Origin of the sequence: Nitrospirillum amazonense, assembly GCF_007828045.1 — a bacterium.
GTDB classification, from domain to species: domain Bacteria; phylum Pseudomonadota; class Alphaproteobacteria; order Azospirillales; family Azospirillaceae; genus Nitrospirillum; species Nitrospirillum amazonense_C.
The window spans coordinates 57,672-115,342 of the sequence record NZ_VITN01000017.1; the positions used below are offsets into that span (position 1 = coordinate 57,672).

Consider the following 57,671-nt stretch of genomic DNA (forward strand, 5'->3'; position numbering starts at 1 on the left):
GCGGCGCGGGGGTTTTTCTCCAGGCCCAGGAACTGGTGCGGGTCCACCGTTTCGCCCTGGATGTCCAGCCTGTCCTGGCGTTCCCCCAGGCTGGCCATCAGGTCCAGCACCTCCCCTTCAAGGCGCTTCATGTGTTCCAGCGCGACGTAGAGGAAGTTGGCCGAGCCGCAGGCGGGGTCCAGCACGGTGACGGTGCAAAGTTTGTGGTGAAAGGTCCGCACCTCCGCCAGCGCTTCCGCTGGCCGCCCACTATCCGACAATAGCAAGGCGGCGGCCTTCACATTGTCCCAGTCTTCCCGCAGTGGTTCGATGACCGTCGGAAAAACCAGGCGCTCAACGTAGGCGCGCGGGGTGTAATGCAAGCCGAAGCGATGCCTTTCATCGGCATCCAGCGCGTTTTCCAGGAGCGTGCCGAAAATGGCGGGTTCCACATCCCGCCAATCGGCCTGCGCCGCCTCCAGCAGCAGACCGAGCTGCGCCTGGGTGAGCGGCAGGGCGTCGGCGTTGTGAAACAAGCCGCCGTTGAAATGCAGCAGATCTTCCGCCAAGGCTGGGGAGAAGCCCCCCTTGTCCATGGTCCGCCAGAGGTCGGTCGCCATGGGGCGGAACTTGTCCGGCTTGTGCCGTAGTTCCCGGAGCAGCCCGGTGAAGGACTCGGGCGGCAATAATTCCACATCCTCCGCGAACATGGTGAACAGGCAGCGCATCAGGAATTCTGCGACGGTGCGGGCGTCATGGTCGCGTTCCAGCGATTTGGCCAACAACGCCAGGCGTTGGGCGATTTCCCGCGTCGCCTTGGCCCGCACCTTGGTGGGGTCGAGGGAGGAGGGGTTCTGCCAGACGGCGCGGAGGCGGGCCTGGATGTCCGGCCGGGCCAGATCGTCCATGCGGACCCGGTAGGACGAGGCATCGGGGAATTGGGTGTAATGCTTGCCCGTCAGCGTGAAGTCGGCGAACAACTCGATGGAGTGCCCCACATCAACGACCACCAGGAAGGGTGGATAACCTTCTATCGATGGCAGGGCGCGGGCATAACTCTCCGCCTGGCCCCGTGCCTTGATCATCGCGTCGTCCCAGCGATGGGTGCCGCGTGTCGCCCGGCCCCGGGCGGCAGGTTTGGCCGGCTTCTCACTGAACAAGTCAGGCCCGTCATGACAGGCGCGGGAGACCAGTTGCTTCGCCTCAAGGACGAAACAGCCTCGTTTGTAGAGATCGATACGACCGGTGCTTTGGCTCTCGTCCGGATGATGGAAGATCACCCGACGTTCGAAGACGTAGGCGTCAGCCTCCGGATCACCCGTGGCGGGATCGGGGCGGGGAAGGTCCAGTGCATCGCAAAGGCCGGTCAGAAACAACCCATAATTAGCGATCTCGGATCCGCTGACCCCATTCCAAGTCGCGATGAAAGCGGCCACGCGGCCGTCCATTCCCTTGTTCTCCAAGGCTTGCCCCCACGCGTCCCCATTGCGCCGCCCTGGGGCGCGTCGCGCGGTACTATGACTCGCATAAGTAGTTTATCTCAATTGAAATGATTCTATAAATTGCCGAAACAAAAGTTCAAACACGCTTTCCGCGAGTTGCGGGGCTCGGTTCCGAGGGCGGCAAATGTCATGCCGGGGGCTGCCGACAATATGTTGCTGAGAAAGGAGCCGTTTGGCTGGGGGACTTGGATTCGAACCAAGGTTGACGGAGTCAGAGTCCGTAGTCCTACCGCTAGACGATCCCCCAGCAGGACGGGCCGCGATGGCGCCTGGATGGGCGCCGGTGCTCAGGCAAGCGGAGCTGTCGCGGAAGAAATTGGCTGGGGGACTTGGATTCGAACCAAGGTTGACGGAGTCAGAGTCCGTAGTCCTACCGCTAGACGATCCCCCAGCAGAACGAACGCGGCGGCGCAGGCCACCATGTCCGTCGGACGGCGCGGCTTATAACACCCCTCTTTGGGGATGTGTAGCCCTTTCTTGGAATTTTTTTGACGGTGCGGTCAGGGAGCGGCGCCTGGGAACGGTGAGGCGAAACGGCGATGCAAGGCCCATCCATGGTCGAATTGCGGGGCGCAGACGCGTGCGCGAGGGTGGTGGTGCGGCGACGCGCTCATAGTCTAGAGTAATCCCTGTGTGCCGCAGCGGCGCCGGGGCGCCCCCGAAGACCATCCGGTCCAGGGCGGCTGACCGGGTGCCGGCTTGGCGGCGATGATGCCCCCGAGGGGGCGTACCTGGTGGTTGTGCCTGACGGGCGTGTCCGCTGGGTGTGACGGAAAAGGCTGGTTCGGCGATGAGTGAGACGGGCGTTCAGCCCCTGCCGGAAACCCGCGCCCCCCGGGGTGCTGGCCCGGGTGAGCCTGTGCGGCGGCCGGTTCTGGCCGCGTTGGACCTGGGCACCAACAACTGCCGCCTGTTGATCGCCCGCCCGGGGCGGGAGGGCTTTCGCATCATCGACGCCTTCTCCCGCATCGTGCGGCTGGGGGAGGGACTCAGCCGCACCAACGCCCTGTCGGACGAGGCCATGGCCCGCACCGTGGCGGCCCTGAAGATCTGCGGCAACAAGATGCGCCGGCGCGGCGTCACCGACGTGCGCGCCGTGGCGACGGAGGCCTGCCGCCGCGCCGCCAACTGCGGCACCTTCATTGATCGCGTGGCGGAAGAAACCGGCATCCGCATCGAGATCATCACGGCGGAGGAAGAGGCGCGGCTGGCGCTGGCCGGTTGCGCCGCGCTGTTGAACCGCCGCATCCCCCGCGCCCTGGTGTTCGACATCGGCGGTGGCTCCACCGAGATCATGTGGCTGTCCTTCAACCGGGGCCGGCCCGCCCTGATCGACCAGGTTTCCGTGCCCCAGGGCGTCGTCAGCCTGACGGAGACCTTCGGCGGCGACCGCGTGCTGCCCGAGGCCTATCGCGGCATGGTGGACACGGTGGGCGCCGCGCTGGCCGACTTCGACGCCCGCAACGACATCCGGCGCGAGGTCGCGGCCGGCCGGGTGCAGATGCTGGGCACCTCCGGCACCGTCACCACCCTGGCCGGCATCCGCCTGGGCCTGACCCGCTATGACCGGTCGCAGGTCGATGGTTCCTGGCTGGGACTGGAGGAGGCGCGGGCCATCAGCAAATCGCTGCTGTGCCTGGATTATGCCGGCCGCTCCGCCCATCCCTGCATCGGCCATGACCGGGCCGACCTGGTGATCGCCGGCTGCGCCGTGCTGGAGGCCATCTGGGAACGCTGGCCGGTGGAGAATTTGCGCATTGCCGACCGGGGGGTGCGTGAGGGGATCCTGACGGAGCTTATGGCCGCCACGCGCGGCCGTAGCTGAACCAGTCATGGCCGCCAAGCGCGGCCGGGGCTGAGGTTTCGCTTGCCTTTGGGCGTGGCGGCACCAATATGCGCCGCTTCGAATCGATGCCGAGAGATGACGGGGCCGTGGGCCCGGTCCGCCAAACCGGGTGATTATCATGACCAAGTCCAAGGGTACCGGCAGCCAGCTCAGCGGTCGCGGCCTGACCGTGCGCGTGAAAACGGCGGCCAAGCGCTCCGTCTCCTCGGCCCGCTGGCTGGAGCGCCAGCTGAACGATCCGTATGTGGCGGAGGCCAAGAAGCGCGGCTATCGCTCGCGCGCGGCCTTCAAGCTGCTGCAGCTGGATGAGAAGTACCACCTGCTGAAGCCCGGCACCCGCGTGGTGGACCTGGGTGCCGCCCCCGGTGGCTGGACCCAGGTGGCGGTGGAGAAGGTGCGCGGCGCCAAGGTCGTGGGCCTGGACATCCTGGGCATGGAGGACGTGCCCGGCGCCATCACCATGCAGATGGACTTCCTGCTGCCCGAGGCGCCGGACCAGCTGAAGGCGGCCCTGGGCGGCCCCGCCGACGTGGTGCTGTCCGACATGGCGGCCCCCACCACCGGCCATCCCAAGACCGACCATTTGCGCATCATGGCCCTGGCCGACGCGGCCTACGCCTTCGCGGCCGAGGTGCTGGCCCCCGGCGGCGCCTTTGTGGCCAAGCTGTTCCAGGGCGGGGCGGAGCGCAGCCTGCTGGACCTGCTGAAGCGGGACTTCGCCGTGGTCCGCCATGCCAAGCCGCCGGCCAGCCGCGCCGACAGCTCGGAAACCTATGTCGTCGCCACCGGCTTTCGCGGCACGACCACCCGGCGCGACGATGACGCCGCCGAGGGTGACGAGGACTGAATCCCTACCTTTTCCACCCTGTGAGGGGTGAGGCTAACGCAGGCCTGCCATCGCGGATTTGACCCATATCTGGTGGGTTCACAACTGACGGCCCGCGTGTATAGTGCATCGAACCTTAAGCCCTGGATGACGCGGCCGGCCCCATGTGTGGGGGCGGACGGGTCGTCCCATACCCGTATCTGACGCCCGGGCCCGCCTAAAGTCCCATGGCCGGCCCGCCTAGGGAGATGGTTCATGACCCGTGCGCTCCAAATCCGCGAAGCCCTGACCTTCGACGACGTCCTGCTGGAGCCCGCGGCGTCCAGTGTGATGCCGGCCGAGGTGGACACCCGCACGCGGCTGACCAAGACCATCGAACTGGGCATCCCCCTGATGTCCGCCGCCATGGACACCGTGACGGAATCGGCCCTGGCCATCGCCATGGCCCAGGCCGGCGGCATGGGCGTGATCCATCGCAACATGGATATCGAACGCCAGGCCGAGGAAGTGCGCCGGGTGAAGCGCTTCGAATCCGGCATGGTGGTCAATCCCATCACCATCGCCGCCGACGCCACGCTGGCCGATGCCCTGGGCCTGATGGCCCGCTACCGCATCTCCGGCATTCCGGTGGTGGAGAATGGCGCCGCTGGCAAGTTGGTCGGCATCCTGACCAACCGCGACGTGCGCTTCGCCACCAATCCCCGCCAGCCGGTGTCGGAACTGATGACGCATCAGAACCTGATCACCGTGCGCGAGGGCGTGGGCAAGGATGAGGCCAAGCGCCTGCTGCATACTCACCGCATTGAAAAGCTGCTGGTGGTGGACGACAGCTACCGCTGCATCGGCCTGATCACGGTGAAGGACATCGAGAAGGCGCAGTCGCACCCCAACGCCTGCAAGGATGAGAAGGGCCGCCTGCGCGTCGCCGCCGCCACCGGCACCGGCCCGGACGGCCTGGCCCGCGCCGAGGCGTTGTTCGACGCCGGCGTTGACGTCCTGGTGGTCGACACCGCCCATGGCCATTCCAGCAAGGTGGCCGACCAGGTGCGCGCCGCCCGTGCCCTGTCGAACTACACCCAGGTCATCGCCGGCAACGTCGCCACCGGTGACGCCGCCCGCGCCCTGATCGATGCCGGCGCCGACGCCATCAAGGTGGGCATCGGCCCGGGGTCCATCTGCACCACCCGCATCGTCGCCGGCGTGGGCGTGCCCCAGCTGACCGCCGTGATGGACGTGGTGGACGCCTGCCGTGAGCGCGGCATCCCCGTCATCGCCGACGGCGGCATCAAGTATTCCGGCGACCTGGCCAAGGCCATCGCCGCCGGCGCCGACGTCGCCATGCTGGGCAGCATGTTCGCCGGCACGGACGAAAGCCCCGGCGAGGTCATCCTGTACCAGGGCCGCAGCTACAAGAGCTATCGCGGCATGGGCTCGGTGGGCGCAATGGCCCGCGGCTCCGCCGACCGCTACTTCCAGGCCGAGGTCACCAACACCCTGAAGCTGGTGCCCGAGGGCGTGGAAGGCCGCGTGCCGTACAAGGGCCCCGTGGGCAGCGTCATCCACCAGCTGGTGGGCGGCCTGCGCGCGGCCATGGGCTACACCGGCAACGCCACCTTGGCCGGCATGCAGCAGAACTGCCGCTTCGTGCGCATCACCAACGCGGGCCTGCGCGAAAGCCACGTCCACGACATCCAGATCACCAACGAGTCGCCGAACTACCGTCCGGGTTGATTTCGGACGGCGTTATGCCTTGATGATGAAGAGCCGGCTGGGTTTCACCGGGAACCCTAGCCGGCTCTGCTGTTTATGATCCAAAAGAAGAAGTCTCACCCATGACCCCGACCGCCCGCCTGCAGGCGGCCATCGACCTTCTGACTGAAGTCCTGGCCACGCCGCGCCCCGCCGATGCCGTGGCCAGCGCCTTTTTCCGCGCCCGCCGCTATATCGGCGCCAAGGATCGCACCGACGTGGCGGAAAAGGTCTATGGCATCCTGCGCCGCTGGGCGCGCCTGCACTGGTGGCTGAACCGCGCCGGCTATGGTGGTGAGGGCCAGCCGGCGGTGGACGCGCGCGCCCTGCTGATCGCCGATGAGCTGCTGACCCGGGGCCGTAGCGCGTCTTCCGTGGCGGAGCATTTCAACGGCGGCAAGTTCGCGCCGGCACCGCTGGAGGCGCATGAGCGCGCCCTGATCCAGGCGTTGGAAACCCACACGCTGGACCATCCGCAGCAGCCGGACGCCGTGGTGGCGGAGGTGCCGGACTGGGCGGCGGATACCCTGCGCAACGCCCTGGGCGACCGTTTCGTGCCGGAGATGCAGGCCATGCTGGGGGCGGCCCCCATGGACCTGCGCGTGAACCCGGTGAAGGGCACGCGGGAGCAGGCGCTGGCGGCCCTGGCCAAGGCCGGTGTGCAGGCGGAGCCCACGCGCATCTCCGCCCTGGGCATTCGGGTGCGCAACCGCTTCCCCATCGCCACGCTGAAGGCCTTCCAGGACGGCCTGCTGGAAATCCAGGACGAGGGCTCGCAGCTGGTGGCCTTCGCCGCCAACCCGCAGCCGGGCCAGCAGGTGGTGGACTTCTGCGCCGGCGCCGGCGGCAAGACGCTGGCCATCGCCGCCATGATGAACAACAAGGGCCGGGTCGTCGCCTGTGACGTGCTGGACGGCCGGTTGAAGCGGGCGCAGGAGCGGTTCCGCCGGGCCGGCCTGCACAACATCGAGACGCGGCCCATCAAGTCCGCCCGCGATCCCTGGGTGAAGCGGCACAAGGGCCGTTTCGACCGTGTGGTGGTGGACGCGCCTTGCAGCGGCACCGGCACCTGGCGCCGCAACCCCGACGCCCGCTGGCGCCAGCTGGGCCCGGGCCTGTCGGAGCTGCTGCCCCTGCAGGCGGAAATCCTGGACAGTGCCGCCCGCCTGGTGCGCCCGGGCGGCCGGCTGGTCTACGCCACCTGCTCCCTGCTGCCGGAGGAGAACCAGGACCAGGTGACGGGCTTCCTGGCCAGCCATCCGGACTTCACCCTGCTGCCCATCACCGAGGCCTGGCCCGAGGACATGGGCACCCCGCCCAGCACCAACGGCATGCTGTCGCTGTCGCCGGCCCGCCATGACACCGATGGTTTCTTCGCCGCCGTCATGGTGCGCAAGGAGGCTGCCCCCGGTGCCGTCGCCGCTGACGAGCCGGAGGGGGCGGAAGAGGCGTGTGAGGACGCCGTCGAGGCCTGACCGCCCGCCCAATCCCGTCCTCTCGCCACCGTCCCTGTTCCGTTTGGCGCGTCCCCCTCTGGCGGGGCGCGCGCTTCTGCGGCAGGATGGTGCGGACGGTAACGGGAACGAGGGGCGGCCCATGGCTCACGGTCCGGCGGAAATCGGTTTGGTGCGGCCTGCCACGGTGGCGGACGCCGCGGCCATCGCCCGCGTCCACGTCGCCAGCTGGCGCACGACCTATCCGGGGCAATTGCCCGACGATTACCTGGTGGGCCTGTCGCCCGAGGCGCATGCCGCGCGCTGGCGCGGCCTGTTGGCCGGGCGCCAGCGCCGCACCTTCGTCGCCATGGGGGAGAACATCGCCGCCGACGGCCTGCCGGCCACGGGCGTGGTGGGCTTCGCCACCTGTGGCCCCCAACGCACTGAGATGCGGGGATACGAGGGCGAGTTCTACGCCATCTACCTCTACGACCACGCCCAGAACCAGGGCCACGGCCGCCGCTTGATGGCCGCCATGGCCACCGAACTGATGAGTTCGGGCATGCGCTCCGCCTGCGTCTGGGTGCTGCGCGACAACCCCGCCCGCTGGTTTTACGAGCGCCTGGGCGGCAGCCGCCTAGCGGAACAGCCCATCACCTTCGCCGGCGCCCGCCTGACCGAGGTCGCCTACGGCTGGCTGGATTTGGCGCCACTCGCCCGGCTGTCATCGTACAGCGAGAGGTGAGCGGGTAGGGTCAGAGTCGCCGCAACACGATGAAGTGCACGGCCCGCCGCACGCGGAAGCCCAGCTTCTCATAGACCCGCTTGGCGCCTTCGTTCTCCGTCTTCACATGCAGGAAGGGGATCTCGCCTTCCGCAATGATGCCGGCGGCCACGGCACTGACCAGGGCCAAGGCCAGGCCCCGGCCCCGAAAATCCGGATCGGTGCAGACGGCGCTGACCTCGCGCAAGCCGGGCAGGCGCATGCGCTGACCGGTCATGGCCATCAGCCGCCCGTCCGGGCTGCGCAGGCCGAAATAGGCGCCCATGCGGATGGTGCCGTCCAGGAAGGGTCCCGGCTCCGTCCGCTTGGCCAAATCCACCATGTCGGGCACGTCGGCGGCGGTCAGGCGGATCGCGGGGGTGGCGGGCTGGGGCGCCAGGGCTTCGCACACCATCTGGTCGATCTCCCGTGCACGCAGCACCTGCCAAGCTCCAGTCGGAATGTCCAGCGCCACCGGGCTGACCACGCCGACGCCCCGGCCCGACGGCACCAGGGCCGCCAGATTGGCCAGCGCCGCCGCCGTGGGCCCGGCCAAACCCGCCAGGGGGGAAATGTCGTCCTGATAGCGCGCAGCCAGGCCGCGCACCTGCCCTAGGGTGTGGTGCGCCGTAGTCAGCGCGTTCCAGACGGGATTGTCGAGCAGGCTCAGGTCGGCCACGGTGGGGTCCATCAATCAATTTCGCTATGGATGGGGATGTGCCTGCCGGGGCGCAAGGGGCGCGCGCAAGAGATGGATGCTAATTCCCGGGCGCCGCCTGGTGGATGAAGTCGGTGACGGCCTCAATCACGCCGGGGGCCAAGGGCAGGGTGGGATCGGCGTAGGTGGCGATGTTGGCTTTGGGGTTCGCCGGCGCGATCTTCAGCATGTGGTTGGCGCCGGGAATGAGGGCCAAGGTGGCGGCCGGCTGCGCCTGGGCCAGCAGGCGGGCGTCCTCGACCGTCACCTGCAGGTCGGTGTCGCCCTGCAGCACCAGCAGCGGCACCGTCAGGGCCGCCGCCGCTTGCGTCGGGCTGACGGCCCCCTGGGAAATGAGGTAGGGCTGGATGGCGGGGCGGTAGAGCACCCGCAGGGCCGGCGGCACGTCCTCCACCGTGCGGCCTTCCTTCAGCGCCGCCTCGATCGCCGTCACCTTGTCCAGGATGGCCGGCGGGGCGCCGCGGTCGCGGATCTGCTGCAGGCGGATGTCGCCGAAGGGCCGTCCGGCGCCGGCCAGCGACAGCACGCCGCAAACCGGCACCTTCTCCTTGACCAGTTGCGCCGCCGCCAGGGTGGCGATGGTGGCGCCCTCCGAATGGCCCAGCAGCATGACGCAGCGCACCTGGGGCTGGCGCGCCAGATAGCGGGCCCAGGCCGCCATGTCGTCGATGTAGGTGGAGAAGCGCAGCTTGTCCTCGCCAGGGCAGGCGGCGGCACTCTTGGCGATGCAACGCTTGTCCACCCGCAGGCTGGCGACGCCCTCGGCGGCCAGCCCTTGGGCGATCAGCTTCAGCAGGTTGCCGCGCACCGTCAGCAGGGTGGAATTGCCGTCGCGGTCCGAGGGGCCGGACCCCGCCTGCATCAGCACCGCGACGCCGCCCGTCCAGCCCGCAGGCCGCATCAGGGAGCCGTAAAGGGATGAACCGCCGCCGTCCTCCAGGCTGACCTCGGTATCGGACGTGTCGGGGGATTGGGCCCATGCCGCCGGCGCCATGAGGATCAGGGCGGCGGCCAGAAAACGGCGGAGGAGGGGATGCATGGAAGCTCCACGGAAAGGTTATATTTCGTTACTTAGCAAAATAACAAACTAAAGTCCAGCCGGCCCCCGTCCGGCCGGTTCGTTCTCCCGCGTTCGGCGCGGGGGGCCCTTGCCTGTCCAACGCTTGCCGTGCCGGGGTGCCTTGGACTAGCGTGCGGCCACCCTCGCAACCCCCAATGATAGGGATAAGCCCATGGCCACAGAGACGATGTCCGATCGGGTCCTCATTCTCGATTTCGGGTCGCAGGTGACCCAGCTCATCGCCCGGCGGGTCCGCGAGGCGGGGGTGTACTGCGAGATCCACCCCTATTCCATGAGCGAGGCGGCCATCCAGGCCTATGGGCCCAAGGCCATCATCCTGTCGGGCAGCCCGGCGTCGGTGACGGAAGAGGGCAGCCCGCGCGCGCCGGGCATCGTCTTCACCAAGGGTGTGCCCGTACTGGGCATTTGCTACGGCCAGCAGACGATGTGCGAGCAGCTGGGCGGCAAGGTCGAGCCGGGCGAGACCCGGGAGTTCGGCCGCGCCTTCGTCGATGTGAAGGAGCCCTGCGCCCTGTTCGAGGGCGTGTGGCAGGTGGGCGCCCGCGAGCAGGTGTGGATGAGCCATGGCGACCGCGTCGCCAAGCTGCCGGAGGGCTTCCGCATCGTGGCGACCAGCGAGGGCGCGCCCTACGCCATCATCGCCGACGACAGCCGCCGCTTTTATGCCGTGCAGTTCCATCCCGAGGTGGTGCACACCCCGCATGGCGACGCGCTCATCCGCAACTTCCTGTTCTCCGTCTCCGGCCTGTCGGGCAGCTGGACCATGGCCGCCTTCAAGGCTCAGGCCATCGAGAAGATCCGCGCCCAGGTCGGCACCGGCAAGGTCATCTGCGGCCTGTCCGGCGGCGTCGATAGCTCCGTTGCCGCCGTGCTGATCCACGAGGCCATCGGCGACCAGCTGACCTGCATCTTCGTCGATACCGGCCTGATGCGCGCCGGCGAGGCGGATGAGGTGGTGACCCTGTTCCGCGACCACTACAACATTCCGCTGGTGCATGTGGACGCGGCCGACCTGTTCCTGGGCAAGCTGACCGGCGTCAGCGACCCGGAGGTGAAGCGCAAGACCATCGGCGCCACCTTTATCGAGATCTTCGATGCCGAGGCCAAGAAGATCGGCGGCGCCGGCTTCCTGGCCCAGGGCACGCTGTACCCCGACGTCATCGAGAGCGTCAGCTTCACCGGCGGCCCCAGCGTCACCATCAAGTCGCACCACAATGTGGGCGGCCTGCCGGAGCGGATGAACCTGAAGCTGGTGGAGCCGCTGCGCGAACTGTTCAAGGATGAGGTGCGCCGCCTGGGCGTGGAGCTGGGCCTGCCCAAGGCCTTCATCGGCCGCCATCCCTTCCCGGGGCCCGGCCTGGCCATCCGCATCCCCGGTGAGATCACGCCCGAGAAGCTGGAAATCCTGCGCAAGGCCGACACGGTCTACCTGGAGGAAATCCGCAACGCCGGCCTGTACGATGTCATCTGGCAGGCCTTCGCCGTGCTGCTGCCGGTGCGCACCGTCGGCGTCATGGGCGACGGCCGCTCCTACGACTACGCGTGCGCGCTGCGCGCCGTGACCTCGGTGGACGGCATGACCGCCGACTACTACCCCTTCAGCCACGAGTTCCTGGGCCGCGTCGCCACCCGCATCATCAACGAGGTGCGCGGTATCAACCGCGTGACCTACGACATCACCAGCAAGCCGCCGGGCACGATTGAGTGGGAATAATTTTTGCCCCTCCGGGCGTATCCGAAATCACGCTACAATACGACATAAGCCAATGAAAATGCTGAAAAAATCTCTCTGAGACTTTCAGCATCTATCGCCGGGTTAGCCTCCCGTTTGACGGTATGGCTGGCGGTATGGCGCGTCTTGTCTCAACCGAAAAACGCATATACCGTCAGGGGCAAGAGAGCTTCTGACGGTATATCTTTTGGCCTAAACACTTGTAATTGCTGAATAAAAATCCTGTCAGGCGGCCCAATTTTGGCCTGACGGTATAATTGGGTGCTCTCCTGCATTTTTTGACCGATCTGGAGGGTGCAGATGCTGACCGACGCCGCCATCAAGGCACTGAAACCAAAAGATAAATTATACAAGATTGTGGATCGTGACGGTATGTACGTCGTGGTCCAACCTTCGGGTTCAATCGTGTTCCGCTTGGACTACCGGCTCAACGGCCGTCGGGAGACCTTGACGTTGGGTCGTTATGGCCCGGCGGGTCTGTCTCTGGCCAGGGCGCGCGAGAAGCTGATTGATGCCAGGCGCGCGATTTCCGAGGGTCGCTCGCCGGCGCAGGAAAAGCAGCGCGAGAAGCGGAGGATCAAGGAAACCAAGAGCTTCGGCCAGTTCGGCAAGCGCTGGCTTCAGGAAGCGAGGATGGCGGACAGTACACGCGCGATGCGGCGGTCGATCTTCGAGCGCGACATCCTCCCGGCGTTTCGCAATCGACTGCTAACCGAGATCCTGCCGGAGGATCTGCGCGGGTTGTGCGCGAAGGTAAAGGAACGCGGGGCGCCGGCAACAGCGGTCCACGTCAGAGACATTGTGAAGTTGGTATTCGCCTTCGCCATCCTGCACGGGGAGAAGGTCGCCAACCCGGCCGACGAGGTTGGCCCATCGTCGATCGCAACCTTCGTGCCGAAGGACAGGTCGCTATCTCCCGCGGAGATCCGCATCATGCTCGGACAGCTTGAGCATGTCCCGACGCTGCCAACGATCCGTCTCGGGATAAAGCTGATTCTGCTCTCGATGGTGCGAAAGAGCGAATTGCAGGATGCAGTCTGGGACGAGGTCGATTTTGAGAACGCCGTCTGGTCGATCCCCAAGGAGCGAATGAAGCGCTCGAAGGCGCACAACGTCTATCTATCGCAGCAAATGCTCGACATCTTCATCGCTCTCAAGACCTGCGCCGGTAACTCGAAATACGTCCTGCCGTCGCGCTACGACGCTGACGCGCCGATGTCGCGGGCCACGTTCAATCGGGTCACGACGGCGGTGGTGGTGCGGGCCAAGAAGGAAGGAATGCCGCTGGAGTCCTTTACGGTTCACGATCTCCGACGCACCGGCTCGACTCTGCTGAACGAACTGGGCTTCAACAGCGACTGGATCGAGAAGTGCTTGGCGCACGAGGATGGCCGATCCTCACGGGGCATCTACAACAAGGCGGAATATGAGCATCAGCGCCGGCACATGATCCAGGAATGGTCCAACATCGTGGACGCTTGGGTCGTGGGGGAGAAATACACGCCGACCCTTTATCCGCCGACAATGGACCTGCTTACGCCCGAGCCGGATGTTTGATGGGGCGGGTCTTGCGAAGTTGGACATCGGGCATGGGTGCGCGTTTCACGGTTTTCGCGCGCGAGGCGCGGCGGCGCTCCTCGAGCCAGGCTTCGACTTCGGCGAGGTCCCACACCACGCAGCGAGACGTAAGATAGAAGCGCTGCGGAAATTCACCGCGCTGCTCCATGTCGTAGATGGTCGTGTCGGCCAACGGGACGATTTGCCGAAGCTCATGGCGCCGGATGGTCCGTGTCACGGCGGGAGGTTCTTGTGATTTCATCAGAGGACTCCGTCAGCCATTGGGTTCAACGGATAGAAGTCGATAGACGACGTTGAAAGAAAGCCCGGATTGAGGGGCGTAGAACGGTATCGCGCTCTGGCGTGCATATCGGATAAGGCGCGGCCATCGCCGCGCCCAGCCAGACCTCCAATCGGTTCATTTGGATGATCGTCGATACCGGCCCTTCCGGCGTGAGCCGACGTAGTATATGAGACCAGCCACCTTGAGCGCGGCGATGTCCCGACGCGCGGTTTTCAGGCTAACCGCCCACATTGCCACAATATCCCGTGCGTCACTTCGACCTGCCGCGACTCGGTCGAGAAACCAGTGCTGCCGCTCGTTGAGTTCGGCCCGATCAGGGACATTTATAGGGTCGCGTTCAGGGACACGTTCAGGGACATTTTTCCGCGCGCCCGTTGCCGATCGTCCCCCTGCGGCTTCCCCGGCGGCATAGGCTTCGCGCGCTCTGACCAGGGAAATGCGATCCACCGGCCCGGTCAGCGGGATGGCTGCCGGCCCATCAATCAGGCCGAGAACGAAGGCCCTGATGACTGGGGACGAGACCACCAGCCGCAGGAAATAGACGCTGTCTGGCCCGTGCTGGCCTGAGAGCCAGTGCTTGACGGTTCGCTCGCTTGCGTCCGTCTGGCGCATGAGCTGCTTAATCGCGCGGCGACTGTCGCCATGCTCTTTGCGTAGCAGCTCAGCGATGGTCCGCGCATAGACTTCGCGTCCGCCAAGAACGCCTGTCCATAGGGGTAATTTCCTGCCCGTTTTCGGCAACATCTTCCGTTTTCTCCGCAGCTAAACTGTTCCAGTGCGGAGTGACGGCAGAGGCCCGTCATGCGCTGCGGCGGTAGGTCGCCCGGACCGCCGCAGGCAAGTTCGTGAGGCGTAATGTGATGAGCCGGAGAGACTACGATAATGATCGGTCAGAGCAGCCCGCACGTCCTCTTCGGGCTGCCGAATACGTCCGCATGTCGACGGATCATCAGAAGTATTCGACGGAAAACCAATCCGACGCGATTAAGCACTATGCCGAGGCGCGCGGAATCGAGATCGTCTGTACCTACGCCGACGAAGGAAAGAGCGGGCTCAGCGTCGATGGTCGTGATGCGTTCAAGCGGCTGATCGCGGACGTTGTGGAAGGCCGCGCCGACTTTGAGATGATCCTCGTCTACGACGTGAGCCGCTGGGGGCGCTTCCAGGACACCGACGAAAGCGCCTACTACGAATATATCTGCAAGCGCGCCGGCGTGCGTGTCCAATACTGCGCCGAACAGTTCGAGAATGACGGAAGCCCGATCGCGGCCATCATCAAGGGCGTGAAGAGCGCCATGGCCGGGGAATATAGCCGTGAGCTTTCCGTCAAGGTTTTCGCCGGCCAAGGGCGCCTGATCGAGAAAGGGTATCGTCAGGGAGGCCCGGCGGGTTTTGGACTACGGCGAACGCTCATCGATGAGCACGGCGCTATCAAGGGATGTCTTGAACGCGGCGAGCAGAAGAGTCTCCAGCTTGACCGCGTGATCCTGACACTCGGCCCCGCCGAGGAAGTCGATCTGGTTCGCGAAATCTACCGGGCGTTCGTCCATCAAGGGTATAGCGAGAGCGAGATCGCGGCTGATCTCAACAGGCGGGGTATTTCCACCGACCTTGGGCGACCCTGGACCAGGGGAACCGTCCACCAGATTCTCATCAACGAGAAATATGTCGGCGACAACGTATGGAACCGCCGCTCTTTCAAGCTGAAGAAGAAGCGCGTCCGGAACGATCCCGGTATGTGGATCAGGGCGCAGGATGCGTTTGCGGCCGTCATCGAACGCGAACTGTTCGAGGCGGCCAAGACCATCATCGGTGTGCGCTCCTTCCGGCTGAGCGACGAAGAGATGCTGCAATCTCTAAGGGCGCTTTATCAGCAAAAGGGTTTGCTCTCCGGCATCGTCATCGACGAATCCGATGGGATGCCGTCCAGCAGCGCCTACAGCTCCCGCTTTGGCAGCCTGCTTCGCGCCTACGGTCTCGTGGGCTTCACGCCGGATCGCGATTACCGCTACGTTGAAGTCAACCGCGAACTGCGAAAGCTCCATCCTGGTATTCTTCGTGAGGTGCTCGACGGATTGCGGGCAACGGGCAGCGATGCCTGGCAGGATCTCGAGGCCGACCGGATAGTCGTCAACGGTGAGTTCAGCGTCTCGTTGGTGATCGCGCGGTGCATCGAGACGCCGACCGGGCTCCTTCGGTGGAACCTGCACTTCGATACCTCGCTCGCGCCCGACATCACGATTGTCGCGCGGATGGATAGAGCCAATCGCGCGCCGTTCGACTTCTATCTGTTCCCCCGCATTGACATGCTCTCAGAAAAGCTGCGGCTAGGAGAGGAGAATGCGCTCGCGCTCGATGCCTACCGCGTCGACGACCTTGAGCTTCTCTATGACATCGCCGCGCCTGTTCCTCTTGGGGAGGCCGCCTGATGCCTGCTGTTCGACCGAACAAGATCGAAATGATCCCTATCTCCCGGATCACGGTTCTGAACCCTCGTGCACGCAACAAGCGCCAGCATCGGGAGATCGTGAACAACATCGAAGCCATCGGCTTGAAGAGGCCGATCACGGTGAGCCGCCGCGATGGCGCAGGCGGGCCGAGATATGATCTCGTCTGTGGTGAGGGCCGGTTGGAAGCCTTCCAGATGCTTGGTCAGACCGAGATTCCGGCCGTGGTGATCGAGGCCAGCGAAAGCGAGTGCCTCGTCATGAGCCTGGTCGAGAATATCGCCCGGCGCACGCCGCGGCCCATCGACCTCATGAAGGAGATCGGCGCGCTACGATCTCGTGGCTTCAACGATGCTGCCATCGCGGAGAAGATCGGTGTCGGGGCATCCTGGGTGAACATGATTGCGTCGCTACTCGAGCGTGGCGAGGAACGGCTGGTGTCCGCCGTCGAAACCGGGCTCATTCCGATCACCTTGGCAATGGAGATTTCCAAAGCCGAAACGGAAGAGGCGCAAAACCTGCTCCTCGACGCCTATGAGACCGGCAAGCTTCGGGGCAAGAAACTCGCCGCGGTTCGTCGTCTGCTGGAAATGCGGATGCGCAGCCAGCGCAAGGGTGGATTGCCTGTCGGGCGGTTGGGCCGAAAGGGCACCGGCGTCCGTCGGATGACGGCCGCCGATCTCATGCAGGTCTACCAGCGGGAGGCGGAAAAGCAGCGTCTGCTGGTCAAGAAGTCGGACTTCACCCAGACCCGGCTGCTGTTCGTCGTCGAGGCGCTGAAGGATCTGCTCGGCAATGACGGTTTCATCAATCTGTTGAGGGCGGAGGGGCTGGCGACCATGCCACGCGCGCTTAAGGTCCGCGTGTCGGGAGACGGTCATGACTGAAGAACCGAAGGATCAGGATGACGGCCGTATCCATTTTGGCTTCGACCGCGATTTTCTGACGATCCCCGTTGCGGCGATCGTTCCGCTGAAGACGTTGCCGCCCGGCGCCAGGGAGAGCCGATCCTATTCGCAGGTGCTGAGTTCGATCAAAGCGATCGGCCTGATCGAAGCGCCCGTCGTCATGGCAGACGAAAAGAATGCCGGAACCTGGTTTCTCCTCGATGGTCATCTGCGGCTTGAGGCGCTCAAGGAACTCGGGATCTCCGAGGTCGAGTGCCTGCTTGCAGCTGACGACGACACCTACACCTACAACAAGCGCGTCAATCGCATCCCGCCGATCCAGGAGCATCGGATGATCGTGCGGGCAATGGACCGGGGCGTGTCATCGACCGACATTGCCACCGCATTGAACCTTCAGGTTGAGTCCGTGCTGCGGCGTTTCCGGCTCCTGGAAGGGATCAGCCCCGAGGCGGCCGAGATGCTGAAGGATACGCCCTGTTCGATGAAGGTGTTCGACATCCTGCGCCAGATGACGTCGGTCAGGCAGATCGAAGCCGCAGACCTGATGATCGGCCAGAACAATTTCACCGTGATGTTTGCGCGTGCGCTGCGTGCGGCGACGTCCGAGAACCAACTCGCCGCCACCCGCAAAGGAAAAGGGGGAGGCAAGCCAACGCCCTCGGGCCAGCAGATCGCCCGCATGGAACGCGAGTTGGCGGCGCTCCAGACCCAGGTGAAGTCTGTCGAGGAAACCTACGGCATCGACAATCTGCATCTGACCGTCGCCCGCGGCTATGTCGCCAAGCTACTGGCGAACAACAGGGTGGTTCGCTGGCTGGCGACCCATCAACAGGACTATCTCAGCGAGTTTCAGAAGATTGCCGAGATCGACACGCTCGGCCCGATCGCGGAAACGCCGGGCGCCTGAGTCAGATATGGGGACCCGGACCCGATAAGCGCGGGGACCATGGGAGAAGCCGCACCGTGGGGCGGATCAAGCATGGTGGTGGGAATGGCGGCGAACCCGCATGAAGCCCACCAGGCTGGTCCACATATAGCCAGCCGCATGAGGGGGCGCTTCCCCCGCATGAGCAGGACGTGCGTGCCGGACGCGCCGGCCGGCACGCACGTTATTCATCGCGGTGCTTCTGTCGTGAGAATGCCGACAGATCGAGGGTCAATGCTTGCAGCGACCGCGTCGTTTCCACGTCGTGATGGGTCAGGAGATCGACAAGATCCTCCTGGTCCGGCTGCCCCAAAGCAAGGCGATAGAGCAGCCTCTGCGTCCTCAACTTTGCGAATCGATCAATATCGCGACTTTGGGGAAGCGCGAACAAATGTCGCTTCAGTTCCGCACCTTCCATCGCCCACCAGGGGCTGAGGCCGGTTTTGTCGTCCGCGAACGCCTTGTCGGCGTCGCGTGCGATGATGTCCCACGGCGACGATGCTTGGCCGCGTGCCTGCGCCAACGCTTGTTCGCCTAGTTTTCGGGCGAGCGGTTGCCGGACAGTCAGTCCGCCGAAGCGCTGGACGCGACCTTCTCGTTGCTCCAGGTCAACCGGGCTGGAACAAAGATCCCAGTGGCCCAGCCGGTCGCACCAGCTATGGAAGTCGAGACCTTCCTGTCCGACAGAGGTCGTTGCCAGGACATGGGGCCAGAACGGCGTATTGAACGCGCTGCGGATTTCCTCAGAGCGCGCCGGTGGCGGTTCATTGACATCATGATCCTGCCGATGCGTCTCTGTCTCAGTGCCCCCAAACGGCACCGCAGCGTGACAGCGGATACGGATCTTGTCCTTTTTCTTCGCGCCCTTGAACCCGAAAGTGCCGACGTTTGCTGCAAGCGCCGCCGACAGATCCTCGATCAGTCCATCAGGATTGACCTTGGATTTGCGCAGCCAGAAATGTTCGTCGAGGACGGCTTCCAGGCAGCCATCAACGCACGCATTCTGATATTTCTGCGTGGCGTCCTCACCGGGCAAGATCGACCAGAAAACGGGGCGATCCAGATAGGTGCGCAGCCTCGTCCAGCAGAAGCGCACAAGCCGCGCGAAATGCTGCTCCTGGTAATCGAAAAGCTCAGGAAGGTGGCGAGAGAGTGCTCGGCCCGTCACGACGCCAGGGGCGCCGAGAGCCATATCCACCAGAGCGTCCAGCTCCCATCGGCTTAGCCAGGTGATCGCCTCGGCCTCTTGGCGCTGCTTGAGCAAGGTTTGAAGTGTTGCATCCTTCGGGGCGACCCGACCCCAGTTCTTCTGGACCGCCGCGAACTCCCGAGCCAGCGGCGCTTTTTGCGCGCGCTCAATGGCCGCGAGGATCGCCCACGCCGGTTTGCGCCGTCGGTTGCTTCGCGCATTCGGAGCCTCCGGCGCGATGGACGGGGGTAGCGCCTGAATGATCTGCTGCCGCGCCCTGGCCCTGATCTGCTTGATCGCAGCCTTGCCCTTCACATCTAGGGGCTCGACAGCGCGGATCAGGAAAGGACTCGGGTGAAACAGGGCGAGCGTGGGGCCTTGGTTCGGCTTCGGGTTCAGGTGGCGTTTCTTCCACGCGGCAGCGTAGGGAAGATTGCTTTTCGCCACGCATTTGCGCTCGACCTCAAGGCTGACAAGGGCTGCCAGGCTTTGCGGTGTGGCCCTGAACCGGCTGAAGATCAGCATCTTGGGCGATTGCGTTACCTTCGCCCATGGGCCGGAAGGCGCCCACCAAGTCAGCGACGGCAACACCCACGGGAGGGCAAGGGCCTCCGTTGGCACAAGGCCGTTGAGGGCACGGAGCTTGGCGCTTCCCCAACCCTCTTTGGGTGGCTTGAAGCAATTGGTGACTCCGAGCCGAGGGACGCTGCGCGTGGCCGGAAAATCTATGTCGCGAGAAATCTGGTATCGGTCCCCCAACGCTTGCGCAGGGAGTGGCACTGACAGCCAGTAGGCGATCGCGCTGCCTGCGAGCTTGGGCGACACATGGTCGGTGAAATGGCGATAGACGTCGAGATCGTGGGGCTCGATCCTTACGGACGGCGGCGCAGGCTCTCCGGCATGGTCGGAAACCGGACGCTCGGTCCGCGACATGAGTGGTGTAAGAAGCGCTTCGAGATGGTGCTTGAGCGCTTGCGCCTCTTGGATCGCCGCCGTGCGGCTATCGGGCGGCAGGTGGCCGATCAAATGCAACAGATCGCCAAAACGACGAAATTGGGATTCGGCCTCGGCGCGTACAGCCGACCCGCCCAGAAATTCGATAATCTCGAAAAATTCGACATGGGGGGCAGCCCCAGAGCCGCTTTCCCAGCGCTCGGCATAGAAACGGTAGGGTGTGGCGGACAGGAGGAGGATCGGCGGCGGCGTCCCGCCATCTGTTCCTGCCAGCAGTTGACGCGCCTGGGGATTATCGGCGCCTGCATTGAGCAGTTCGCGATAGCATTGGAACTCGTCGAAAATTACGAGATCGGGCGGGGCGGAATCCAGAGCGGCTTGAGCGAGCGCCTTCCGCATCCGGCCCAAGCTCTGACCATGTTTGCTCGTATCGATCGCGTGCAGAATGTTTTCGCGGGCCGGCTTGCCAAATTCCGCGCGCAACGCTCGGCCATAGGCCGCCTTGAAGAGGGCGGAGACATTGTCGAATTTGCCCTGAGCCTCCTCGCACGCCCATCGCCAGCCGGACGTTGCGCCATATTCGACATAGCCTTCAGGAAAGGCGGCGGTCAGGCCGGGGTATAGTTCGTCCAACAGGAGCTTGATGAACGCGCGCTCGACTGCCTTTCCGCCGTAGAGGCGCTGCGAGCTGGAGAATGATGTGGTCGGCGTAAAGGCATAAAGCCGCAGCTTTCCCTTGCGCTTTTCCTCGAACGGAATGAGACCGACGCGGTCGATGACGGAGAGTGCGTCCTTGGCTTCGTCCTTCTCAAGGAAGCGCAGCAGTTCGACCTTGTTCTGGTCCGCGACTTTGAGCCCGCTCGTAATATAATAGACGGTAAACTTGCGTACTTTGCTCGCCAGCGCCGCAAGCGTGTCTCGGGCGACGACGGTTTTCCCGAGGCCGACTTCGTCCGCGACAAGGAACCGGCGCAGTGGGTTGCCTCCCGACAGGGCGACAGTTGCAGCCTTGACCGTCGCGGCCTGGAAGGGTTTCGATCTTGCGCTCATGAGGCAAGCCGGGTGCGCGCGATGGCCCAGATCTGAGCGAGTTCGTTCAAGTCAGTTCTCTCCGCTTCGCTCAGATTTTCGCCGTGGGCGAGAAGCGCATCCACATAGGGCGCAAAATGGCGATCGACCCGGCCGAAGGCTTTTCGGTCGCGTGCCCAAGCCGTGAGAATATCCTCCAGTGTGAGGCGGTCATAACCCAGGCTATGGGGGCGGTTGCCCCGCGATCCGACATCTTCATCCCATGCACCGCCACCGACCGGAAGCGTGTCGCCGCCGAGCATCGCACGCATCCAGTCATGAAACGCGCGAAGTCCCATGTGGCTGGCCAGCGCGGCTAGATCCCGCTGCTCTTCGAGAGGCGGATCGACGGTGACGCGCTGCATCCATCGTAAAGCGCCGTCTGGGCCGCTTATCCGGACCTGAATGAAGGCAGACTGGAGTGACAACGGGATCGATCCAAGACCGAGGCTGAAGGCATCGGTCGGCCAAGACAGCAGGTCGCCATTTGCAGATCCGGCGTGCAGCACATGGTCGGGGTAGGCGAGCGAAGGAACCGCCCGCGCGTCGAGAGAGAAGCATTCCCCGTCGCGGCGCAGAACCGGGTCCCAGGAGGCCATGAGCACCTTGCGCGACTCTTCCAGAGCATCGGCTGCACTTGTGCTGCGCAGGTCCGTGGCGGCGAGTTCCTCTATGGTGACAGGCGTCGCTTTACCGACCAGGAACGCCAGGCCGGAAGCGAACGCTTCGCCCGCCTCGAGTTCGACCATGATTTCCGAGTTGCCCCCCGACCACGCCCTTTCGGTCGCATTGGCGCTCCCGACCCTCAAGATGGTCTTCTCGCCCGAGTGGAAGCAGAAGATCTTCGCATGGAGCGCGAGGGGCGCCGGCTCCACATCATCTTCGGCCACAGGTTCGGTGCCGGGCAGAGCGAGCGCGGACTCGTCAGCAAGCACGTCCGGTGCCGCATAGGCCAGGATTTTCGAGAAACCCGTCAGCGAGGTTCTGGACCGGCTGGCTATTTCGGCAAGAGCCGGCATCGACGAAATCAGCGTCCTGGAACCAGCCGCCCCCCAGTTGCCCGCCTTTTTCAGAAAGTCGGGCGACAGGAACGGGCTGATGATAGTTATGCCATCGACCGCGCCGGATGGCGGCTCCGCTGGCAAGGGAACACCTTCATCCAGCCCATTGAGGAGGCCGCGTAGGCGAAAACCGTCTGGCGCATCCCACCAGATCGCCTCCAGTTGCTCCGAGATGTCATCGGCATCCTCGCGCGATGCGCAGCGTGCGAGAGTGCTCCCGAGAGCACCGACGCCAGGGAGCCGAACCCGCCCCTTCGCGCGCTTTTCGCTGCCGTCCAGCAAAACGCCAGCGTCGAGATCCTGAGATCGCGTGAGGTTCCGGCTGCCAATCCAGAGATTCCAGCGGGTTTCCCCTTTGGGGCAGTTATAGGCAACCAAAGCAATCTTCGGATGCCAGCTACGCTCGTGCTCATTATAGGGTTGCTCAACGATGAACTGATCGAGGATGCCCGCGATCCGAGGGAGAGCGACCGGGCGCGCGATCCGCCCGCGCTGGATGATGATCTTGACGCGATCGCGCAGCCTGTCGATCGCTTCGGCAAAATCGACGGCCGTTCCACTGCCCTTGTCATTGTTACGACCAATCAGGGCGAGCAACGCTGCGGCGACCGCAGACAGGTCGACCGAGTAGGTCGCGAACAACGCGAGCTTGACCGTCTCCAATCGCCCGGGCCGCAGTTCGTCGAGGTAGGGTTGGCCGTGCCAAGCTTGCCGATCGCTCATGCGGCAGCTTCCAGATCACGCAGGAGCCGTTTCACATTCCCCCAGCGATAATGGAGCGGCTCGGCGCGACCATGGCGCTCGCCTTGCCATTCCATGCGCCGATCGACGCCGAACTGGTTGCTGGCGAGACGCGCGCGATCATCCTTCCTGCTGACCTCCGCCCGCGCATACACGTCGAGCAGCGGCATCGGATCCTTGCTATTTGCCCGAACCCAGGCCGAAGTTTCTTGCAAAACGCCCTCAACCGCAGGCGGGAGGTGCCCGATTTCGGCGAGAAACAGGTCCATATCCAGCCGGGCGGCCAGCCCGCCCCATTGCTCGACTGCGTCTTTCAGCGCTGCGCGGTGCAAATTTGGCTGTGGTCGCTTGTCGCGTGTTTCCTTGAGTGTCTCGACCTGAGCCGCATAAATTGCCCTGCCAATCGCGGACAGCGCCGCCGCCTGGCCGGCCCGCTTCAGCATGGCGGCCTCCTTACCGGCAAGTGCGAGAATTTCGCTGTCCCAGCAGTGATCGGCCTCGCCGAGAGGCTTTCCGACCAGCTTCGACAAGAGCGATGGCTCGCCCGGATCAGTCGGCGAGCGAACGGCGCGCAGCTTGGTTGCGAGATAGATCTGCTCCGGCGGCAAAAGGTCGAGTGTGAGCTTTCCTCCGCCATCCCAGTCGCCGGGGGCATCGATCAACCCCGAGATTGGCCAGGCCACTGTCTCGAAGGGCTTCCCGTCATCGTCATGGAGGGCGCGTTTGCCGGAAGCTGCCAGGAGCTTCGCCATATCCGGGCGGCTCCACGGCCGGCCATCAGGGCGGGCGCCGATCAGTCCCCATTTAGCCAGAGCCGTCCAATAGACATAGGCTGGCGGCTGGCTGATCACGCGGGGGAAAACTTCGCCTCCGATCACGCCATCTTTCTCACCGCCCACCCCATCGATATATTTGAGGCGGCCGGTCAGCTCATGTTCGAGATCGGAGAAGGCTTGGCCAAAGTCCTTGGGGACAGGGCGCTTCGTCCGAAGGCTTTGGTAAAGCCAAGGGATGAGAAGCGCGTAGCGCAGCCGTGTGTGCAGAACCGACGTGCCGGGGAAGAAGTGATCGGCATAGCGCTGGTGGACGATGAGGAATCCGACCTCATCGCGCACCCCCGCTGCGCCGCCGAACATCATTTGTTCAGCCTGGCCCAGCGCCTTGCGCGACAAAAAGGTGAACCCAAAAGATGACACGAAGCCTGCCCCCACGGCGTGATAGAAACTTACATCTCAAGAATATTGCCGATGCCCTACGGCATCATTCACTACCAATAATTTTCAACCTCATGGCGCGGGTTTCGAGCAAATAGGTCTCGACTCCCGCAAGCAGGTGCAAGCCTTCCTCACCGATTGCTTGCCGGGATAGTCCAGGTTGCACGATGCGGACGTCGAACTCGAAGCGGTGATCTTGCCACCCGACCTTGAGTTTCTTGATCGCGGCGGCTGAGCCTTGTTCAATTCGAGAGCCGAGAGCACGGTCCCGGCGCATCTTTTCGCGCCTCAACATGTGTTGAAGCATGCGGCCTGGCCGGTCGCGCCACCGAGCAGACTTCTGAGCCTGGCCGCAAACCTCGTAGAGGTCGCTGAGCCGCGCGCCTGGTGTATCCGCGCCCGAATACTTGCAGTGATACAGGGTCACGGAAACGACGCTGTCGGTTATTCGCAGCGCCACGACATCAGCGATCTCGCCTTTGCCATCATCGTCGAAGATCACATCATAGGGATCGGGGTCCGCCAACAGCGTGTCGATGACGAGACGTTGGACTGAGTCTGGGCGCTTGCTCGTGCCTTGCGACTCGACGCGGATATTGGCCTTCGACCAATCCCAGGCTTCGATCTTGTCGGACGGGTATGGTTCGATCGTTTCGCCTTCGGGCAAGGTGTAGAGGTGGCTGTAGATGAGCAGCGAGCCATCGCCGAAGTCGATCTGTGGCGAATCCTCGCCGAAGGATTCCGAAAGCGTCTGCACCTTGCTGCCGATCTTGATCGTCGCCTTGGGGCCGGCGCGCTGGGGGTAGCGGGCATGCCCGTCGCTGAAGACGATCTCGAACTCGGCCGCATGCTCATCGCTCCGCACGGCGAAGCGCAGCGGTCCCGAACGAGCGTTATCGAGCAACTCGATATCGCATTCCGCGAAGGTTACGGGCTCATCGCCGAACGAGATCTCGATCCGCTCCTCGAACTGCGTGATCACAGATTCAGGCCAATGGATCGCCACGGGCGGAACAGCCGGGCGCTGGCTGATCTGGTGGGGGCGCATCGCGCTCTTGAAGACGCCGTCGGTCGTGATGCTGGGATCGTTCACCGTGCGGCCGACATCCTGGCACCAGTCCACCCAGTCGGTCAGGTCATGGACCTTGGCGCTGGACCAGAACTTGCCCTTCGCCGAGCAGCCGCGTGAGGCCGGCACGCCGTCGAGAAAGCCGGTGGCGAAGATGTTGTTCTTGATCCGCGACTGGGATTTTGCGCTGTCGAGGCCGTCGGCGACGTCCACGCCCATATACATTGAATAGCGGACGCCGCGCCCCTGATGGTGGGTGAGGCCGAGGTTGCGCAGGATGAGCCGCTTGAAACCGTGGAGGCTGCGGAACACCTCCTCGCCTTCCACGCGGCGCGTCGTATCGCCGCAAACCGCCTTTGCCAGGCGGTCGAACGGTCCCTTGGCGGAACTGCTGATATAGAGCAGGCCACTGGCCTGATCCCAGTGGAGCATGTGCAGATCCCAGGTGACGTTCACTGCCTGCTGCGCCGAGGTCCAGCGCGCCTGTTCCTCCGCCCGAGTCACGAAGATCGCGACCCGTTGATGCGGGTTCAGTTTCATGCCGAGATAGACGCCGGGATTGTAGAGTTCCTCCGCGCGGAACGGATCCCAGGCGTCACAGGACGTTCGGTAGAGGACCGCGTTCATTTTCGGCTCGAGGGTCTGGAGCGGAATGTCGCTTAGATCCCCCGAAAAGCCTTTGAACATCTCGGCGCGGCGAACCTGCCGTTCGATCTTTGCCGAACTGAGCGCCTCCACCAGCGCGTTCCAGTCGGCGTCCTCGGCATAGAGCTTGGCCAGCGCGCGATCGACATCGTCGATGCCGGTATTGGCGATCACCGTCGCATCACCCAGGGTCGGATCCTGGCGGGTGAAGCGGCCGACGAACTGGATCGTCACCGCCACGCTCTTGTGATGATCGTGCAACGCAGCGATCTTCAGCTCGGGCAGGTCGAAGCCCTCGCCGAGCATATCGACGCATACGATGATCCGGCTCTCAAAGCGGCGTAACGCTGCCAGATTTTCGCGCCGCTCCTTCAGCGATTGCTGGCTGTGGACGATGACAGGCCGGTAGTCCGGATAGGCCGCCGTATAGAGGCTATGCAAGTGTTTGGCGCGTTCGATGGTGCTGCAACGGGCCATCGCCAGATGGTTGAGGCCGGCGTCCAGGTCCGAGGCGAGCACTTCGCCGAGCTTGTCGATGATCGCCTGGTCGGCGTCGGCTTGATCCAGCCCAAATACGGCCTCGAAGCGGATCGGCTTGAAATAGCCCTCCTGCTGCGCCTTCTTCAGCGGGTAGGTGTAGATGAACTCCCCATCGACGCGGCCGCCATCCTCACGAAACGGAGTGGCGGTGAACTGGATCACCGGAATGGGCGGCTCGTGCTCGGCGAAGAGCCCGCGAAAGGACTTCCACGTCCGTGCCCCGATGTGATGCGCCTCGTCGATAAAAAGTGCGGAGGCACGGGCCGCCATCCGTTCCTGCACCGGCGCCTCGGCGCGGCCCGCGATCTGCATCGTGGTGACGACGACATTGGCGCTGTCGAAGATTTCATCGACTTCGGCTTCGCTCGCCGGAATGTGCGAGAGCCGCATAACCAACGGAAATGCTGCGGTCTCATCGAGACATTTCTGCTGCTTCAGGACGCCGAAGGTCTCGAACTTGCCCGCGATCTGCTCGCGCAGAGCATCGGTGGGGACCACCACCAGCAGGCGCTCGAACCGCCGGTTGGCATTGAGCGCCAGCATAGTCTCGGTCTTGCCCGTACCCGTCGGCATGACGATGGTGGCCGGGTCCGTCGATCGCGTCGCATGGGCAAGCGCGGCATGAAGCGCGCCGATCTGGGGCCGCCGCAAGCCAGGCTGCGCCGGCACACCATCGGCCGCAGCCCGTCCTTCGCGCAAATGAATGGCGTCGATCCAGGAGGCAGAAACCGCCTGGAGCCGCTCGACGCGCGCGGAACGATCCAGCGTGTCGATGCCGATCGGCAAAGCATTCATCCATCGGCCTGCACCCAGTTCGAGTGCTTCGACGATCTGTTCCGGCTCCGTTGCCCCGGGCACGAGCAGAATGAGATCGGCCTCCAGCGGCGTGGCCGTCTTTCCGCTGATGACCTTCAGAATTTCGCCGGAATCCAGGGTTGTCTCGTAACCATTGACGCGGCGGATAGCGAAGGGGCGAAGCCGGCAACGCACCCGGCGCGCAGGAACGGCCAACTGACGAACCGGGCTCCCCAGCACCTTGCCGTCGATGACAAGCCGAGCCGGCAAGAGCAGTTCGACCTCGGGATTGAAAAGGTCGTCCTGGTTGGGGCCGTTGGAGCGCGTGCGGGAGGCCATCGGGTCGCCTTCCGTCAGGCCGACACGGTCTGCGGCGAAGGCGAGACGGCAATCACCGTTCCCCTCGTCATCAGCACGATCAGTCCGCGCTCCGCGCCCGTCATGTTTAGATAGGCGCGCACCTGCGCATGATAGTGATCGAGCGTCTGAGCGTCGGGGTTCACGTCGCTTTTCCAGTCGACCACCACGACTGGCCGGCCATCTTCTCCAACTGTCAGCGCGTCGGCGATCCCGGCCGTCGCGGTTTCCATGCCATCGGTCGCCTGGGCGGCATAGACGGGAAATTCGGCGAGGAGACCGGGTCGCAAGGCCGCGATGTCAGGCAGGGCCAGAGTGCGAGCGACACAGGCCGCCAGTTCGCCGGCCGACAGCCCTGTGGCTGGATCGGAGACAGGCGACCGGCCAAGCGAGCGGATGAGATCGGCCGCCCGCTCAATCAGCGCCGCCTCGACTTCCGGGGTTTCCCCGGTCAGCACCTCTTCGATGAGCTTGTGGAGGATCAGCCCGCGCTCCCGGCCTCCCTGCACCGGGGCGACGACTTCCAGTTCGGGGGGCTGGTCGTCAGCCGAGCCGGTCCAGAGGGACGCCTCCTCTTCCCGGAGCACTGTACCGGCGGCGTTTTCATCGCGGCTGGGTGCAAGCCAAGTCAGCCGCGTCTGGGCAGCAGCGATGATTTCAGCTTCGGCGGCGAAGATCGCGCGTGTCTGGGCGTTGTCCACTCCCGTGCGCGCGGCCGTGAGGCTGGCGGGCAGATGCGAGACATCGAGGCCGGGAAGATCGGCGAGTGATAGATCGACGAGACCGATCCATGCCGATTTCGACGGCGTGGTGTCGAGACGGGGGAGGACGAGAAGCTCGCGGGCGCGGGTGGCCGCGACATACCAAAGCCGGATGCGTTCGCGGTCCAGCTCTTCCTTTTCCGCCTGGCGCGCCTCGTCATAGCCTTCGGGCGGGACGCCCAGGACCGGGCAATAGAAGGTCTCGGTCTGGCGATCGAGGACGGCGCTTTCGGGCGCCATCACGCCGGTCATGGTGTTGATCGGAATGACGATTGGCCATTCCAGCCCCTTGGCCGCGTGCATGGTGAAGAGCGCAACCGCTTCCTCCTGTGCATCGGGTCGTCCCTCGACGGCGCGGGCCTCGTCGGACCACGCCGTCGCCATGGCCTCGGCAAAGGCACGCAGACCGCGCACGGCGTAGCCGGTCGACAGGCTGAGATAGAGATCGACGTTGGCGAGCGCGCGCTCGGCCTGGCCGCGATGCCGTTCGAGGAGAAGCGGACGGACGCGCATCACGTCCACCGCCTGCGAAAGCAATTCGTGCGGGGTCGTACTGTTGCCGCGCCGGGAGAGCGATTGCAGCCGTTCGATGACCTCGCGCGCGAGCGGGTGTGCGATGGCGGCCGGGTCGGTGCCGAGATCTAGGCGTGGAATTCGGTCAGGCTGGTCTTCCGAGCGGGGAAGCCCCCAGATGATGTCGAGCAGCTCTTCCTCGGACAGGCCGACCAGAGGCCCGCGCAGCAACGCGCCGAGCGCGAGCGTGTCGCGGCGATCGGCCAGGACGCGGGTCAGCGCGATCAGGTCCTGGACTTCCTGGCGGCGGAACAAACCCTTACCGGCCTGGGTCGCCACGGGAATGCCGCGCCGCTCCAGAGCTTCCTCATAGCGCCACAGCTCCGCGCCGGTCGGCGCCAGTAAGGCGATGTCACCTGGCTGGCAGGGGCGCTCGGCGCCGCTGCGGCGGTCGATGATGGGCTGGCTTTCGATCAGCCGGGCGCAAAGCTCGGCGATGGCGTCGGCTTCGGCGTCGCGTTGCTGTTCGGCGCTGGCCTTACCGTTTTCGTCGGCCACCGCGATGTCGAGGGCGGCTACGCAAACGCCGCCCCGGTCATCGTGGAACGGGTCGAGCGCGGTGAAACCCGGCTGTCCATCGGCCGAAAGGACTGCCTCGAAGCGCTCGTTGACGAAGGTGAGGATCGAGGCGCAGGAGCGGAAATTGGTCGAGATCGATAGAAGGCTGTCGGCGTCCTGAGCGCGGAAGGCGTCGCGCGCCTGGACATAAGCTCCGACATCGGCGCCTCGAAAGCGATAGATCGCCTGCTTGGGGTCGCCCACCAGGAAGAGCGCACCTGGCCGGATTTGGAACCGCGTCCAATCGTCATCACCATCGACCGGCTCGCCGCACAGACGCCAGAAAATCTCGGTTTGCAGGGGATCTGTGTCCTGGAACTCGTCAACGAGGACATGGGCGAAACGCTCTCCCAGCGCCCGGCGCACGGCATCGTGATCGCGCAGCAAGGCGCGCGCGGCGAAAATCAGATCGTCGAAATCGAGCTGGGCGCTGGCGCGCTTGTGGTGGCGGTAGCGTTGCAGGATGGGATGCGCCTCGTCGATCAGCGCTGAGAGGGCATGGCCGGCGGCGGCCTGCACAAGCGCGGTCCAGGCATCGCAGCAGGCGGTGTAGTGGATCTCGGCCGCGTCGTTCAGTCGATCGCCGTCGGCCTTGGAAAGACCGGCCTGTTTGGCGGAGGCGGCCCATTTTCCCTTCTTGCGATAGGACGCGAAGGTGCCGGATTTGGTGCAAAGGTCCGGGTGGGGCCGCGAGGTCAGGAGCTGGACTAGGCCCGCGGGCGTCGCCGGGTCGGGAGCGGTCGCCAGGGCTGCGGCCATTCCGGCCAGCCGCTCGACGATCGCCACCGTTTCCGGCTCTGCCGCCGCCGTGCCATCCATGAAGCTGGCAAAATCCGCCGCAGCCTGCCGGAACGCTGTCAGGTGGCCGTCAAGCGGAGAGACGGCCGGGGCCGCCAGCGTGGGGCGGCGGCGCAGGTTCTCCGCGATCTTGTGGATCAGCGCCACCGTCTCGCCGGGGCTATGCAGCACCATCTCGGCCAAGATGCCGCCTTGTCCGCCAGACAGGCGCTCGCGCAACCAGCCATCGACAATCTCAAGGAAAGTGAGATCGGCCTGGTTGCGATCCATCACGCCGGCGCCGGGGTCGATGTCGGCCTCCGCCGGATAGGGCTTGATTAGGCGCTGGCAAAACCCGTGGATGGTCGAGCAGGTGATTTCGTCGATCGCAGCACTGGCGGCGGTGAGATTGCGGCGATGGGACTCCGACAGGCCATTGGGCAGCGCCACGCGCAGTTCGGTCGCGATGACGCCGGCCGAAAGGTCGGCGACGAACTCGCGGACACGCGAGAGCAATTCGCTTGCGGCGAGTTCGGTGAAGGTGACAGCGGCGATGGCGCGCGGGGAGACGCCTTCGGCGAGCATGGCGGCGATGCGCCCAGCCATGACGGCGGTCTTGCCTGAACCCGCGCCGGCCTCGACCAGGATGGAGCGATCATGAAGGCTGATCGCATGGCGACGCGCACCGTCGTCGTTCAGCACTTTGGACAGGTTGCTCATCATTCCGCCTCCCAGACCTGAGTGACTTCTCCGAGCCGCTCCGCGGCGGCCGGCATCTTGCGTTTGCAGTAGGTGGCGCTGGCGTTGGCCGGCAGGGCGAAGGCGAGGTCGTCGTAGTCGCCGCCGGTATCCGGTCCAGGCAGGGCCGCGCCGCTGGCGAGACTTGCTCGTGCCGCGCGCAGATAGCCGGTGATCTCCGTGAGCACGGCTTCGGGATCGTCGAGTTGGAGATCGACGGGATCGCGCGGATAGAGCAGCGAGGCGCTGATCGTGACGTCATCACCGAGCAGCGCCTTGACCGCGAACGCATAGAGGCAGCGCTGAAGCTCGCGTCCGCCGTTCAATCGGATGTCGCCGCGCGGCGGGCGTCCAGTCTTATAGTCGCGCACGAGAGCGCGTTTGCCATCGCCCGCGATGTCGAGCCGGTCGATGTAGCCGGCGATATTGAAGCCGGCATCGGGAATCGTGACCGGCGCGCTCGCATCCCAGGGCGTTTCCGCATCGGATTTCGGAGGCGAGCCGCCGAAGGGAACCTCGCCGTAGGAACGTGCGCCTGGCAGAAGGTCATCGCCATAGGACAGAGCGCGGCTGGCCAGCGCGCGGGCGTCGTCGAGGGTGCGACCCCAGATAACCGCTGGCGGAACCGGGCGCTCGCTCTCCCAGTCGGCGGCGACGGCTTGCGCGGCCCGCGCTACGGCGGCTTCGATGGCCTGTGCGTCGGCGGCGGCAAGGCTGCCTCCGGTTTCGAGGTCGCGCAGGGCTTGGTCGAGCACGAGGTGGACAAGGTCGCCGATCCCGAGCGCGTCGAGCACGAGCGGTTCGGCGCTGCTCTGGGGTTCGCGCCATCCGAACGCATAGACCCACACGAAGCTGAGAGGATTGCGCAGCAGGCGGCGCAGCGAACTCGCGGACTGGGTCCGACCGAGAATGGCGAGGAGGAGCGGGTGGTCCGCCCGCACCAGGCCATCGTGGGACGTGATCTCCACCTGCCGCCAGTCACGCCAGCAGCCTTGCGCGCTGACGGCTTGCGGATCGGCGACGAATTCCTCGGGTCGGGCCATCAGGCGGTCGGTCTCGCTGAAGGCGTGCGCTGGCGTCGCGTTGCGGCGCAGATAGGTCTCCTCACCATGTCCGGCGAGCAGAGGGCTGCGACCCAGGAGGCGCCCGTCGCTGTCGCGCCGTGCGCGCGAGAGGACGACGGTGCCGCCTGTTGTGGTGAGGATCGTCTCGAAATCGCGCCGGTCGGCGAGATTGACCGGCAGCGGATCAAGCACCTGTGTCGGGATGATATGGTCGGGGATCAGCCGGTCTTCGGCGATCCCGCGCGGCCAGCGGGACGAATTGAGGCCAAGCAGCCGGACGAAGCGGCGTGGCGACGCCGCCAGCGCACTGGCCGGCATCCAGCCGATGCAGACGCAGGCTTCCAGTCCGTCGTCCTGTTTCAGGGTCTCGAGCGTCGCATCGACCGAGGCGGCGGGGCCGGCGAGCAGCGCCTTGCGCCAGATCACGAGGGCTCGGCCCTTGAGGAAGGCTTCTCCGATCTCGCCAGCGGCCTCTGGTCCTTTCGCCAGCGTCTCGACCGCCAGGCGCAGAGCCGGGGTATGGTCGGTGCCATCGGGCCAGTCCTCTGTCGCCAACCGGCCAAGCAGGCGGTTCCAGGCGCTGGGCGTCGAGAGCGGTGCATCGCTTGGCAGGACACGCAGCCAGCCTTCGGGCAGCGATGCGAAAGGTCCGCTGTCCCGGCAGAGCGCCGCGAGCCGCCGCAACCGCGACTGCGACAGACCGCGGACCACGATGTCGGCCAGCGCCGCCGCAGCCTGACCATCGCGGGTGCTGACGGTGCGGACGCCGTGGACGAAGTGCAGGTCGATATTGGCGTCAGCGCGCAAAGCCAGGAAATGATCGTCATAGTCGGCTGGCGAGGCGGTCGCGATGGCGATCTCCGAGGGGGCAACGCCCGAAGCGAGCAGGCCTCGCGCCCAGCGCATCGCCTCAATGGCCTCGTGATAGGCCGTCGCCGCGCTGACGGCGTTGATCCCCGGCGCTTGCGACGGTGCGCGTGAGATCGTGACGCCCGTATCGTCCAGCCATGCGGGAACGCTCCTCGGGCCGGCCGTCCACTGCACGGGGATATGGGCGGTGAGCGCCTGAAGCAGCGGCCGCCAGCACGGCGAGAGTTCGGTGAGCCCGACGATCTCCATCGGACCAAGGACCGCTGGCGCATGGGTGAGGCGCTCAATCGCGGCGGCGGCGATGTCGAGTGGCCGCAGCATACCGGACGGAAGCTGGTCGAGGACGGCCGCCTCCAGTCGTGCGATGGCGGCGAGGCGTGGATGGTCATCGGCCGCATGTGCGGCAAGGTCGATGCCTGCGCGCCAGGCTTTGTGCAGCGTGTCAGCCGCTGCATCGATCATGCCGGGCAGCGTCTTGATGCTCTCCAGTTCGCCCATTGGCGTGTCCGACAGGGCCGTCTGGATGGCCGAGCGCAGACTCTCGTCATCGATCGGACGGACAAAACCGCCGGCCAGCCGAACGGCCGCCTGCTCGAAGGACATGATCTGGAGGCCGTGCCGGCCAGCGCGCCCCGCCGCGAGGCGGCTCTCCTGCATGGCGAGACGGCCGTGAACGACCAAGGTGGATCGATGCGCGATGGTCATGGCCGTCCTCCATCCGGGTTTTGCTCGGGGTTGTGCGCTGCGCCAGAGATCCGATCCGTCAAGCCGCGCCGCTGCACGCTTTGCACCGATGGTTGTGACCGATAGACCATTGACGAATCCCCCTGATGGGAATAATAATTACACGGACTGCGATGAGTTGTCCATATAGTTTTTATCCTCATTAAGGCGAGGCAAGGCACATGGCGGAAGCCGCGACGGCGCTGAAGTGGGGGGTGGAACGCCGACTCGAGTTCATCGAGTTTCGGCTGTTCTGGGAGGGCTCGATCAACCGGGCCGACCTTGTCGAGGTGTTCGGCGTGTCGGTTCCGCAGGCTTCCAAGGATTTGACGCTCTATCAGGAGCGGGCGCCCGGCAACATGGAGTACGACACCCGCGCCAAGCGCTACGTCGCCGCCGAAAAATTCGTGCTGCGGTTCCTTGAGCCGGACCCCTACATCTATCTGTCGCAGCTACGCTCGGTTGCCGAGGGGGCTGTGCCCGCGAGCGACTCGTGGATCGCGGCACTTCCCAGCGCCGATGTGGCGCTGACCCCCAGGCGGGACATCGACATCAAGGTTCTGCGGAAGATTCTCGACGCGAGCCGGGAGGGCGCCTCAGTCGACGTCTTCTATCAGTCGATGAACAAGTTGCGGCCTGAACCCACTTGGCGGCGGATCACGCCGCACGCCTTCGGGTACGATGGTTTCCGCTGGCACGCGCGGGCCTATTGCCACCTTGAACACAAATTCAAGGATTTCCTGCTGCCGCGCATCCTCGACGTCGGTGTGAAGGGCGAGCCCGGCGAGGCCGGTGATCGGGATTGGCTCTGGAACAATTATTTCGATGTCATCATCGGCCCCCATCCGGGGCTTACGGCGAGCCAGAAGAAGGTCGTCGCCAAGGATTATGGGCTGGACCAGGGAAATGGTGTGCTCTCGGTTCGCTACGCCATGCTTTTTTACGTTTTGAAGCGCCTGGGTTTGCTTGGTGACGCTGCGAAACAGAGCGCCCATACACAGCATATCGTAACAATAAACCGCAAGGAAACTGAAGCGGCGCTTGAGAAGGCGGAGCTTCAGCTATGAAGGACTGGGGGGAGCCGAGCAATGGCGGCAAGGCTTGAGGAGGTAAAGAACGGCGCGTCCGTGCGCGGTGTCGCTTCGGCGCAGCCTGTGCATGTGATTTCGGTCGACTGGATCGGCGACCAGGCGATCAACGTCGTTTTCCGCGATCATAACGGCGCTGTGGCCGAGGCTGTTCTTTACCGCGACGATGAGCACCGTCTCGAGGTCGAGCAGAACGGCCGACCGTGGTCGTTCGATGCCGACGGCGCGTTGCTGCGCCTGGTGACGGAAGCCAACCGCATCAAGCTGGCGCATTATTTCGACCCGTATCTGGCGATTCACACGAGTCTGGTCGATCCGCTGCCGCACCAGATCTCGGCGGTCTATGGCGAGATGCTGCCGCGCCAGCCGCTGCGCTTCCTCCTTGCCGATGATCCCGGCGCCGGCAAGACCATCATGGCCGGGTTGCTGATGAAGGAACTGATCGCCCGCAGCGATCTGGAACGCTGCCTCGTCGTTGCGCCGGGCAGCCTGGTTGAGCAGTGGCAGGACGAACTCGGCCAGAAATTCAATCTCGAGTTCGACATCCTTTCCCGCGACATGATCGAGAACTCGCGGTCGGGCAATCCATTCAGCGATCGGGATCGGCTGATCGTGCGTCTCGACGTGTTGGCGCGCAACGAGGAGCTTCAGGAGAAGCTCATGAGCGCGCGCGAATGGGACCTGATTATCTGCGACGAAGCCCACCGCATGTCGGCCACCTATTTCGGCGGGGAGGTCAAATATACGCGGCGCTATCAGGTCGGCCAGAAGCTGGGCCAGGTCTGCCGCCATCTGCTGTTGATGTCGGCGACGCCGCACAACGGCAAGGAAGAGGATTTCCAGCTCTTCATGGCGCTTCTCGATGGCGATCGGTTCGAGGGCCGGTTCCGCGACGGTGTCCACTATGCCGACACCGAAGACATGATGCGGCGGTTGACCAAGGAGGAACTGCTCAAGTTCGATGGTCGGCCGCTGTTCCCCGAGCGGCGGGCGCGCACGGTCAAGTATCAGCTCTCGGAAGGGGAGGCCGCACTCTATACCGCTGTCACCGAGTATGTGCGCACCGAGATGAACCGCGTGCAGCGCTTCGCCGAGGGCGATGGGAAGAAGCGGAACAATGTCGGTTTCGCCTTGCAGATCCTTCAGCGGCGTCTCGCCTCGTCGCCGGCCGCCATCTACCAGTCCCTCAAGCGCCGCCGGGAACGGCTGGAAAACGAGCTGGGCGAAGCGCGCCTTGCCGCCAAGGGCCGCAGGGCCGGCGCATCGGAACCCGCGATCAATGCGGACATGCTGCGGAACATCGAGGAGTACGGCCAGGAGGAGATCGACGAGCTTGAGGATCTGATCTCGACGGGCGCGACGACGGCCGAGACGGTCGAGCAACTCGCCCTGGAAGTCGAGACCCTGAAGGGGCTGGAGACGATGGCGCTCGGCGTGCTGCGCTCGGGCGTGGACACGAAATGGAGCCAGCTCAATCGTATTCTCGACGACGATTTGATGATCGACGCGGCCGGCAATCGCCGCAAGCTGATCATCTTCACCGAGCCCAAGGACACGCTGCACTACCTGCTCGACAAGGTGCGGGCGCGGCTCGGCAACCCCGAGGCCGTCGAGGTCATCCACGGCGGCGTGTCGCGCGAAGAGCGGCGAAAGGTCGTCGAGCGCTTCATGCAGGACAAGGACATGCTGGTCCTGATCGCCAACGACGCGGCAGGCGAAGGCGTGAACCTCCAGCGCGGCCATCTCATGGTCAATTACGACCTGCCGTGGAACCCGAACAAGATCGAGCAGCGGTTCGGCCGCATCCACCGCATCGGCCAGATGGAGGTCTGCCACCTCTGGAATCTCGTCGCGGCCGATACGCGCGAAGGCGAGGTTTACGCGCGGCTGCTGGAGAAACTGGAAGCTGCGCGCGAGGCGCTGGGCGGCCGTGTCTATGACGTGCTCGGCGAATTGTTCGACGGCGTGGCGCTGAAGGATCTGTTGTTCGAGGCGATCCAGTATGGCGAGCAGGAAGACGTGAAAGCGCGTCTTTTCCAGCAGGTCGATGGTGCGGTCGATCAGGCGCACTTGCTCGAGCTGCTGCGCCGCCGCGCCCTGACCAACGACACCATGCCGGAAGCGAGGGTCGAGGAATTGCGCCTGGAAATGGAGCGCGCCGAGGCGCTGCGCCTACAGCCCCATCACATCCAGAGCTTCTTCGTCGAAGCGTTCCAGCATCTGGGTGGCAAGATCAAACGCCGGGAGGAAGGGCGTTGGGAGGTTACGCATGTCCCGGTGCGGATCCGCGAACGGGATCGCCAGATCGGGACCGGCGCGCCACTCCAGACACAGTATGAGCGCATTTGCTTCGAGAAGGACAAGATCAACCGGCAGCCGGTCGCCGCCTTCGTTTGTCCCGGCCATCCGCTGCTCGAAGCCGTGATCAGCATGATCCGCGAACAGTATGAGCAGATCATGCGGCAGGGCGCGATCCTGGTCGATGACACAGATGCGGGTAATGCGCTGTCGGCGATTTTCCTGCTGGAACATGTCGTCCAGGACGGTCGCGTCACCAGCGCAGGCAAGCCGCATGTGATCTCGCAGCGGCTCCAGTTCGCCGCGATCGACAAGGCGGGAAACACCGTCAACGCAGGCATCGCGCCGCATTTGAATCTGCGGCCGGCAACGCCGGAAGAGGTCGCCAGCGTGCGGGACCTTCTGGACGAGAGTTGGCTGACCACTGATCTGGAGAAGGCCGTGATCCGGTTTGCGACAGTCGAACTGGCCCAAGGCCATGTCGCCGAGGTCAAGGCGCGGCGTCTGCCCGAGATCGAAAAGGTTGAGCAGGAGGTACGCGCACGCCTCAAGAAGGAGATCAATTACTGGGACTCGCGTGCCTTCGAGCTGAAGGAGGAGGAGCGCGCCGGAAAGAAGACGCGGGTGAACTGGCAGAATGCCCAGCGCCGGGCTGAAGATCTCGCCGACCGGCAGAAGCGCCGCATGGACCAGCTTGAGCGGGAACGGTTCATCTCATCGCAGCCGCCGCGCGTGCGGGGCGGCATGGTCGTCATCCCGCGTGGGCTGCTCGAAGAGCGTCAGGTACCAAGCGTTCCGAACCATTTTGCAGAAGACCCGGCCGCGCGCCGCGAGATCGAGCTTGCGGCGATGGCCGCTGTCATGGCGGCCGAACGCGCGCTGGGCAACGAGCCGGCCGACGTCTCCGCCCAGAAGATTGGCTACGACATCGCGTCCCACGATCCGAGGTCGGGGCATCTACGCTTCATCGAGGTTAAGGGGCGCATCGACGGCGCGGACAGCGTGATGGTCACGCGCCAGGAGGTCATTACCTCGCTGCACGAGCCGGAGAAGTTCATTCTGGCGATCGTCTCCGTCAACGCAGGCTTCGCCCACGCGCCGCGCTATGTGCGCGGTCCGCTCGTGGAACGGGAACCGTCGTTCCTTGAGACCGCGATCCAGTTTGACCTGCGACGCCTGCTGGAGCGGGCGCAAGAGCCGGCATAGGGGGTGACATGACCGGCATCGCGGATTTTTCCATCTTGGCCCCCGTGCCGCTGGAGCACCTTCAATCGGGGGGCGCTATCGCCGACGCCACGGGTTTCGTCGCTTTCGGGTCGCGCAAATGGGAGCTGTTTCGCAAGGTCGATGAACTGCGAGGCGGCGCGCGGGTGCCGGTCCTGATCTATCCGTCACATGAGGATGTGCCCGCCAAGCTGAGCTTCGTCGTGTCCTGGCTGGGATGGTATGCCGGCTGCGAGGAAAGCGGTAACGGCAAGCATTCAAAGGGAATGGTGCATCGGCCGCCGACGACAGGCCAATATGCCGCCGACAATCAGGGCCACTGGGCGGTATTCTGGCATGTTTGCGATCTGCACGAGCTGCCCGCAGGGCAGCGCCTGCCGATCTCCGCGATCCAGACCATCAAGGGCGGCTGGCGCAAGACGGCGCCGCCGCGGGGACCGGAATTGGTCGCTACGCCGTCGACGGTGGAGCTTTCGCTATGAGCGTGAGCCATCAGATCGAAACCATTGCTGCCGATCCACCCGACTATTTCCGGTCGATCCAGGAGCGTGCGACCAAGCGCTGGGATCAGCTTGAGGCAGACCCGGAGCTGGCTGGCCCTTGGCACCAGCTCTTCAAGCAGGTCCAGAGCCCGCGGCACATCCTGTCCGAGTTGCTCCAGAACGCCGACGACGCCGGCGCCAGCGAAGCGCGGGTGTCAATCGAGGACGACCGCTTTGTGTTCGAGCACAATGGCGAGGACTTCATCGAGGCCCATTTCGCCTCGATTTGCCGCTTTGGCTATTCCAACAAGCGCGTCCTGCACACGATCGGCTTCCGAGGGATCGGATTCAAGAGCACGTTCAGCCTGGGCGATCGGGTTGAACTGTTTACGCCGACGCTGGCGGTGGCCTTCGAGCGCGTGCGGTTCACCCAGCCGCATTGGATCGACAGCCGTCATCCGACAACGGGAACCACGCGCGTCGAAGTGGCGATCGCCAACCCGCTGCTGCGCCGAGAAGTCGAGAAGAACCTCGACGAGTGGCTGAAGAGCCCCGTGTCGTTGCTGTTCTTCAAGAAGATCCGTCGCCTTCAGATCGGCGATAGTGAGGTGCATTGGCAGAGTCTCGGACCCGGCCCCATCGCGGAGAGCGAATGGATGGCCTTGGATCAGAAAGCCGAAGATCCCTTGCTCCTCGTGCGTTCGGGAGAGGAATCTTTTCCGTCAGAAGCGCTCGACGAGATCCGCCAGGAGCGGATGCTGGGGGCCGAGGATGGTGGTGATTTCCCGCCCTGCCGGGTGGAGATCGTGCTGGGCGCGAAGGGGCGCCTCTATGTCGTGCTGCCGACCGGCGTCGAAACGGCGCTACCTTTTGCCTGCAATGCGCCCTTCATCCAGGATCCGGCGCGTCTCAAGATCAAGGATCCGGAGACCTCGCCAACCAATCGCTGGCTCCTGAACCGCGCTGGCGAGTTAGCCGCCAGCGCCATGATGGAGTGGCTGGAGCAGACGAAGACCGGCTCGCAGGACCGGGCGGATGCCTATGGACTGCTGCCGGATGTTGATCGGGAGGCCGCTACGCTCGAAGGGGCATGCGGCGCGATCGTCGAATTGGCGTTCGACGGCGCCGTAGAAGGCAAATCGATCCTCCTGACCGAGGAGGGGAGCCTGGTCGAGGCGAAGGCCGCGATCACCGTCCCACGGCCGATCTTTGACATCTGGCCGGCGGACCAAGCGATGGCGCTGCTCGATACCAAGTCCCGGCCGGCGCTTTGCCAACATGTCTCAGCCAAGAACCGGACCAAGCTCGTTCACTGGGGGTTGATCGAGGAGTTCTCGAAGTCGGACTTGCTTGAGCGTCTGCGCAGCAAGCATCTGCCGAAACCTGCGACCTGGCGCCATCTTCTGAACCTGTGGACCTATATCGCGCCAGAGGTGACGGGCTGGCAGTGCCATGATGCCGACGCCCTGCGGATCGTGCCCGTGCAGGGCAAGGAGGTGCTCTACGCGGCGTCGGAGATCGTCCGGCTCGGTGAAAAGAAGTTGCTTCAATCGGAGGAAGATTGGGAATTCCTTGCCTGCCATCTGATCGTCCTCAACCAGAACTGGACTCGATTCCTCGCCGATCAGCGCCGGGACAAGGCGGAGGGCGAAAGCCGCAACGATCCCGTCGAGGCGGCCTTCGCGGTGCTGGAGGAGATCGGTCTCGACGGGACGAGCGATGTCAACGCGGTGATCGAGCGGGTCGCCGCCGACTATTTCGGTTCCGGTCAGGCGAAACTCGTCGAGTGCGTCCAGCTTGCCCAGATCGCGGCCAAGCTTGGTGTCACGCTCGGAGACTCTTTCCGATATGCCTGCGCTGACAGAACACTGCGGGCGATCAGTAAGAGCGTGTTGTTCGACGAGAATGGCGCGCTGGAGGAGCTGCTGCCGGAGGCGGTCCGAAAGGCGCAACTTCTGCATGGCGACTATGTCGCGAGTTTCAAATCCTGCACGCGGGAGGATTGGCTGCGCTGGGTGTCGTCTGGCCGTTCGGGGCTTCAGACGATGGCGCCCCTGGTCCAGAAGCGGCAGAGCCTTTACGGGCGACAGCAGCTCACAGCGGAAGCGCAGGCGCGCGGCGCCCGCAGCGCGCTCTGTTATCCCTATGTCACCAATCAGTTCGTCATTGAGGACTGGGATTTCCCTGCGGACTATTGGCGGCATTGGGAGGTGCTGGCGAAGACGGACGCAGGAATCTGGACGAAGATCGTCGGCAAGATCCTGGATCAGCGCGACACTTATTGGTCGCGGGCCGTCAGCGCTCGGCTGTTGCAGGTAGCGACCACAGGGTCCACGCGATCGATTTCATCAGAGCGCCTGCTGACCGACTGGCTGCTGAAGCTGCGGGCCAAGCCCTGCCTTCCCGATACCCGGAACATGGTCCAGCTTCCGGCGGATCTGGTGCGCAGGACGCCGGAAACGGAGACGTTGATCGATGTGGAGCCTTTCGTGCATGGGCTGCTCGATCGCGAAACCACCCGTCCGCTGCTCGATCTTCTTGGCGTCCGCAGCATGCCTAGCGGTCCCGGGCGTCTGCTCGACCGGCTGCGCGCCCTGGCCAAATCCGACAAGGCTCCGGCCCATGAGGTCGAGAAATGGTATCGCCGCCTCGATCAGATGCTCGACGGATGCTCGACAGCCGACGCACAGAACATCAGAACCGCCTTCAAGACGGAGAAGCTGATCCTCGCCCAGGACGGGACGTGGGTGACGTCCGGCGGTGTCTTCCTAGCGGGGGACGAGGAGGATGTTCCCGGCGCTGCGGTCGTGCGCGCGTCGGTGCTCGATCTCAGCCTGTGGCATCGTGTCGGTGTCGCCGATCGCCCATCGGCCGACCTGGCACTGCATTGGCTCGGGACACTGGCCTCGGGAAAGGGGCTGTCGGCCGACGACGCCCGGCGGGTTCGCACCCTGCTGGTCCGTTACCCCACGCGCATCTGGGAGGAGTGCGGACACTGGCTGAACCTCGTGGGCGAGTGGGCGCCGGTCGAGACGCTCGCCTATGGCCTGAGCATGCAGACCCTGTTCCGGTGGAGCCACCTGCACGAATGGGTCAAGCGCAAGACCGCCGATTTCCAGCGGCTATCGGGAGAAGTCGTGCAGGCGCCGCCATTCTCGGCATTGCCGGCGCTCTCGGACCTTGTCGAGGAACACTTCAATCAGCCGTCGCTGCTCGCCGGCATGGAAGATCGCCGCGCCTGGCTCACCGCGTTCGGAAATCAACTCGGACGGATTGAGCTTGGCGACACAGGCGAGACCGAACGTGTGCGGAGATTGGCGGAGGCGATCGCTGCAACGAGCTGGGTCCAGACCCCCAAGTTGGAGGTCGTTCCCTATCTTGATGGCGTCCCGGCCGGCACCGCGCGGCTCACCGACATCCTATGGCTTGAGCGCAAGCTGTTCGTCAGCCCGCTGTCCAAGGCCAAGCTCGCCAAGCGGGTGCCGGAAGAGATCGGCAGGAACCTGAGTTCGGATATTCGCGCGGCGCTGGCCTATGCGTTCGAGCGCTCGCCGGAGGACATCAGGGAATATCTCGAAGAGAATTTCACGCTTAGTCCAGAACACATTGTCGTCGCATCGACGGTGGCGACGCAGCCCGTTGCCGAACCCGGCGATGACGACGGCGTCGATCAGGTTGCCGAAGACGCGCAGAGCGATGTCGAGCTGACAGACGCGGCTGATCTGCTCACGGCGGAAGATGAAGCCACGCCGCAGCCTGTACCCACGCTGCCCACGGGGGAGCCCGACCGTGAACTTATCGAAACGGAGCTGGCGACCAGGCCCCGCGCCGCGCCCAAACCGCCCCGCCCGAGTGTCATGGCGAGATTTGCGGCGGCCCAGGGCTATAAGGCCGATGGCGAGGATCGTTTCTTCCATGCGGACGGAAGCTGGATAGGCCGCGCCAATGGCTCGCGCTTTCCATGGGAGCGTCGCTCGGCCGGTGGCGAGATCTTGCGGCATTATTACCCCAAGGACCATTGCCTGGAGCACGAACCGCTCCAGCTCGAAGCCGACGTCTGGGGCCTGCTGGACCAGAAGCCGGAACTCTACTCATTCATTCTCATCAACCCGGAGGGTGGTCCCGTCGAGATGACGGGCGCTCGCCTGCGCACACTGCGCGACGGCGGCGAACTGACCATTCATCCCGCAACCTACAGGCTTGTTTATGACCTCGACGACTAACGCCAAGAAGAAATTGATCGAGGTTGCGATCCCGCTCGAAGCGATCAACGCCGCCTCCGCACGCGAAAAATCGATCCGGCATGGACACCCGTCCACGCTGCATCTGTGGTGGGCGCGACGGCCGCTGGCCGCGTGCCGCGCAGTGTTGTTCGCTCAGCTTGTCGATGATCCGTCGAGCGACCTTGAAAGGTTCCCCACGCCCGAGGCGCAGGAGGCCGAGCGCAAGCGGTTGTTCGCCATCATCGAGGACCTGGTGAAGTGGGAGAACTCGACCAACGAGGAGGTGCTGGAACGCGCCCGGGCCGAAATCCGCAAGAGCTGCGGCGGCGAATTGCCGCCGGTCTATGATCCGTTCTCGGGCGGCGGGTCGATCCCGTTGGAGGCGCAGCGTCTTGGCCTGCCTGCCTATGGTTCGGATCTGAACCCGGTCGCGGTGATGATCGGTAAGGCGATGATCGAGATCCCGCCCAAGTTCAAGGACAAGGAACCAGTCCATCCCGGCGCGAAGGACCGGCAGTTCTATCGCAACGCCGAGGGCCTAGCGGAAGACGTCAAATATTATGGCGAATGGATGCGCGAGAAGGCGTGGGAGCGCATTGGACATCTTTACCCGCAAGCGGACCTGCCCAAGCATTTGGGCGGTGGCAAAGCAACTGTGGTTGCCTGGATATGGGCTAGGACTGTTCCGAGTCCTGACCCTGCGTTTGCAGGTGTGCCGGTGCCGATTGCATCAAGTTTTCTGCTCACGCCTATGAAGGGGAAAGAGGCGTGGATCGAGCCCGTGGTCGACAAGGGCACGAAGACCATAACCTACAAAGTCAGGCACGGAGGAACGGCTGATGAAATAGTTAAAGCTAAAGACGGCACGAAATCAGGACGTGGTGCGAATTTCGTATGCGTTCTATCCGGGACGGCAATCACTCCTGAATACGTGAAAGCGACTGGACGCGCGGGCAAGATGGGGCAAGCCCTGATCGCTATAGTCGCAGAGGGAAAAGGCGGTAGATATTTTGTCGAAGCTTCGGCTGATCATGAAAAAATAGCATTTTCCGAAAAGCCAAGCTGGAAGCCAGAAACGGCATTGCCCGCCGATCCACGGAATTTTTGGACAATCGATTACGGGCTGACGACATTTGGAAGTCTTTTTACAGACCGCCAGTTGGTGGCTCTGAATACATTTTCAGACCTGGTCGAAGAAGCCAGGAAGCAGGCAGAAGAGGACGCTATAGCGTCGGGCTTGTCAGCGGATGGTGTCGAACTGCGAGAGGGCGGAACGGCAGCAAAAGCCTATTCTGAAGCTATCAGTGTATATCTGTCATTTCTCATTTCCAAATTGGCCGACAAGGGATCGACCATTTGTACTTGGGATGCCGGACCTGCATCCAACAAGTCGGCCTCAGGGCGATCAGCCCGAGTGGCGACGGTGCGTGTGACCTTCGGACGGCAGTCGTTACCGATGACCTGGGATTTTGCGGAGGTGAATTTCTTTAGTTCGTCTGTGGGGGCGATCGAGACAGTTTTGAAGACGCTCGCAACTCCAATCCAGTATTTTCCACCCCAAGCTCCTTCTGGGTCTATCGTGCAGCACGATGCACAGACGGTCGACCTTCCGGAGGGGGCCGTGATCTCGAGCGACCCGCCATATTATGACAACATCGGTTACTCGGATCTGTCGGATTTCTTCTTTTGTTGGCTGCGACCATCTCTGAGAAAGACCTTTCCGGATATTTTCGGACTGTTGGCGACGCCTAAGACGGAGGAACTTGTCGCAACTCCCTACCGACACGAAGGAAAGGGCTCTGCCGAGGCATTTTTCTTGGCAGGAATGCGTTCTGCTATCAACAATATGGCTTTGAAGTCGTCTGATAAATTTCCGGCGACAATTTATTATGCTTTCAAGCAGAGCGAAGTCTCACAAGAGGGTATTAGTTCGACAGGCTGGGCGACCTTTCTTCAGGCCGTGATCGAAGCGGGTTATGCTGTTGTAGGTACTTGGCCGGTCAGAACGGAGATGGCGAGCCGGATGATTGCTTCCGGCACAAACGCCCTTGCAAATTCGGTCGTCCTGGTTTGCCGGAAGAAGGAGAACACAGCCGAGGTCGTTACCCGTGCTGAGTTCATCCGCGCCCTGAAACGTGAGCTACCACCTGCTATCTCCGAGCTTCAGGCTGCCAACATCGCGCCAGCCGACATGCCACAATCGGCTATCGGACCAGGCATGGGCGTGTTCTCGCGTTATAAAGCCGTGCTGGAATCGGACGATAACCCGATGAGCGTGAAGACTGCACTTCAGCTTATTAACAAAGAACTCGACGAATATCTGGGCGGGATTCAAGGCGAGTTCGATCCTGACACGCGGTTTGCCATCACATGGTTCGAGCAGAACGGGTTAAAGACCGGCGATTACGGCACGGCCAACAGCATCGCCACGGCGCGGGGCATCTCGGTCGAGAGCGTCAAGCACGCCGGGATCGTCGAAAGTGCCGCTGGCAAGGTCCGTATCCTCGTGCGCGATGAACTCGATGAGGACTGGGACCCGGAGGACGACCGTCACCTGACGGTCTGGGAGTGCCTCCAGCATCTGGTCAGGCAGCATGAGAAGGACGGCATTTCCCACGACACCGCTGTCCTGCTCAAGAAGATCAACACCCAGGCCGAGGCCGTGAAGGATCTCGCCTACTGCCTCTACGACATCAGCGCTAACAAGCGGAAGGATGCGAAGGAGGCCACGGCCTACAACGCCCTGATCGCCGATTGGGCCGAGCTGACGAAGGCGGCGGCGGCCATCCACGATACGCGCGGCGATCGTCAGATCCGGCTGGACATTTAAGGGGGAATGGGACGTGGCAAAAAGTACGCGCCAATATGTGTTTGAGGGTATGGAGCTGCTGCCTGCGGCGCTGATCCCCTTCGTTGAAAAGAGGCTCGAAACCTCGCTCAAGGGGCATTGGCAGGTCCAGGTTCTGGAGAAGCTGCCAAGCCTGCGCCCCAACAGCAGTGGCGAAGTTGGCTGGGACCAAGCCGCGTTGTTCAACGCGATGGATCGCTTCTGGAGCGAGGCGTTCAAGGCGGTGCTTGGCCGCGCCGAACGCTCGCTGGTCAATGAACTGGGCGATGTCCGCAACAAGCTCTCGCACAACGAGACCTTCACCTACGACGACGCGGAACGCGCGCTCGATTCCATGCGGCGCCTGATGGAGGCAATCAGCGCCGGCGAGACAGCCGAGCAGCTCGGCAAGATGCGCGACACCATCTTACGCACGAAGTTTACCGAGCTTCAGCGAAACGAGGAGCGGCGGAAAACCCAGCGTCTTGAGATTTCTGTCGAGACCGTGGCGGGACTGCTGCCGTGGCGTGAAATCGTCGAGCCACACCAGGATGTCGCCACCGGCGAGTTCCAGCAGGCGGAGTTCGCGGCCGACCTCGCCAAGGTGCATTCGGGGAGCGCGCCGCCGGAATACCGCGATCCGCGTCAGTTTTACAGCCGTACCTATCTGACGGAGGGCTTGAGCACCCTGCTGGTCGGTGCTGCGAAGCGGCTGTCCGGCAGCGGCGGCGATCCCGTGGTCGAACTGCAAACCAACTTTGGTGGCGGCAAGACGCACTCGATGCTGGCGCTTTATCACATGGCGGGGCCGACCCCGGTCCAGGACCTCTCCGGCCTCGATCAACTGCTGGAGAAGCAGGGGCTCAGCGTGCCGAATGCCATCAACCGCGCCGTGCTCGTCGGCACATCGCGCGGACCGCAGGACGTGCTCCACGCCGAGGGCGACCGCAAGATTCGCACGACATGGGGTGAACTCGCCTGGCAGCTCGGCGGTGCCGACGCTTTCGCCATGGTGGCTGAGAACGACGCCAGCGGCATCGCACCGGGCTCGAATCTGCTGGAGGCGCTTTTCAAGAAATATGCGCCTTGCCTGATCCTGATCGACGAATGGGTCGCTTACCTGCGTCAGATCTACAAGGTCGAGGGGCTGCCCTCGGGGTCGTTCGATGCCAACCTGTCTTTCGTCCAGTCGCTGACCGAGGCGGTTAAGGCCAGCCCCGGTACGCTGCTGGTCGCATCTTTGCCGGCCTCGCAGATCGAGGTTGGCGGCGAAGGCGGTCAGGAAGCGCTGGCGCGTCTCAAGCAAACCTTCAGCCGCGTGGAATCCTCGTGGCGGCCCGCGAGCCAGGAGGAGAGCTATGAGATCGTCAGGCGGCGGCTGTTCAAGGACATCCCCGGCGACAAGTTCCATCACCGTGATAACACGCTGAAGCAGTTCGCCAAGCTCTACCGCGAGAACGCCAACGATTTCCCGCAAGGCTGCGCGGACGAGGATTACCGGCGCAAGCTGGAGAAGGCGTATCCGATCCACCCCGAGCTGTTCGATCAGCTCTATACGAGCTGGGGTTCGCTCGAAAAGTTCCAGCGCACGCGCGGTGTGCTGCGCCTGATGGCACAGGCCATTCACGAGCTATGGATGAATGCCGATCCGTCGGTGATGATCATGCCCGGCAGCGTGGCGGTAAGTTCGCCGCGCGTGGAGCCGGAACTGCTCCATTATCTTGACGTGAGTTGGCAGGCGATCATCGCCGGCGATGTCGATGGCACGACGTCCACGCCCTACAAGGTCGATCAGTCGGCGCCCAACCTGAACCGCTATTCGGCGACGCGGCGCGTCGCGCGCGCGATCTTCATGGGAACCGCGCCTACGGCGCAGCAACAGAACACCGGCCTCGACGACAAGCAGATCAACCTCGGCGTCGTACAGCCTGGCGAACGCCCGACGATCTTCGGCGATGCGCTCAGGCGGCTGACCAACCAGGCCAAGTTCATGCACGCCGATCTTGGCCGGTACTGGTACTCGATGTCGGCGAGCCTCAATCGTATCGCGGCGGATAAAGCCGCGCAGATCGAGGCAGCGCTAGTCGATGTGACGATCGATACGGAACTCGGAAAATATGTGAACGGCCTTGCCGATCGCGGGCATTTCGATGCCGTGCAGGTCGCGCCAGCCTCGTCGGCCGAAGTTCCCGACGAAGCCGGCGGTGTTCGCGCCGTCGTGCTGGGTGTCAAATATCCCCACAATGGCCGCGATGGCTCCGACGCGCTGGTCGAGGCCAAGGACATTCTCACGCAGCGCGGCAGCACGCCGCGCGTCTATCGCAACATGCTGGTGTTCATTGCCGCGGAAGGCCGTCAGCTCGACCATCTGAAAGACGCTGTTCGTGCTTCGCTGGCCTGGGGGGAGATCGTCCGCGACACGGAGCGGTTGAACCTTACCCAGAGCGATAGCGCGTTGGCCAAAACGAAACTGGCCGAAGCGAACGAAACGATGAAGACCCGCCTGAAAGAGGCATGGTGCTATCTCCATTATCCGGCCCAGGAGAGCGCCCAGGCCGATTGGGAGTGGGTGTCGGGCAAAATCCCGGCGCAGGACGGTTTGTTGGCGCGGGCCAGCAAGAAGTTGGTGGCCGAGGAGGGCCTGCTCACGGAATTGGGGCCATCGCGCCTCGACCGTGACCTCCAGAAATATATCTGGAACGACAAGCCGTGGTTGTCGCTGAAAGATCTACGGGAATATCTCAACCGCTACATCTATCTGCCGCGCATCAAGGATCAGGGCGTCCTGATCAAGGCTGTGCAGGCTGCCGTGAATGGCATGTTGCCTGGTCCATTCGCCTATGCAGAGCGATGGGACGAGAAGTCGGACACCTATCTGGGGCTGGCGATCGAGCGCGCGGTAAGCGCCGTGGTCGTGATCGACGGCGATAGCGTCATTGTGAGGCCGGAGGTGGCCGAGGCGCATCGTCCGGCTCCCGTGCAGTCTGGGTCCGGCGACGCTACCCCAGGAACCGGCGGCAGCACGCCGGCGCCCGATGGGCAGCCCACGGATGACGTGCCCTCGGCTCCGCAACCGGAAAAGAAGCCGACGCGCTTCTCCGGCGCCGTGATGATCTCACCGGAGCGTCCGGCCCGAGACATCCATCAGATCGTCGAAGCAATCGTCGAGCAACTGACCACGTTGCCGGGCAGCCAGGTGAAGATCCGGCTCGAGATTGACGCCGAAGTGCCGGACGGTCTCGATCGCGCCAAGGTTCGGACGCTTGTCGAGAATGCCAATACACTTGGATTCATAGAGAAATCCGTAGAGTGATAGCCGGTCGGCGCTCTCTGGTATGGCCGGGGAGCGCCGACGAACTTTGTCGCCACGCTGGGAAATCGCTTTGGCAAGCCTCGCAGCGTCTTTGTCAGGCATTCGGGATAAGGGGGCTCCCCGGACGATTTCCAGGTGTGAGTATGAATTTTCGACATCTGCGGTATTTCGTGGCGGCTTCCGAGCATGGGAGTTTCCGCAAGGCGGGCGTAGCGTTGGGCGTACAGGAGTCCACGATCAGCCGCCGGATTCGCGACCTGGAAGACGGGCTCGGCTCTGCGCTGTTTCACCGTCACAGCGGCGGTGTATGCCTGACCGTTGCCGGACAGCGGCTTTTGTCGAAAGCCCAAAAGGTTCTTCGATACATCAATGAAGGCGCGGAGATCGTGGACGCGGTGGGGCGCGGCACAGAAGGTCAATTGCGCGTGGGCATCTTCTCGTCCCTGGCCTCGGGGTTCCTGCAAGATCTTCTCCGGACCTTCGCCGCAGAGCACCCTGGCGTGTATGTCGAGGTTGTCGACGGCAATCCCGCGGAGCATGTCGCCGCGATCCGGCAGTTCCGGCTGGACATCGCCTTTCTGACAGGGACGTTGGAGTGGCCTCAATGCGAGACCACCTATCTCTGGTCTGAACGTGTTTTCGTGGTGCTGCCGGAAGCACATGCCCTTGCCCGGAAAGAGGAGGTGAAGTGGCATGATCTGGCGCACGAGACCTTCATCGTCAGCGATGTACCGCCGGGCCAGGAGGTCCATGACTATCTGGTCCAGCGGGTCGCCGATCTCGGCCATCACCCGAAGATTCAGGCGCAGTTTGTCGGGCGCGACAATCTGTTGACGCTTGTCGCGATCGGCAGCGGACTGACGGTCACGAGCGAAGCGACGACAGCCGCCCATGTGCCGGGCATCTGCTATCGGCCGATCATTGGTGAGGTCCTTCCCTTCAACGGCGTGTGGTCGCCAAAGAACGACAATCCGGCGCTCAGGCGCTTTGTCAGCATGGCGAAGATGATGGCGCGTCGTCAGGGCGTGGATTTATGAACTGGCATCGCCCGCGGGCTTCGCGCGCCGGGCCTTGGCGAACCCGCGATCGGTGGCGATGAAGCGCTCCAGCATCGGTACAATCAGCTGGATGGGATCGCGCACAGGATGGCCGGTCTGCTTTCCCAGCAGCTCGGCATATGCCGCGAGATCCCGGTGAAGCGATGCGGGCAGTTCCAGCGTCGCCTTCACCGGCCTTTCCTCGGCGATCGGGCCGAGCTTCAATTTCGTCATGTCAGCCTCCGTAAGGTTCGAGGACGAGATCGCGGGTGACGATCACGCGGACAGGGAAGCCGGGCCGGATCGTCAGTGTCGGGGCGACGTTGAGCTGGCGCCGAACGATCTGCTGACCGGCATCATTGATCGTGTCCTGGCCCCCATTGCGGATGGCGCGCAGGAGCCGGTCCTGGTCATCGATGGCAAGCTCGGACCCGACTGACAGAAGCGTCGAGAGCCCCGCCGCTTTGGCGAGATCCCACCAATGGTAATCGACGCCGTCTTCCAGACCGGCATAGCCCTGGGTATCGGCTCCGGGCTGGCGTTCTAGCACAATGGACCGGCCGTTCGGGAGGATGAGCCTGTTCCAGACGAGAAGCACGCGGCTCTGCCCGTATTGGACGCTATTGTCGTACTGGCCGATGATCCGGGTGCCCTGTGGGATGACGAGGATGCGGCCGGTCGGGCTATCGTAGATGTTCTCCGTCACCTGCGCGGTGATTTGTCCAGGCAGATCGGAGCGGATGCCGGTGATGAGGGCGGCCGAGATGACCGCGCCCGCCTGGAGAACATAGGGCGATGCTGGCGCCATGATGCGGTCGGCTGCAATGGTGCGGCGGTCGACGGGAGCATTGAGGAACGCGAGTTGTCGATCTTGAGGCGTCTCGGCACCTGGTTGTGTGCCAGCTCCCACGCCGGCAAATCCCGGCACATTCGGGCCAGCGGTCGCCGACGTTGCGGCCGGACCGGCCTGGAAAAACACGCGGCTGGTGCGGGCGGCCTCCAATTCGGCGAGGCGACGTTGTTCCTCGGGATCAGGCCCCGGCGCCGCCATGGCGGGCGGCACGACAGGATGACCCTGATTTTGCGCGCTGACGATCGGGCGGCCGAGGTCTCCAGGTAGCGCCGGGCCGAGGACCGGGCCGGTGTAATCGCGGGGCAGGCCGGCCAGGCCGTCGGCCGTGGTGCGGTTGTCGGTCGAATAGAGTTCGTCGGCGCTCTTGCCGGGATCACGGGTCTGGAGCGCGTAGATCAGAGAGCCGCCGATACCGACGAGGGCAACCGCGGCGACGCCGGCGAGTACTTTGCGCGACAGCCGGGTGACACGCGGAGGTTCCGCCCGCAGGCGCATGGACGATGACGTATCGACGGCGGGCGTCGATTGGTCCAGCGGTTCGGCATTGTCGTGGTCGGTGTCGCTCATGATGCAGGTTTCCCATCGGTTCGCACGATCCTGACGGTCTGCTGCTGCTTGCCGCTGCCGAGGCGCAGTTCGGCGGCTCCGAAGATGCGGTCCACGATCAGGATGTTTTGGTAGATGCGGCTGTTGACGAGCAGCGGCTCGCCGTCGGTGCCGAGGACGAAGATCGGCGGCATCTCGCCTTGAGCGATGCCGCGTGGAAATTCGACATACACACGCCTGCCGTCGTCATAGACGGCGACCGGCCGCCAGGGCGGCGTGTCGCCGGTGAGTCCGTAGCGGTAGTGACGCGCGGCGGCAGCGGGAATGATAGGCGTCGCAGGGACCGTTCCGCGTTGCGATGCCGGTAGCGCGGGATAAGCCCATGCAACGGCCGGCATATAGGGTTTCGCCTCCGCCCTCAGCTCGAGCATGTAGATGCGGCGGTCGGTCGTGATGACCAGGTTCGTGGTGATGTCGGGGCGCGTCGGTTTGATGAGGATGTGGACGCGGCGCGAGAGGCCGGAACCGCTTTCGGTATCACCGATGATCCAGCGGGCGGTGTCACCGGCGGCGATTGGACCTGCGCCGGTCAGGCTTTCGCCCGGTTCGAGCGCGATGTTGGTGATCTGGCCAGGCGCGGCATAGACTTGGTAAAGCGCGCCTTCGCTCCAGGGATAGATCTGTATGGCGTTATAATAGCCCTCGCGTCGCGGTTCGACACGCGCCGCAGCATTGGCGTTTTCCACGCGGCCGCTCGGCGTATTCGCGGCGGTTCCACCATGCGCGACTGTCCAGGCAGGAGGCGTGTGCAGCGGACGCGGCGGCTGTTCCGTGACCGGCGTCGGCACGGCTGGGAGCGGCGGCACGTCACTGTCGTAGCTGATGGTGGGTGGTTTGAAGGTCGCGCAGCCCGCCAGCATCGTTGCCGAGAGCAGCATCATCGCCAAAGCGGATTTACGGAAAGCCGGAGAGCCGGACATGCGCAGAGATGTGCTCATTGGGACATCTCCCGCGACCAGTTGATTGCGTTGATGTAGATGCCGAGCGGATTGGCGCGCAGCCGGTCTGCGTCGCGCGGCGTCTGGATGACGATGGTGAGGATGGCGGTCCATCGCTCCGTGCCCGCGAGCTGGCCATTCTCGTAACGCTTCTCGGTCCAGGCCACGCGGAAGGAATCCGCCGATGCGCGGATAACGCTCGAAACCTCGACGGCGATCTGCTGTTTGCCGACCTTGGTGAAGGGATCGTTGGTGCGGGCATAGTCGTTGAGCGCGCCGGCGCCGCGATCCGTGGTCCAGTCATAGGCGCGCAGCCAGTTCTGGCGCACGATGATCGGATCGGCCGGGATACTTCTGACCTGCTCGATGAAGCGGGCAAGATGCCAGGCCACCTGCGGATCGGTCGGCCGGTAGTCGGCCGACGCCGGTGCAACGGACTGCGCTTGGCCGAGTCGATCGACCTGCACCACCCAGGGAACGACGGTGCCGCGCGCCGACTGCCAGACCAGCGCGGCGGCGAAGCCGGCCGACAGGAACAGCGAGCCGAATGCCATGATGCGCCAGTTCCTGGCCTGGACGCGGGCCGAACCGATGCGATCGTCCCAGACCTGCGCGGCGCGCTGATAGGGTGTTTCGGGTTCGGGCGATTTCCCATAGTGGGCGGCGGGTCGTTTGAAGAGGCTCATGAGCGGTTACTTTCGGAGAGATTGATGGAAGAGCCGCCGCCATGGCTGTCGCCGGATTTGACGGCGTGCGCTGCGAGGGTGGCTCCGTGGCTGAGGGACTGATGGCGCTTCATGCGCTTGGCCCAATCGGGCGGACCGTCGCGGGGCGTTGCGGCGGCGGCTTCGCCTGCGGAGCCTGAGCCGGGTATCGTGCTCATAGTCGAGGAGCCGCCCGTCGCCCCGAAGCCTGCCTTCGCACCTTCGGAGAAGCTGGACTTGACGCCTTCGGCGGCGCGCGCCGTCGCGCGTTTTAGGGGCGACACGGCGGCTGCTCCGGCCGCGCGGGCGACGCCGCCGAGACCAGAGACGACACCGGCTGCGCCGGACTGGCCGAGCGAGCCGACGCTGTAGGCCGCGGCGGCTCCGCCTGCCGCCGCCGCACCGCCCCGCACGGCGGCGGCGCCGCCGGACATCGCGGCCGCTCCTCCCTTCAGGGCAAGGCCTGCCGCGCCACCAGCTGCAAGTGCCGCACCGCCGACGGCCAGCCCGGTGCCAACCGCCGCACCGGCGCCGAGTTGTGGTCCGCCGCTGACAAGACCGGCAGCAATGCCGGGGCCGAAGATGCCGAGCCCGAGCAGGGATAGCGCGGCAAGGACAATCGCCATGGCGTCGTCGATGGTGGGCGTTGCGCCGCCGAAGCCGGCCGTAAACTGGCTGAACAGCGTTGAGCCGATACCGATGATGACGGCGAGCACCAGCACCTTGATGCCGGATGAGACGACATTGCCCAGCACGCGCTCGGCCATGAAGGCAGTTTTGCCGAACAGGCCGAACGGGATGAGGACGAAGCCGGCCAGCGTCGTCAGCTTGAATTCGATCAGGGTAACGAAGAGCTGGATCGCGAGGATGAAGAAGGCGAGCAGCACCAGCGCCCAGGCGAACAGCAGGCAGGCGATCTGGATGAAATTCTCGAAGAACGCGATCCAGCCCATCAGGTCGGAGATGGATTCGAGCAAGGGGCGCGCGGCGTCGAGCCCGGTCTGCGCGACCTTGCCGGGTCGCATCAGATCCTGTGCGGTGAAGCTGGTGCCGGAAGCCTTGAGGCCGAGGCCAGCGAACGAGTCGAAGACGATCTTGGCGAGGTTGTTCCAGTTGCCGATGAGATAGGCGAAGACGCCGACGAAGAGCGTCTTTTTCACCAGCCGGGCGATAATGTCGTCTTCCGCGCCCCAGCTCCAGAACAGCGCGGCAAGCGTCACATCGATGACGATCAGCGTTGTGGCGATGAACGCGACCTCGCCGCCCAGCAGTCCGAACCCGCTGTTGATGTAGGAGGTGAAGACCCCGAGGAAATTGTCGATGACACCTGCGCCGCCCATGGTTCACCGTCCTTCTGTGGTCGGGACGGCAGGCGCCGGGGGGCGGCTGAGGAAGCGATCGCGGCTCTCGGCCCAGACGCGCATGCAGTCGGTATTGCTCGCCGCCGCCTGGCCAAGCTGCTGGCACCGGCGCTGCCCTTCGCGGAGCGCATCGCGCTTGGGTTCGACAGCGTGGACGCGCTCCATTTCAGGGGCCGCGTCCTTCCGGGTCATCTCGATCGCCGTCGCCGTGACGGCGAACGATACGAAAACGATGGCGCCCAACCGGGCCAGCATCTTGCCGTCCATGGCCGCGACCTCAGTTGCCGTTGCCGAACATCTGCGCGTTGCCGGGCTGATAGCCCGCGCCCGGCGTAAGGAAGCGGCGGCGCTGCTCCCGGCCCTGATCGGCCGCCGCCGCGCGCTCCGCGTCAGTCAGCGCCGTGGCCCGGCCGTTGGCAGAGATCAGCGCGATCAGGTCGGAGAGCTGCTGCGATTGCAGCGCGAGAAGCTGATTGCCGGCCTGTGTCGCCTGCAACGCACCTTGCGCGCCCTGGCTCTGGCTGACGAGGTTCGACATCTGCGTGCGATTGCTGTCGATATTGCCGACGACGCCGGCCTGAATGCGCATGGCGTCCTGCAAACCGCCGACGGTGTTCTGCCAGCGCGAGCGAGCGTCGGTGATGAGCTTGGCGTCCGAGGACGACAGTGAGGCGCTGCCATACTGCTGCTGGAACATCCGATCGACGTTCTGAACGTCGAAGGCGATGTTCTGCGCCTGGCTGAGGAGCTGCTGAGTGCGCTGGACGTTCTGCTGAATCTGCTGGAGCGCCGAGTACGGCAGATTCGCCAGATTCTTAGCCTGGTTGATGAGGCTCTGCGCCTCGTTCTGAAGCGAGCGGATCTGGTTGTTGATCTGCTCGAGGGAACGCGCCGCCGTCAGGACGTTCTGGGCGTAGTTGGTAGGGTCATAGACGATACCGCCGAAACCGAATTGCGCGTGCGCTGGCGCGGTGAGCACCGGCGATGCGGCGAGCGGTATCGCCAGGATGAAGGCCGCGAGCGACAGCGCGCGCGGGTGTGAACGAAGCGTATTCATGGTCATTACTCCTTCTCGGACTGCTGGGGGGTGAGGTTCGTGAGATCAGGGATGAGGTCTGCGGCCCACTCGGCGCCGCGCAGGCGCAGCCAGGCGGCGAGAAAGCCCTCGCGGCCATGCTCGGCGACGGTGCGCGCGATCTCGGACTGGTCGGTCTTGGAGGAGGTGGCGGCGAGCGCGAGGCCGACTTCGGAAAGGCCCAACTCGAACAGGCGATTGCCGCGCCGCGACTGGCAGTAATAGTCGCGCTTGGGCGTGGCCCGCGCGAGGATTTCGATCTGGCGGTCGTTGAGACCGAAGCGCCGATAGATCTCCGTGATCTGCGGCTCGATCGCGCGTTCGTTCGGCAGGAGGAGCCTTGTCGGGCAGCTCTCGATGATGGCCGGGGCGATGTTGCTGTTGTCGATGTCGGACAGCGACTGCGTGGCGAAGATGACGCTGGCGTTTTTCTTGCGCAGCGTCTTCAGCCACTCGCGCAATTGCCCGGAGAAGGCATCGTCGTCGAGTGCGAGCCAGCCCTCGTCGATGATGAGCAGCGTCGGCGAGCCGTCGAGACGGTCGCCGATGCGATGGAAGAGATAGGCGAGGACGGCGGGTGCCGCGCCAGTCCCGACCAGTCCCTCGATCTCGAACGCCTGCACCGATGCCGAGCCGAGATGTTCGGCCTCGGCGTCGAGTAGCCGCCCATAGGGGCCACCCACGCAATACGGTCGCAGCGCCTGCTTCAGGTCGTTCGATTGGAGCAACACCGTGAGGCCGGTGATCGTGCGTTCCTCGACCGGTGCCGATGCCAGCGAGGTCAGCGCCGACCAGAGGTGCTCCTTCACCTCGGGAGTGATCGCGATGCCTTCGCGGATCAGGATGGCGACGATCCAGTCGGCCGCCCAGGCGCGTTCGGGTGTGTCGTGAATGCGGGCGAGCGGTTGCAGCGAGACCGAGGAGTCCACGCCCTCGGTGAGATCGCCGCCGAGATCGTGCCAATCACCGCCCATGGCGAGCGCGGCGGCGCGGATCGAACCGCCGAAGTCGAAGGCGAAGACCTGGGCACCGGCGTAGCGCCGGAACTGCAAGGCCATGACGGCGAGAAGCACCGATTTGCCGGCGCCGGTCGGGCCGACGACGAGCGTGTGACCGACATCGCCGACATGAAGAGAAAACCGGAACGGGGTCGAGCCCTCGGTCTTGCCGAACAGCAAGGGGGGCGCTCCGAAATGCTCGTCCCGTTCCGGCCCCGCCCACACCGCCGAGAGCGGGATCAAGTGGGCGAGATTCAGCGTCGAGATCGGGGGCTGGCGCACGTTGGCGTAAACATGTCCCGGCAATGAGCCCAGCCAGGCATCGACGGCATTGATCGTTTCAGTCATGGCCGTGAAGTCGCGGCCCTGGATGACTTTCTCGGCGAGGCGAAGCTTCTCGTCGGCAATTCGGGGATCGTTGTCCCATACCGCGATCGTCGCGGTGACATAGGATTGGCCGGCGTAGTCAGCGCCGAGTTCCTGAAGGGCGAGATCGGCGTCTGCCGCCTTGTTCGAGGCGTCGGTATCGACCAGCGCGGACGCCTCGTTGGTCAGCACCTCTTTCAGGATCGCGGCGATGCTTTTGCGCTTCGCGAACCATTGGCGGCGGATTTTGGTCAGCAGCTTGGTCGCGTCGGTCTTGTCGAGCAGGATGGCGCGCGTCGACCAGCGATAGGGGAAGGCGAGCCGATTGAGATCGTCGAGGATGCCGGGTGTGGTCGCGGTTGGGAAACCGACAATGGTGAGAACGCGCAGATGCGCCGTTCCGAGACGCGGCTCCAGGCCGCCGGTGAGCGGTTGGTCGGCGAGCAGCGCGTCGAGATAGACCGGCGTTTCGGGCACGCGGACGCGGTGCCGTTTGGTCGAGACGGTCGAATGGAGATAGGTCAGCGTCTCGCTGCTATCGAGCCACTGGCATTCCGGCATAAAGCCGTCGAGCAGCGCCAGCACGCGATCGGTGCGGTCGACAAAGGTGTTCAGGATTTCCTTCGGATCGATGCCAGCGCGTTCGCGGCCCTCATAGAGCCAGGCTTCGGTGCGCGCGGCGTCCTCGGCCGGCGGCAGATAGGTGATGGTGAGATAGTAGCCGGAGACGTAATGCGAGCCGGCTTCCTCGAAATCGGCTTTGCGCTCGGCATCGAGGAGCGCTGCGGCTGCGTCGGGAAACAGGTCT

General features: G+C 64.3%; 36 protein-coding genes and 2 tRNA genes (2 of these 38 cut by a window edge). 17 read left to right on the forward strand and 21 right to left on the reverse strand.

The features are described 5' to 3' along the window. The 3 genes from FBZ89_RS22220 to FBZ89_RS22230 form a co-directional block, all read right to left on the reverse strand. Nucleotides 1-1,427: the 5' portion of a class I SAM-dependent DNA methyltransferase gene (locus FBZ89_RS22220; protein ID WP_145752278.1), read on the reverse strand. It extends 2,011 nt beyond the left edge of the window; only the first 1,427 of its 3,438 coding nucleotides appear in the window; it begins with the start codon at nucleotides 1,425-1,427; its stop codon lies beyond the left edge, outside the window. Between the two features lie 227 nt (nucleotides 1,428-1,654). Next, nucleotides 1,655-1,728, reverse strand: a tRNA-Gln gene (locus tag FBZ89_RS22225). 70 nt (nucleotides 1,729-1,798) lie between these two features. Then, nucleotides 1,799-1,872 (reverse strand) — tRNA-Gln (locus tag FBZ89_RS22230). A 399-nt stretch (nucleotides 1,873-2,271) separates the two neighbouring features. Here FBZ89_RS22230 and FBZ89_RS22235 point away from each other — a divergent pair. From FBZ89_RS22235 to FBZ89_RS22255, 5 genes are all read left to right on the forward strand, one after another. Further along, nucleotides 2,272-3,306 (forward strand): Ppx/GppA phosphatase family protein, encoded by a 1,035-nt coding sequence (locus FBZ89_RS22235; protein WP_145752280.1) that lies wholly within the window; start codon nucleotides 2,272-2,274, stop codon nucleotides 3,304-3,306. Nucleotides 3,307-3,445: 139 nt separating this feature from the next. Continuing rightward, entirely contained in the window at nucleotides 3,446-4,174 is a 729-nt protein-coding gene (locus FBZ89_RS22240; RefSeq protein WP_145752281.1) for an RlmE family RNA methyltransferase, read from the forward strand. Nucleotides 4,175-4,408: 234 nt separating this feature from the next. Continuing rightward, nucleotides 4,409-5,884 (forward strand): IMP dehydrogenase, encoded by a 1,476-nt coding sequence (gene guaB, locus FBZ89_RS22245; RefSeq protein WP_145752283.1) that lies wholly within the window; start codon nucleotides 4,409-4,411, stop codon nucleotides 5,882-5,884. Nucleotides 5,885-5,985: 101 nt separating this feature from the next. Then, a complete protein-coding gene (locus tag FBZ89_RS22250) occupies nucleotides 5,986-7,377 on the forward strand; it encodes an RsmB/NOP family class I SAM-dependent RNA methyltransferase (protein ID WP_145752285.1) in 1,392 nt (463 codons plus the stop codon). Between the two features lie 121 nt (nucleotides 7,378-7,498). Continuing rightward, a complete protein-coding gene (locus FBZ89_RS22255) occupies nucleotides 7,499-8,083 on the forward strand; it encodes a GNAT family N-acetyltransferase (protein WP_145752287.1) in 585 nt (194 codons plus the stop codon). A 10-nt stretch (nucleotides 8,084-8,093) separates the two neighbouring features. Here FBZ89_RS22255 and FBZ89_RS22260 read toward each other — a convergent pair whose 3' ends face one another. After that, nucleotides 8,094-8,792, reverse strand: a complete 699-nt coding sequence (locus FBZ89_RS22260) for a GNAT family N-acetyltransferase (RefSeq protein ID WP_211115312.1) — start codon at nucleotides 8,790-8,792, stop codon at nucleotides 8,094-8,096. 67 nt (nucleotides 8,793-8,859) lie between these two features. Beyond that, complete coding sequence (locus FBZ89_RS22265; protein ID WP_145752289.1) at nucleotides 8,860-9,858, reverse strand: alpha/beta hydrolase; 999 nt, start codon at nucleotides 9,856-9,858, stop codon at nucleotides 8,860-8,862. Between the two features lie 208 nt (nucleotides 9,859-10,066). Here FBZ89_RS22265 and guaA point away from each other — a divergent pair, with 208 nt between their 5' ends. Together guaA and FBZ89_RS22275 are read left to right on the forward strand one after the other, a co-directional pair. Continuing rightward, on the forward strand, nucleotides 10,067-11,614 hold the full coding sequence (gene guaA / locus FBZ89_RS22270; RefSeq protein ID WP_145752391.1) for a glutamine-hydrolyzing GMP synthase: 1,548 nt from the start codon (nucleotides 10,067-10,069) through the stop codon (nucleotides 11,612-11,614). Between the two features lie 318 nt (nucleotides 11,615-11,932). Beyond that, the gene (locus FBZ89_RS22275; RefSeq protein WP_145752291.1) at nucleotides 11,933-13,189 is read left to right on the forward strand and encodes a tyrosine-type recombinase/integrase; all 1,257 of its coding nucleotides are present in this window, start codon (nucleotides 11,933-11,935) and stop codon (nucleotides 13,187-13,189) included. On the opposite strand, the gene FBZ89_RS22280 is transcribed toward FBZ89_RS22275, so the two are convergent. Next, complete coding sequence (locus FBZ89_RS22280) at nucleotides 13,167-13,451, reverse strand: helix-turn-helix transcriptional regulator (RefSeq protein WP_145752293.1); 285 nt, start codon at nucleotides 13,449-13,451, stop codon at nucleotides 13,167-13,169. The two genes, FBZ89_RS22275 and FBZ89_RS22280, sit on opposite strands and share 23 nt — an antisense overlap. A gap of 156 nt (nucleotides 13,452-13,607) precedes the next feature. Then, entirely contained in the window at nucleotides 13,608-14,237 is a 630-nt protein-coding gene (locus FBZ89_RS22285) for a Fic family protein (protein ID WP_145752295.1), read from the reverse strand. 116 nt (nucleotides 14,238-14,353) lie between these two features. On the opposite strand from FBZ89_RS22285, the gene FBZ89_RS22290 reads away from it, so the two are divergent. From FBZ89_RS22290 to FBZ89_RS22300, 3 genes are read left to right on the forward strand one after another with little or no spacing between them, the layout of a single operon-like run. Further along, on the forward strand, nucleotides 14,354-15,922 hold the full coding sequence (locus tag FBZ89_RS22290; protein WP_281292039.1) for a recombinase family protein: 1,569 nt from the start codon (nucleotides 14,354-14,356) through the stop codon (nucleotides 15,920-15,922). Continuing rightward, a complete protein-coding gene (locus FBZ89_RS22295; protein ID WP_145752298.1) occupies nucleotides 15,922-16,827 on the forward strand; it encodes a plasmid partitioning protein RepB C-terminal domain-containing protein in 906 nt (301 codons plus the stop codon). The genes FBZ89_RS22290 and FBZ89_RS22295 overlap by 1 nt, the downstream gene beginning before the upstream one ends. Further along, entirely contained in the window at nucleotides 16,820-17,755 is a 936-nt protein-coding gene (locus FBZ89_RS22300; RefSeq protein ID WP_145752300.1) for a plasmid partitioning protein RepB C-terminal domain-containing protein, read from the forward strand. Before FBZ89_RS22295 ends, FBZ89_RS22300 begins: the two co-directional genes overlap by 8 nt. 202 nt (nucleotides 17,756-17,957) lie before the next feature. Here FBZ89_RS22300 and FBZ89_RS22305 read toward each other — a convergent pair whose 3' ends face one another. The 6 genes from FBZ89_RS22305 to FBZ89_RS22330 all read right to left on the reverse strand — a co-directional run bounded on the left by FBZ89_RS22305 (nucleotide 17,958) and on the right by FBZ89_RS22330 (nucleotide 33,452). Further along, the gene (locus FBZ89_RS22305) at nucleotides 17,958-20,966 is read right to left on the reverse strand and encodes a helicase (RefSeq protein ID WP_145752302.1); all 3,009 of its coding nucleotides are present in this window, start codon (nucleotides 20,964-20,966) and stop codon (nucleotides 17,958-17,960) included. Then, on the reverse strand, nucleotides 20,963-22,768 hold the full coding sequence (locus FBZ89_RS22310) for a phospholipase D family protein (RefSeq protein ID WP_145752304.1): 1,806 nt from the start codon (nucleotides 22,766-22,768) through the stop codon (nucleotides 20,963-20,965). Before FBZ89_RS22310 ends, FBZ89_RS22305 begins: the two co-directional genes overlap by 4 nt. Continuing rightward, the gene (locus FBZ89_RS22315) at nucleotides 22,765-23,958 is read right to left on the reverse strand and encodes a DUF6361 family protein (protein WP_211115313.1); all 1,194 of its coding nucleotides are present in this window, start codon (nucleotides 23,956-23,958) and stop codon (nucleotides 22,765-22,767) included. Before FBZ89_RS22315 ends, FBZ89_RS22310 begins: the two co-directional genes overlap by 4 nt. An 88-nt stretch (nucleotides 23,959-24,046) precedes the next feature. Beyond that, nucleotides 24,047-27,388: a DEAD/DEAH box helicase gene (locus tag FBZ89_RS22320; protein ID WP_145752308.1), complete on the reverse strand. Its 3,342-nt coding sequence runs from the start codon at nucleotides 27,386-27,388 to the stop codon at nucleotides 24,047-24,049. 14 nt (nucleotides 27,389-27,402) lie between these two features. Further along, nucleotides 27,403-30,798, reverse strand: a complete 3,396-nt coding sequence (locus FBZ89_RS22325; protein ID WP_246172458.1) for a UvrD-helicase domain-containing protein — start codon at nucleotides 30,796-30,798, stop codon at nucleotides 27,403-27,405. After that, nucleotides 30,795-33,452 carry a PD-(D/E)XK nuclease family protein gene (locus tag FBZ89_RS22330; protein WP_145752309.1) on the reverse strand — a complete coding sequence of 886 codons (2,658 nt, stop codon included), beginning with the start codon at nucleotides 33,450-33,452 and terminating at the stop codon, nucleotides 30,795-30,797. Before FBZ89_RS22330 ends, FBZ89_RS22325 begins: the two co-directional genes overlap by 4 nt. Before the next feature lie 200 nt (nucleotides 33,453-33,652). On the opposite strand from FBZ89_RS22330, the gene FBZ89_RS22335 reads away from it, so the two are divergent. From FBZ89_RS22335 to FBZ89_RS22365, 7 genes are all read left to right on the forward strand, one after another. Beyond that, on the forward strand, nucleotides 33,653-34,537 hold the full coding sequence (locus FBZ89_RS22335; protein WP_145752311.1) for a BrxR family helix-turn-helix transcriptional regulator: 885 nt from the start codon (nucleotides 33,653-33,655) through the stop codon (nucleotides 34,535-34,537). Nucleotides 34,538-34,558: 21 nt separating this feature from the next. Continuing rightward, the gene (locus FBZ89_RS22340; RefSeq protein WP_145752313.1) at nucleotides 34,559-38,062 is read left to right on the forward strand and encodes a helicase-related protein; all 3,504 of its coding nucleotides are present in this window, start codon (nucleotides 34,559-34,561) and stop codon (nucleotides 38,060-38,062) included. 8 nt (nucleotides 38,063-38,070) lie between these two features. Continuing rightward, entirely contained in the window at nucleotides 38,071-38,562 is a 492-nt protein-coding gene (locus tag FBZ89_RS22345) for a hypothetical protein (RefSeq protein WP_045811405.1), read from the forward strand. Next, nucleotides 38,559-42,785: a sacsin N-terminal ATP-binding-like domain-containing protein gene (locus FBZ89_RS22350; protein WP_145752315.1), complete on the forward strand. Its 4,227-nt coding sequence runs from the start codon at nucleotides 38,559-38,561 to the stop codon at nucleotides 42,783-42,785. Before FBZ89_RS22345 ends, FBZ89_RS22350 begins: the two co-directional genes overlap by 4 nt. Then, complete coding sequence (locus tag FBZ89_RS22355; protein WP_145752316.1) at nucleotides 42,769-45,615, forward strand: DUF1156 domain-containing protein; 2,847 nt, start codon at nucleotides 42,769-42,771, stop codon at nucleotides 45,613-45,615. The genes FBZ89_RS22350 and FBZ89_RS22355 overlap by 17 nt, the downstream gene beginning before the upstream one ends. 49 nt (nucleotides 45,616-45,664) lie before the next feature. After that, nucleotides 45,665-48,925 carry a DUF499 domain-containing protein gene (locus tag FBZ89_RS22360; protein WP_246172460.1) on the forward strand — a complete coding sequence of 1,087 codons (3,261 nt, stop codon included), beginning with the start codon at nucleotides 45,665-45,667 and terminating at the stop codon, nucleotides 48,923-48,925. A 143-nt stretch (nucleotides 48,926-49,068) separates the two neighbouring features. Continuing rightward, nucleotides 49,069-49,962 carry a LysR family transcriptional regulator gene (locus FBZ89_RS22365; protein WP_145752320.1) on the forward strand — a complete coding sequence of 298 codons (894 nt, stop codon included), beginning with the start codon at nucleotides 49,069-49,071 and terminating at the stop codon, nucleotides 49,960-49,962. Here FBZ89_RS22365 and FBZ89_RS22370 read toward each other — a convergent pair. The 8 genes in view from FBZ89_RS22370 to trbE are tightly spaced (at most 10 nt apart) and all read right to left on the reverse strand, a layout consistent with a single transcriptional unit that may run on beyond the window. After that, nucleotides 49,957-50,196, reverse strand: a complete 240-nt coding sequence (locus tag FBZ89_RS22370; RefSeq protein ID WP_145752321.1) for a DUF2274 domain-containing protein — start codon at nucleotides 50,194-50,196, stop codon at nucleotides 49,957-49,959. The two genes, FBZ89_RS22365 and FBZ89_RS22370, sit on opposite strands and share 6 nt — an antisense overlap. Nucleotide 50,197: 1 nt before the next feature. Further along, nucleotides 50,198-51,382 (reverse strand): TraB/TrbI/VirB10 family type IV secretion system protein, encoded by a 1,185-nt coding sequence (locus tag FBZ89_RS22375; protein WP_145752324.1) that lies wholly within the window; start codon nucleotides 51,380-51,382, stop codon nucleotides 50,198-50,200. Beyond that, a complete protein-coding gene (gene trbG / locus FBZ89_RS22380; protein WP_145752325.1) occupies nucleotides 51,379-52,359 on the reverse strand; it encodes a P-type conjugative transfer protein TrbG in 981 nt (326 codons plus the stop codon). The genes FBZ89_RS22375 and trbG overlap by 4 nt, the downstream gene beginning before the upstream one ends. Further along, complete coding sequence (gene trbF, locus FBZ89_RS22385) at nucleotides 52,356-53,045, reverse strand: conjugal transfer protein TrbF (RefSeq protein WP_045811397.1); 690 nt, start codon at nucleotides 53,043-53,045, stop codon at nucleotides 52,356-52,358. Before trbF ends, trbG begins: the two co-directional genes overlap by 4 nt. Next, on the reverse strand, nucleotides 53,042-54,403 hold the full coding sequence (trbL, locus tag FBZ89_RS22390) for a P-type conjugative transfer protein TrbL (protein ID WP_145752327.1): 1,362 nt from the start codon (nucleotides 54,401-54,403) through the stop codon (nucleotides 53,042-53,044). Before trbL ends, trbF begins: the two co-directional genes overlap by 4 nt. A 3-nt stretch (nucleotides 54,404-54,406) precedes the next feature. Continuing rightward, nucleotides 54,407-54,691 (reverse strand): putative entry exclusion protein TrbK-alt, encoded by a 285-nt coding sequence (gene trbK-alt / locus FBZ89_RS22395; RefSeq protein ID WP_145752329.1) that lies wholly within the window; start codon nucleotides 54,689-54,691, stop codon nucleotides 54,407-54,409. A gap of 10 nt (nucleotides 54,692-54,701) precedes the next feature. Beyond that, nucleotides 54,702-55,481, reverse strand: a complete 780-nt coding sequence (gene trbJ / locus FBZ89_RS22400; RefSeq protein ID WP_186457512.1) for a P-type conjugative transfer protein TrbJ — start codon at nucleotides 55,479-55,481, stop codon at nucleotides 54,702-54,704. Nucleotides 55,482-55,486: 5 nt separating this feature from the next. Beyond that, nucleotides 55,487-57,671 carry the 3' portion of a conjugal transfer protein TrbE gene (gene trbE, locus FBZ89_RS22405; RefSeq protein ID WP_145752332.1) on the reverse strand. The gene runs 266 nt beyond the window's last position, so only the last 2,185 of its 2,451 coding nucleotides appear in the window; its start codon lies beyond the right edge, outside the window; it ends in the stop codon at nucleotides 55,487-55,489.

Coding starts and splice junctions, on each gene's coding strand:
- FBZ89_RS22235 (WP_145752280.1), top strand. CDS start 2,272: ATGAGTGAGACGGGCGTTCAGCCCCTGCCGGAAACCCGCGCCCCCCGG.
- FBZ89_RS22240 (WP_145752281.1), top strand. CDS start 3,446: ATGACCAAGTCCAAGGGTACCGGCAGCCAGCTCAGCGGTCGCGGCCTG.
- guaB (WP_145752283.1), top strand. CDS start 4,409: ATGACCCGTGCGCTCCAAATCCGCGAAGCCCTGACCTTCGACGACGTC.
- FBZ89_RS22250 (WP_145752285.1), top strand. CDS start 5,986: ATGACCCCGACCGCCCGCCTGCAGGCGGCCATCGACCTTCTGACTGAA.
- FBZ89_RS22255 (WP_145752287.1), top strand. CDS start 7,499: ATGGCTCACGGTCCGGCGGAAATCGGTTTGGTGCGGCCTGCCACGGTG.
- FBZ89_RS22260 (WP_211115312.1), bottom strand. CDS start 8,792: ATGGACCCCACCGTGGCCGACCTGAGCCTGCTCGACAATCCCGTCTGG.
- FBZ89_RS22265 (WP_145752289.1), bottom strand. CDS start 9,858: ATGCATCCCCTCCTCCGCCGTTTTCTGGCCGCCGCCCTGATCCTCATG.
- guaA (WP_145752391.1), top strand. CDS start 10,067: ATGTCCGATCGGGTCCTCATTCTCGATTTCGGGTCGCAGGTGACCCAG.
- FBZ89_RS22275 (WP_145752291.1), top strand. CDS start 11,933: ATGCTGACCGACGCCGCCATCAAGGCACTGAAACCAAAAGATAAATTA.
- FBZ89_RS22280 (WP_145752293.1), bottom strand. CDS start 13,451: ATGAAATCACAAGAACCTCCCGCCGTGACACGGACCATCCGGCGCCAT.
- FBZ89_RS22285 (WP_145752295.1), bottom strand. CDS start 14,237: ATGTTGCCGAAAACGGGCAGGAAATTACCCCTATGGACAGGCGTTCTT.
- FBZ89_RS22290 (WP_281292039.1), top strand. CDS start 14,354: ATGAGCCGGAGAGACTACGATAATGATCGGTCAGAGCAGCCCGCACGT.
- FBZ89_RS22295 (WP_145752298.1), top strand. CDS start 15,922: ATGCCTGCTGTTCGACCGAACAAGATCGAAATGATCCCTATCTCCCGG.
- FBZ89_RS22300 (WP_145752300.1), top strand. CDS start 16,820: ATGACTGAAGAACCGAAGGATCAGGATGACGGCCGTATCCATTTTGGC.
- FBZ89_RS22305 (WP_145752302.1), bottom strand. CDS start 20,966: ATGAGCGCAAGATCGAAACCCTTCCAGGCCGCGACGGTCAAGGCTGCA.
- FBZ89_RS22310 (WP_145752304.1), bottom strand. CDS start 22,768: ATGAGCGATCGGCAAGCTTGGCACGGCCAACCCTACCTCGACGAACTG.
- FBZ89_RS22320 (WP_145752308.1), bottom strand. CDS start 27,388: ATGGCCTCCCGCACGCGCTCCAACGGCCCCAACCAGGACGACCTTTTC.
- FBZ89_RS22325 (WP_246172458.1), bottom strand. CDS start 30,798: ATGATGAGCAACCTGTCCAAAGTGCTGAACGACGACGGTGCGCGTCGC.
- FBZ89_RS22330 (WP_145752309.1), bottom strand. CDS start 33,452: ATGACCATCGCGCATCGATCCACCTTGGTCGTTCACGGCCGTCTCGCC.
- FBZ89_RS22335 (WP_145752311.1), top strand. CDS start 33,653: ATGGCGGAAGCCGCGACGGCGCTGAAGTGGGGGGTGGAACGCCGACTC.
- FBZ89_RS22340 (WP_145752313.1), top strand. CDS start 34,559: ATGGCGGCAAGGCTTGAGGAGGTAAAGAACGGCGCGTCCGTGCGCGGT.
- FBZ89_RS22345 (WP_045811405.1), top strand. CDS start 38,071: ATGACCGGCATCGCGGATTTTTCCATCTTGGCCCCCGTGCCGCTGGAG.
- FBZ89_RS22350 (WP_145752315.1), top strand. CDS start 38,559: ATGAGCGTGAGCCATCAGATCGAAACCATTGCTGCCGATCCACCCGAC.
- FBZ89_RS22355 (WP_145752316.1), top strand. CDS start 42,769: ATGACCTCGACGACTAACGCCAAGAAGAAATTGATCGAGGTTGCGATC.
- FBZ89_RS22360 (WP_246172460.1), top strand. CDS start 45,665: ATGGAGCTGCTGCCTGCGGCGCTGATCCCCTTCGTTGAAAAGAGGCTC.
- FBZ89_RS22365 (WP_145752320.1), top strand. CDS start 49,069: ATGAATTTTCGACATCTGCGGTATTTCGTGGCGGCTTCCGAGCATGGG.
- FBZ89_RS22370 (WP_145752321.1), bottom strand. CDS start 50,196: ATGACGAAATTGAAGCTCGGCCCGATCGCCGAGGAAAGGCCGGTGAAG.
- FBZ89_RS22375 (WP_145752324.1), bottom strand. CDS start 51,382: ATGAGCGACACCGACCACGACAATGCCGAACCGCTGGACCAATCGACG.
- trbG (WP_145752325.1), bottom strand. CDS start 52,359: ATGAGCACATCTCTGCGCATGTCCGGCTCTCCGGCTTTCCGTAAATCC.
- trbF (WP_045811397.1), bottom strand. CDS start 53,045: ATGAGCCTCTTCAAACGACCCGCCGCCCACTATGGGAAATCGCCCGAA.
- trbL (WP_145752327.1), bottom strand. CDS start 54,403: ATGGGCGGCGCAGGTGTCATCGACAATTTCCTCGGGGTCTTCACCTCC.
- trbK-alt (WP_145752329.1), bottom strand. CDS start 54,691: ATGGACGGCAAGATGCTGGCCCGGTTGGGCGCCATCGTTTTCGTATCG.
- trbJ (WP_186457512.1), bottom strand. CDS start 55,481: ATGAATACGCTTCGTTCACACCCGCGCGCGCTGTCGCTCGCGGCCTTC.